This window comes from Flavitalea flava (assembly GCF_054461575.1).
The window spans coordinates 57,672-115,342 of the sequence record NZ_JBTLQH010000006.1; the positions used below are offsets into that span (position 1 = coordinate 57,672).

At 48.6% G+C, this 57,671-nt stretch carries 36 protein-coding genes and 1 riboswitch (2 of these 37 cut by a window edge); of the genes, 24 read left to right on the plus strand and 12 right to left on the minus strand.

Annotated elements, in window-relative coordinates; all coding sequences use genetic code 11:
- From ACX0G9_RS08250 to ACX0G9_RS08265, 4 genes are all read right to left on the minus strand, one after another.
- Positions 1-240, minus strand: the beginning of a protein-coding gene (locus ACX0G9_RS08250) for a cupin domain-containing protein (RefSeq protein WP_459064406.1). 291 nt of this gene lie to the left of the window's left edge; 240 of the gene's 531 nt are visible here — the first part of the coding sequence; its start codon is at positions 238-240; its stop codon lies off the left edge, out of view.
- Positions 241-479: 239 nt separating this feature from the next.
- Positions 480-3,743: a S41 family peptidase gene (locus tag ACX0G9_RS08255; protein WP_459064407.1), complete on the minus strand. Its 3,264-nt coding sequence runs from the start codon at positions 3,741-3,743 to the stop codon at positions 480-482.
- Between the two features lie 228 nt (positions 3,744-3,971).
- Positions 3,972-4,760, minus strand: coding sequence for an esterase family protein (locus ACX0G9_RS08260; RefSeq protein ID WP_459064408.1), 789 nt, complete (start codon positions 4,758-4,760; stop codon positions 3,972-3,974).
- Positions 4,715-5,314: a GDSL-type esterase/lipase family protein gene (locus ACX0G9_RS08265; protein ID WP_459064409.1), complete on the minus strand. Its 600-nt coding sequence runs from the start codon at positions 5,312-5,314 to the stop codon at positions 4,715-4,717. Before ACX0G9_RS08265 ends, ACX0G9_RS08260 begins: the two co-directional genes overlap by 46 nt.
- Before the next feature lie 171 nt (positions 5,315-5,485).
- On the opposite strand from ACX0G9_RS08265, the gene ACX0G9_RS08270 reads away from it, so the two are divergent.
- The 3 genes from ACX0G9_RS08270 (at position 5,486) to ACX0G9_RS08280 (ending at position 14,493) form a co-directional block, all read left to right on the plus strand.
- On the plus strand, positions 5,486-10,153 hold the full coding sequence (locus ACX0G9_RS08270) for an SMP-30/gluconolactonase/LRE family protein (protein ID WP_459064410.1): 4,668 nt from the start codon (positions 5,486-5,488) through the stop codon (positions 10,151-10,153).
- A gap of 129 nt (positions 10,154-10,282) precedes the next feature.
- Positions 10,283-12,835: a phosphocholine-specific phospholipase C gene (locus ACX0G9_RS08275; protein ID WP_459064411.1), complete on the plus strand. Its 2,553-nt coding sequence runs from the start codon at positions 10,283-10,285 to the stop codon at positions 12,833-12,835.
- A gap of 59 nt (positions 12,836-12,894) precedes the next feature.
- Positions 12,895-14,493, plus strand: a complete 1,599-nt coding sequence (locus ACX0G9_RS08280) for a S10 family peptidase (protein ID WP_459064412.1) — start codon at positions 12,895-12,897, stop codon at positions 14,491-14,493.
- Positions 14,494-14,498: 5 nt separating this feature from the next.
- Here ACX0G9_RS08280 and ACX0G9_RS08285 read toward each other — a convergent pair whose 3' ends face one another.
- Genes ACX0G9_RS08285 through ACX0G9_RS08295 form a run of 3 tightly spaced genes read right to left on the minus strand, consistent with a single transcriptional unit; the run spans position 14,499 to position 18,408 of the window.
- Positions 14,499-16,826: an FdhF/YdeP family oxidoreductase gene (locus ACX0G9_RS08285; RefSeq protein ID WP_459064413.1), complete on the minus strand. Its 2,328-nt coding sequence runs from the start codon at positions 16,824-16,826 to the stop codon at positions 14,499-14,501.
- An 11-nt stretch (positions 16,827-16,837) separates the two neighbouring features.
- On the minus strand, positions 16,838-17,773 hold the full coding sequence (gene fdhD, locus ACX0G9_RS08290; RefSeq protein WP_459064414.1) for a formate dehydrogenase accessory sulfurtransferase FdhD: 936 nt from the start codon (positions 17,771-17,773) through the stop codon (positions 16,838-16,840).
- Between the two features lie 35 nt (positions 17,774-17,808).
- Complete coding sequence (locus ACX0G9_RS08295; protein WP_459064415.1) at positions 17,809-18,408, minus strand: dihydrofolate reductase family protein; 600 nt, start codon at positions 18,406-18,408, stop codon at positions 17,809-17,811.
- Between the two features lie 128 nt (positions 18,409-18,536).
- Here ACX0G9_RS08295 and ACX0G9_RS08300 point away from each other — a divergent pair, with 128 nt between their 5' ends.
- Together ACX0G9_RS08300 and ACX0G9_RS08305 are read left to right on the plus strand one after the other, a co-directional pair.
- Entirely contained in the window at positions 18,537-19,523 is a 987-nt protein-coding gene (locus tag ACX0G9_RS08300) for a GlxA family transcriptional regulator (protein WP_459064416.1), read from the plus strand.
- The gene (locus tag ACX0G9_RS08305) at positions 19,520-21,736 is read left to right on the plus strand and encodes a penicillin acylase family protein (protein WP_459064417.1); all 2,217 of its coding nucleotides are present in this window, start codon (positions 19,520-19,522) and stop codon (positions 21,734-21,736) included. The genes ACX0G9_RS08300 and ACX0G9_RS08305 overlap by 4 nt, the downstream gene beginning before the upstream one ends.
- Before the next feature lie 4 nt (positions 21,737-21,740).
- Here the strand turns inward: ACX0G9_RS08305 and ACX0G9_RS08310 are convergent, their stop codons facing one another.
- The gene (locus ACX0G9_RS08310; RefSeq protein WP_459064418.1) at positions 21,741-22,535 is read right to left on the minus strand and encodes an alpha/beta fold hydrolase; all 795 of its coding nucleotides are present in this window, start codon (positions 22,533-22,535) and stop codon (positions 21,741-21,743) included.
- A 139-nt stretch (positions 22,536-22,674) separates the two neighbouring features.
- Between ACX0G9_RS08310 and ACX0G9_RS08315 the strand changes: the two genes are divergently transcribed.
- Positions 22,675-23,862 carry a glycerate kinase gene (locus ACX0G9_RS08315; RefSeq protein WP_459064419.1) on the plus strand — a complete coding sequence of 396 codons (1,188 nt, stop codon included), beginning with the start codon at positions 22,675-22,677 and terminating at the stop codon, positions 23,860-23,862.
- Positions 23,863-23,866: 4 nt separating this feature from the next.
- Here ACX0G9_RS08315 and ACX0G9_RS08320 read toward each other — a convergent pair whose 3' ends face one another.
- The 3 genes from ACX0G9_RS08320 to ACX0G9_RS08330 all read right to left on the minus strand — a co-directional run bounded on the left by ACX0G9_RS08320 (position 23,867) and on the right by ACX0G9_RS08330 (position 25,661).
- On the minus strand, positions 23,867-24,238 hold the full coding sequence (locus ACX0G9_RS08320; RefSeq protein ID WP_459064420.1) for a VOC family protein: 372 nt from the start codon (positions 24,236-24,238) through the stop codon (positions 23,867-23,869).
- Between the two features lie 80 nt (positions 24,239-24,318).
- Complete coding sequence (locus tag ACX0G9_RS08325; protein WP_459064421.1) at positions 24,319-24,849, minus strand: hypothetical protein; 531 nt, start codon at positions 24,847-24,849, stop codon at positions 24,319-24,321.
- A 47-nt stretch (positions 24,850-24,896) separates the two neighbouring features.
- Positions 24,897-25,661 (minus strand): helix-turn-helix domain-containing protein, encoded by a 765-nt coding sequence (locus ACX0G9_RS08330; protein ID WP_459064422.1) that lies wholly within the window; start codon positions 25,659-25,661, stop codon positions 24,897-24,899.
- A gap of 178 nt (positions 25,662-25,839) precedes the next feature.
- Here ACX0G9_RS08330 and ACX0G9_RS08335 point away from each other — a divergent pair, with 178 nt between their 5' ends.
- The 16 genes from ACX0G9_RS08335 to ACX0G9_RS08410 all read left to right on the plus strand — a co-directional run bounded on the left by ACX0G9_RS08335 (position 25,840) and on the right by ACX0G9_RS08410 (position 42,702).
- Positions 25,840-26,913 carry a winged helix DNA-binding domain-containing protein gene (locus tag ACX0G9_RS08335; RefSeq protein ID WP_459064423.1) on the plus strand — a complete coding sequence of 358 codons (1,074 nt, stop codon included), beginning with the start codon at positions 25,840-25,842 and terminating at the stop codon, positions 26,911-26,913.
- An 87-nt stretch (positions 26,914-27,000) separates the two neighbouring features.
- Positions 27,001-28,035, plus strand: coding sequence for a glutamate 5-kinase (gene proB, locus ACX0G9_RS08340; protein ID WP_459064424.1), 1,035 nt, complete (start codon positions 27,001-27,003; stop codon positions 28,033-28,035).
- 26 nt (positions 28,036-28,061) lie between these two features.
- Positions 28,062-29,306: a glutamate-5-semialdehyde dehydrogenase gene (locus tag ACX0G9_RS08345; protein ID WP_459064425.1), complete on the plus strand. Its 1,245-nt coding sequence runs from the start codon at positions 28,062-28,064 to the stop codon at positions 29,304-29,306.
- Between the two features lie 107 nt (positions 29,307-29,413).
- Complete coding sequence (locus tag ACX0G9_RS08350) at positions 29,414-30,964, plus strand: alpha-N-arabinofuranosidase (RefSeq protein WP_459064426.1); 1,551 nt, start codon at positions 29,414-29,416, stop codon at positions 30,962-30,964.
- A 39-nt stretch (positions 30,965-31,003) separates the two neighbouring features.
- Positions 31,004-31,098, plus strand: a riboswitch (TPP riboswitch).
- A gap of 97 nt (positions 31,099-31,195) precedes the next feature.
- Complete coding sequence (thiS, locus tag ACX0G9_RS08355; RefSeq protein WP_459064427.1) at positions 31,196-31,402, plus strand: sulfur carrier protein ThiS; 207 nt, start codon at positions 31,196-31,198, stop codon at positions 31,400-31,402.
- Between the two features lie 92 nt (positions 31,403-31,494).
- Positions 31,495-33,363, plus strand: coding sequence for a phosphomethylpyrimidine synthase ThiC (gene thiC / locus ACX0G9_RS08360; RefSeq protein ID WP_459064428.1), 1,869 nt, complete (start codon positions 31,495-31,497; stop codon positions 33,361-33,363).
- A gap of 2 nt (positions 33,364-33,365) precedes the next feature.
- On the plus strand, positions 33,366-34,064 hold the full coding sequence (locus tag ACX0G9_RS08365; protein WP_459064429.1) for a thiamine phosphate synthase: 699 nt from the start codon (positions 33,366-33,368) through the stop codon (positions 34,062-34,064).
- Entirely contained in the window at positions 34,057-34,869 is an 813-nt protein-coding gene (locus tag ACX0G9_RS08370; protein WP_459064430.1) for a hydroxymethylpyrimidine/phosphomethylpyrimidine kinase, read from the plus strand. Before ACX0G9_RS08365 ends, ACX0G9_RS08370 begins: the two co-directional genes overlap by 8 nt.
- The gene (locus ACX0G9_RS08375; RefSeq protein WP_459064431.1) at positions 34,836-35,522 is read left to right on the plus strand and encodes a thiamine phosphate synthase; all 687 of its coding nucleotides are present in this window, start codon (positions 34,836-34,838) and stop codon (positions 35,520-35,522) included. The genes ACX0G9_RS08370 and ACX0G9_RS08375 overlap by 34 nt, the downstream gene beginning before the upstream one ends.
- 10 nt (positions 35,523-35,532) lie before the next feature.
- Complete coding sequence (locus tag ACX0G9_RS08380) at positions 35,533-36,342, plus strand: thiazole synthase (protein ID WP_459064432.1); 810 nt, start codon at positions 35,533-35,535, stop codon at positions 36,340-36,342.
- A 24-nt stretch (positions 36,343-36,366) separates the two neighbouring features.
- Complete coding sequence (gene thiH / locus ACX0G9_RS08385; RefSeq protein WP_459064433.1) at positions 36,367-37,512, plus strand: 2-iminoacetate synthase ThiH; 1,146 nt, start codon at positions 36,367-36,369, stop codon at positions 37,510-37,512.
- A 65-nt stretch (positions 37,513-37,577) separates the two neighbouring features.
- On the plus strand, positions 37,578-38,456 hold the full coding sequence (locus ACX0G9_RS08390) for a phytanoyl-CoA dioxygenase family protein (protein ID WP_459064434.1): 879 nt from the start codon (positions 37,578-37,580) through the stop codon (positions 38,454-38,456).
- A gap of 3 nt (positions 38,457-38,459) precedes the next feature.
- Positions 38,460-39,365, plus strand: a complete 906-nt coding sequence (locus tag ACX0G9_RS08395) for an aldo/keto reductase (protein ID WP_459064435.1) — start codon at positions 38,460-38,462, stop codon at positions 39,363-39,365.
- Between the two features lie 558 nt (positions 39,366-39,923).
- The gene (locus ACX0G9_RS08400; protein ID WP_459064436.1) at positions 39,924-40,328 is read left to right on the plus strand and encodes a response regulator; all 405 of its coding nucleotides are present in this window, start codon (positions 39,924-39,926) and stop codon (positions 40,326-40,328) included.
- A 221-nt stretch (positions 40,329-40,549) separates the two neighbouring features.
- A complete protein-coding gene (locus ACX0G9_RS08405) occupies positions 40,550-41,710 on the plus strand; it encodes a sugar transferase (RefSeq protein WP_459064437.1) in 1,161 nt (386 codons plus the stop codon).
- Between the two features lie 86 nt (positions 41,711-41,796).
- A complete protein-coding gene (locus ACX0G9_RS08410; RefSeq protein ID WP_459064438.1) occupies positions 41,797-42,702 on the plus strand; it encodes a glycosyltransferase family 2 protein in 906 nt (301 codons plus the stop codon).
- Here ACX0G9_RS08410 and ACX0G9_RS08415 read toward each other — a convergent pair.
- Positions 42,692-44,173, minus strand: a complete 1,482-nt coding sequence (locus ACX0G9_RS08415) for a hypothetical protein (protein WP_459064439.1) — start codon at positions 44,171-44,173, stop codon at positions 42,692-42,694. The genes ACX0G9_RS08410 and ACX0G9_RS08415 overlap by 11 nt on opposite strands.
- Before the next feature lie 724 nt (positions 44,174-44,897).
- Between ACX0G9_RS08415 and ACX0G9_RS08420 the strand changes: the two genes are divergently transcribed.
- Positions 44,898-51,908: a fibronectin type III domain-containing protein gene (locus ACX0G9_RS08420; RefSeq protein WP_459064440.1), complete on the plus strand. Its 7,011-nt coding sequence runs from the start codon at positions 44,898-44,900 to the stop codon at positions 51,906-51,908.
- 656 nt (positions 51,909-52,564) lie between these two features.
- A protein-coding gene (locus tag ACX0G9_RS08425) for a fibronectin type III domain-containing protein (protein ID WP_459064441.1) crosses the window boundary here: on the plus strand, positions 52,565-57,671 show its 5' portion. 1,709 nt of this gene lie beyond the right edge of the window; 5,107 of the gene's 6,816 nt are visible here — the first part of the coding sequence; its start codon is at positions 52,565-52,567; the stop codon falls past the right edge of the window.

Below are 57,671 nucleotides of genomic sequence, written 5' to 3' on the forward strand. Positions count from 1 at the left end.
TGCCCTGGAAGGATCGCCATGGATAACGATTTCCTGAACGGCGCTGTAATTGGAAGAACCCGGTACATTGGATGCACCCGGTTTGGCAGCAGCGATCTCTGACGGCGTCATTCTGAGTTCTCCGTTTTTTCCTGTCTGTGCTTTTACAGATACACTGGTCAGGATGACGACGCCCAGGATAAAAAGATAAATGGCGAATGAATTAACAAGGAGCTTGTTCTTCCTGTTTACCTGCTTCATATAGATTTATTTAGTTGTTAGATTAATTAGTGCCTATATAGATCAAAGCAGGGACCAGAATTGTATTTTGTTGATATTGATTGTTTTGTGTGGAAAAGGAAGGGGCAGAGTACTGTTTTTTCGTAGTAGTGGATTTCATTTCTCCGAAAAGATCAGGTTTCTCCGAAGATGAGATAAACGAAAGATGAGATACAACGAAAGATCCCCGCTGAGGCGGGGATCTTTCGTTGCAGGATTGTTTACCGCACCTCCGGAGCCGGTCTTGCCGGTGCGGTGAATCCCTTTTTCTTCAACTGTTCATTGATCTCGGTGATGGCACGTTCGAGTTGATTGTCTTTACCCTGTGCGCCCTGCGTAATGTCTTCAGGGACGGAGATATCCGGGTCGACGCCATGGCCTTCTTTAAACCAGGTTCCATCCGCATTAAACATCCGGAAAGTGGGCACCGTGATATTGCCTCCATCGATCAGCCCGGGAGCTCCGCTGATACCAATGAGCCCGCCCCAGGTCCTGGTACCGATAAGGGGTCCCAGACCGGCTTTGCGGAAATAATCGGGAAAGGCGTCACCGCCCGATCCGCTCCATCCATTGATCAGCATGACCTTCGGCCCAAAGTTTCCAGCCGGGGGCCATTGCCAGGCTACGCCATCGCGGGTGGCCCAAAAGGCCAGAGGCGGACGGTTGAGCATTTCGATAAAACGGTCGGGTATCTGTCCTCCATTATTGAATCGTTCGTCGATCACCAATGCTTTTTTATCCAGCTGGGCGGTAAATTGGCGGATCAGTTCATTCTGACCGTCAACCCCGGTGCTGCGTACATAGATATAACCGGCATTCCCGCCGGTGGCTTCTTCCACCCGGCGTCTGTTCTCTTCGATCCAGGCCAGATGGCGCAGTCTCGCCTCCCCGGGAAGGGTTTGAACCAGGACTGTCTTTGCTCCTGTCAGCGTGGGAGTTCTATTGTAGGTCAGTTCAACGGATTTACCGCTCAGATTTCGAAATAAGGCATAAGGCTCGGTCCTGGTGGTCAGTTCGATCCCGTTCACGGCCAGTATATAATCTCCTTCTTTGACGGATACACCCGGCTGATCAAGCGGAGAACGTACTTCGGCATCCCAGGGAGCGGGATGAATGATTTTTTTTATTTTGTAACGGTCCCCGTCTGCGGCCCAGTCAACACCCAGGTAGCCGACAGGGGTTTGTTTGGTTTCTTCTTCCACACCACCACCGTGATAAGTATGCGATGCGTTCAATTCCCCGATCATTTCACCCAGGATAAAATTGACTTCTTCCCGGGTAACGGCTCCTTCCAGCATCTTCAGGTATCTTTCCTTTACCAGGGGCCAATCGACCCCATGCATATTCGGGTCATAAAAATAATCACGTTCCAGCCGCCAGGCATCCACTACGATCTGTTTCCATTCCTTGCGGGGATCCACCCACATTTGCATTTCATTGGTGCGTAGTTTTTTCTCCAGTTTCTGCCCTTCGTCTGCAGCAACAATAAAAAAGCTGCCGTCTTTATTGACCAGCAGATGTTTGCCATCTGCCGCAAGGGTGTATCCACCAGCATCATCCAGGATTGTTTTTGTCTTACGTTTTTCCAGGTCATAAAAAAAGACCGGTTGTGCCTTGGAGTCAGACCCCGTATTAGGTTGCTGCTGATAAAGCAGTTTACCTTCGGCCGCCTGCAGGCTCCCGAAATTGCCCGCTTCTACGGGCAGCAGGATAAGGCGGGTTTCCAATCCGTCCAGATCGATCTCTGTCGGGGTAACTTTCGTTTCCTTTTCAGCATCCTCTTTTTTAACTACGGGAGGTTTGGCTTTTTTGCCGGAAGCTGTTTTTTCTTTATCCGAAGGTTTGTCCTCCTGTTTCAGCGCAACGGTATCATTTTGCGGAGCCAGGGGAGAAGGGGTTGTTTTTTTTAAGACAATGGCTGCCAGTTTCGTCGAGTTCGGATAAATAAACGTATTATCCAGATCGCTGTAGAGCGGATTAAAATGCTGGTTGGTGGTAATATAGAGATATTTTCCTCCCGGGTCGAATACCGGATTGGCACAGGTATAATATCCGCCCGTTACGGCATGGGCCTGTTTGTTCGTATAATCATAAAGGTATACCGCCCTGTGGCCATTGTCCAGGTCCCTGTCATAGGCCAGCCAGCGGCTGTCCGGAGACCAGCTGACCGTAAAAGCCTGCAGCTGTCCATCGAGCATACGCAGTCCTTTATCTACATCCGAAGTAAGACCGGTGATCCGGTCATAGATGTGGATCTTCATGGCCTTGTCGATAAAGGCCAGTTTCTTACCATCGGGTGACCAGTACAGGTTATAACGGAAACCCGGGCCGTAAGCCGTCAGTTTTTTCTCCGTATTATCCGAACCGGTTTCGCGCAGGGTCAGTTCATACTCCCCGGACCGGTCGCTCCAATACGCTATATACCTGCCATCGGGTGACCAGGAGGGAAATCTTTCCGCCACATCCGTTGATTGGGAAAGATCTTTTACCACTCCATTTTCTGCGGGTAAGGAAAAGAGTTCTCCACGGGCTTCTATCAGGGCCCGTTTCCCATCCGGTGAAACGGTGGCACTGGCGATAAACTTTTCGGCAGGTTCCAGGGTCGGACGCAAGGCGTTAAGATCGCTCACGATTTCTATATGAACTTCTTTATAATTCGCGGAAGCCAGATTAAAAAGAAAAAGTTTGCCGGCATTCTCAAAAACGATGTCTTCCGGTCCCAGAGAGGGGTAGTGGGCGTCATAATCGGTAAACCGGGTAAGCTGGGAGAATTTTTTCGTAGAGATATCATACTGCCAGAGATTCATCCTCTTTTCAGGTCCTCTGTCCGATAAAAAATAAATACTGGTGCCATGCCACATAGGGAGTTCGTCATCCGCATCGGTACCCGTCGAAATATTTTCGGCGGCAAAACTGGTCAGATTGAACAGATGGATCTGGGCGTTCCATCCACCCCTGTATCGTTTCCAGTTGCGGCCAACCTGAGATTTGAAGGTGAAGGCCACCTGGCTGCCATCCGGTGAAAGCGTTCCGAACTCTGCGTAGGGAAGGGGGAGTTTGGCCGGTACTCCGCCGGTAGCGGCGACTTTATAAAATTGATCGAAACGTTCGCGTCCGCTTTGTCTTCCGGATGCAAAAAGAATATTTTTACCATCCGGGTACCAATCCACCACTCTTTCGGTTGAACCGTGCCAGGTCAGCCGGGAAGGGATTCCTCCGCCGGAGGGAAGGGTATAGATGGAATTATTCCCATCGTAATCGGCCGTAAAAGCAATTGTCTTTCCATCAGGAGAGAACTTGGGAAATACTTCCACTCCCGCAGGTGAGCTGAGATGAATGGCTTTTCCGCCTTCCTTCGGAACGATCCACAGATCATTAGCGTAGGTAAAAACGATCTGTGTCTGAGAGACATCCGGGTACCGGAACAAGGCGGCATTGATCTGCGCCACGGAAACAGAAGTGGCGGCTACAGGTGCCAAAAGCATTAAAAAAATTTTGTGTATACTCATAAATTTCTGATGAATCCTGGTTAAAAAAAGCACAGGAAATTCAAGATAGGGTAAATTCGTAAAAGGGATAATATCTTCGTGTTTATCGGTCAATTCACTGTGTTATCGGCTGAAAGCCGGGAGGCACTGGCCGGCCTATTACAAAAATGGGAGTTGCGCAAAGGACATTTCCTGGTCAGGGCAGGAGCCGTCGTGTAGAATCACCTACAGGTAAAGCTGGACCATATATTTCCAATACCTCGCTTTATGAGATTCGCCGTCCCAGACATGGAAGGCATTCCAGATGCCCTTGCTCCAGAGGGAATTGCTCAGGAACCGGTTATTCTCCAGGAAAACATCATGCTCGCCAACGACCAGAATGATCTCCATGGCCTTTAACCGCTGGATCAGTGTATCATCCTGCAGGTTCGGAACGAATTGCCCGGGGGTATTATAATAGATGTCGTCATTCCGAAATCCTTCAAAAAGATCTTCGAAATGATCGAAGGAGGTAGTCAGGTCATAACGGCCGCTCAGTCCTACCATCTTATGAAAAAGGCCGGGATACTTGAAGGCGAGATTGGCCGCATGAAAGGCGCCAAGACTACAGCCGGCCGCAACGAAGGTAGGATAGGGATTCCTGCTCTTTACAAAGTCCATCACTTCGTGCAGGATATATTGTTCATATTGTAAATGACGGGAGATCCGCTCTGAAGGATGGAGCGTTTTGCTGTAAAAACTTTCCTTATCGATACTGTCCAGGCAATAGACCTGGATCATGCCGGCTTCGATCTTAGGCCGGAGCGCTTCGATCACCTGCCAGTCTTCATAATCATAAAAGTGGGCAGTCCGGGTTGGAAAGAACAGGACCGGTTCTCCTGCGTGACCAAAGATGAGCATTTCCATTTCCCGTTGCAGGATAGGGCTAAACCATTTATGATATTCTCTGGTCATTTGGCCGGGACGATTCATTTGAACGATGCGGATAAATAAGGCATAAGGATCTCTTTCCACAAGGCATACCCTTTTTCGCTCATATGGAGACCGTCAGGGTCCAGGAATTCCCTTTTGGGATAACCGGAATTATCCGTCATCCTGGGGTATACATTGACAAAATGCAGATTTCCGCCGGCTCTTTTGATTTCCGCCTCGATAAGCGTATTTGTATAACGGATACTATCCAGGATGTTCCACCGGGTGATGCTTGGTTTTATGGAAATAAAGACCAGCGGGATGTCCCCGAATAAAGAGCGGGTACTGGCGACCAGTTGTTTAAAAAAAAGAAATACTTCCTCCGGGTGTCTCCCATCTCCCAGATCATTATCACCCGCATAAACGATAATGGACAGCGGATGATAGCCGGTTAACAAACGTTCGAAGAACCATACGCAGGCGGCCAGTGTCGAACCTCCGAATCCCAGGTTGACGGGACTGAAACCGGAAAAGTCAGTTTGCAGGCTGTCCCATAACCGGATAGACGAACTTCCATAAAAGATGGTTTGGGGATCATACCCAGGATTGTTTTTTTCCTCTTCCAGTCTCCGGACTTCATTTTCGTACCAATGCATATTACGGGCGTTTGTACGTAAATATAAGGGCAACCGGTTTATACAGGACCATAATGATAATTGATAAAATAAAAATAACAGGCAATGGGAAAAAGGCCCGGTTGCGGTACCTATCCGAAATATCATTAACTTTAGAAGATATAGCAACAACCTATTTAGCAACAGCCGGTTATGAAGATGAGATTTACACCCAAACAACGAAAATGGATCAGAAGGCTGTTGATCCTTTTCGTGATTCGGCTGGTATTGGGCGCGATCCTCTATTATATCGTTTTTTACCGGTTCAAGGATATCGTCCAGATCATGGTAAAAAGGCAATCCAAGGGTCTTTATGCTTTCGATGCCTCCGATGTCAAATTCTCCATATGGAATAAAAATATCGTGGTGGAAAATGCGGCCCTGCGTTGTACAGATACGTTGCGGGCTCCGACCTATTATAACCTGGAAATACCCCGGGTCTATCTGGCCATCGATTCCTGGACGGCCCTCCTTTTTCACCGGAAAATGCTGGTTGATAGTCTGAACATATCCCTGCCCGGTCTTCAAACACATACACATGGTCAAACAGGGCCGGATAGCGCCCCTGTTGTCTTTCATACCTCCCGGATCATGGACCTGCTTCAATATATGGTAGTCCATCTGAAGGTAAGGTCTTTCACCATGGAAAATGGCTCCTTTGCCTATAGCACCACAAAAAATAAGACTCCATTTTTAAGCGACCGGATCAATTTGTCCATACGGAATTTTTATGCCAGGGAAAAACAATCGGATCATTTATTTTCCTCCGATGACGTAGATCTTTCCCTGGGAAGACAAAGCTGGCAATTTCCCGATGGGGTTCATGATATCAGTTTCAGCCGGCTTCATTTTTCCGGGAAAAATCAATTCTTCGAACTGGACTCCTGTACTTTTCATTCGGCAGCTACCGCGGAAAAAGGAGAGGTGACCCTGCATGCGGATAAATTCTTTTTTAATTCCAGGCGGTTATCGGCCATTTACGAAAAAGGAGAATTGTCGATCGATACCCTGATCTGTGTCCGGCCTGTATTGACGATTCAGCTCCTGGACAAAAAAAAGCAGGGAGACACCGCCTTGGTCCTCAATCAATCCATCCGACATATCTTCAAACATATCCATTTTAAGTACATCGATATCCGGGACGGCGGACTTTCGCTTGGTCATGCCAGTAAATACCAGGCCACCTATACCCAAAAAACAAACCTGAAATTATTTAATCTCCGGATCGAACCCGACAGCCAGCAGCATATTCAGGCAGACAGTATTCTACTGAGCCTGCGCAATATCCGGTTTATTACGCAGGATAGTTTGTTCCAGCTGAGCATCGATGAATTTGCCCTGAACAACCAGGATCTTGTTTTTAAGAACGCGGTATTTGGTCCTACGCCGCGCAACCGGTCGGACAAAATAATGACCTTTACCGCTCCCTCTTTACGTTTGCAGAACATCAGCCTGCAGGACCTGCTGAAAAGAAAGCTAAAGGCCGATCAGGCCGAGCTGGATAATCCCCTTATCGTATTATCGGATAATGGAAACCCGAAAAAGAACAGAAGCTCCATCGCGGATTCCACCCTCGGTCGTTTTTACAAGACCTTACATGGACTGCGGGAACTGATCGATGTACGCGATTTTCATATCGTTCACGGTAATGTGCGGTATAATTCTTCCGGAAGATCCCCCTTGCGTATGGATATGAAGAACCTGGATGCAAAAATATTGCTGGACCATTTTTTGACCAGTGACAGCCTGATCGATATCAAAAGATCCCTGCCGGAATTTTCCATTGGCGCAATAGATGTCGTATCACCCAAACTCAAACTGGAAATCGATCAGTATACCTTCCGCGGCTTAAGCCGGCATAACCGGGCAGACGGGTTCCGGTTGTTTATCGCCGGTGGTACTGCACCGACCACTCTTTTCCTGGAAGGGAAAAAATTGTATTGGGAAATACTGGATTGGGACCTGTTCGAAAAATATCAGTATATCCAGGTGGAGAATATAAAAATACACTCCTTAACGGTGCATTCCGAAACTGGTGAAACGGTAAATAAAGAGATGCAGCGAAAAAACCTTCCGGTCATTCATATCGGAAGGATGGATATCGATCGGTTGAAAGTAGATCAGATCAAACCTAAGGGTAACTTTAGCCTGGAAGGACAGGATCTTTGCGTTGATAATGTCAATTCAGTCGGGCGCGCCCTGACCTGGAAAAATGCAGAAGGACTTTTAAGCCATATCGTGTTTAGCGATGGCAAAAATCTGAATGCATCCATTGATACTCTTCAGTTTTCGAATGAATATGAGACATTGGCAAAAGGCGCGTCGCTGAGTATCCGGAAGGAGGGATCGACAAGGGTCACCGTACAAATGCCCCTGCTAAAGTTGAATACGGGGATTCGTTCGACCGACTTTTCCCAATTTTCTCTGAAAAAACTGAACATTCCCGAAGCCGATTTCCGGTACCGGTCAGAAAAGGGAAAAGATACCGTACAAGTCGCCGGCCAACTTTCCCTGCAGGCAAGCTATCTGAACAAACAAACCAACAATACCGAACCAAAGCGACAAACATTGATCCTTTGGGAAAATGCAACGGTTGGACTGACTGCCGTACATTTTACAAAGGGAAGCCTGGATCTGCAATTACCCCGGTCCGTTATGATCATCGATAAAGGGAGGGGGACTTTTTCCGGGGGAGCAACTTCTTCTGAAAGAATAACAGCTTCTGAAGGATCGTTCCCATTTTTTGAAGGGGCATTGGTCTTCCAATGGTTCGACGGAAGCCTGCACACCAAAAAAACAGGAAAGATGGACCTGGCCCTGGAAAATCTGTCCGGAAGTTTTGTCGATTCTGCATTTTCTCTTTATCGCGGAAAAAAGTTTGCCTGGCCATTCCTCCTGGATCGTACGGCCATCAGCCAGGGGAAGGTTGTTTATAAAGGCAGGACACAGAACGCCAGGGCCGATGCGGTTACCTGGGATCCCCGCCGGAAGGAATTGGCCGTCCGCTCTTTCAGTCTGCTGCCCAATCTCAGCAAAGAGGAAACCTTTAGTATGCCCGGCGCCTGGCAATCGGATTATATCACCGTAAAAGGAGAGGCGCTAAAACTGACCGGATTGAATCTGTCCACCCATCCGGATGACTCCTCCCTGCATGTTGACCGGGTTTTGCTGGATAATGTTTCCCTGTCTGCATCGAGGGACAAACGGATGCCTTTCGAACATGGGATCGAAAAATTGATGCCGGCCAAACTTATTGGCAGGATTCCCTTTCCGGTAAAGATCGATACCATACGAGTGCTCAACAGCAAGGTGACCGTGAATGAGTTGTCCCTGGTTACGGGCAGGGAAGGGTCGATCCCTGTCGAAGGGATCGATGCCTGTATTACGCATATCCGTAGCCGGGACAATCGCGGCGACAGCCTGAATATCACGGCGCGGGCATCTATCTTCAACAGTGATATCAGGGACTTCCACTATAAGGAATCCTATGGAGATTCCCTTTCCTTTTATTCACTACGGTTCAACACTTCCCCGATGCTCCTGACCGAATTCAGTAAGGCTACGGCGCCTCTGGCTTCTTTGCGGGTGGACCGGGGGCAGTCGGATACTTTATTTGCAAAATGGGCCGGGAATAAATATGCAACGATCGGTGTAATGAATTTTCATTACAAGGATCTTAAGGTCAGCCTGCTGGACAAAAAAGATCCCGACAAAAAAACATTCCGGCTTTCACTGGCCAACTGGGTGGCTAATACCGTCATTATCCGGAAAAGTAATGACCGGGAATCCATCGTTTTTTTTGAACGTGACCGCGAAAAGTTCATTTTTAATTATTGGGTGAAATCCGCTCTGCGTGGCTTGTTCTCCAGTGTCGGGCTAAAAAGCAGCCATAAATATGTCCGGCAATACCGGAAAATGCAGGAAGAATATTCCTTACCCCCGCGTCCGGCTTCCGGCCAGAGTCATAAACCGTCCAGCGCTCCTGCCTTCGATCTCGATTCGATCGTTGCACCACAGGCCATACCAAAATTGATCTCGCAGCAATTCAGTTTTACGGAAGGCCCGGCCGTGGACAGGAAGGGAAATATATTTTTCACGGACCAGCCCAATAACAAAATATGGGAATACAATACGAAAGGGCAACTGACCGTGTTCCTGGATAGTGCCGGCCGGTCCAATGGAATGTATTTTGACCGTAAAGGAAACCTGGTTACCTGCGCCGATGAAAAGGATGAGCTTTGGTCGATCAGCCCGGAAAAAAAGATCACGGTATTGCTGAAAGGATTCAAGGGTCACCGGCTGAATGGTCCGAATGATTGCTGGATAGACCCCAAAGGGGGAATCTATTTTACAGATCCTTATTATCAGCGCCCTTATTGGGACCGTTCCCAACCCGATATCGATGGCCAGAAAGTGTATTACCTGCCCAATGGTAAAAAAGAGGCGATCATGGTAAGCGATGCCCTGGTCCAACCCAATGGGATCGTCGGCAGCCCGGATGGCAACTATCTGTATGTGGCCGATATCGGGGACAATAAGACCTATAAATTCAGTATCGCCGCGGATGGCACTCTTACGAACGGGAAAGTTTTTGTCGCTCAGGGTGCCGATGGGATCACGCTCGATAACAGGGGCAATCTTTACCTGACCGGTGACGGAGTCTGGGTGTATGACCCTTCCGGCAAAAAGATCGCCCATATCCCCATTCCTGAAAAATGGACAGCCAATCTTTGTTTTGGGGGTAAGGATAAAAAGACATTGTTCATAACCGCCTCCGAAACGATCTATATATTGCCCATGCGGGTAAACGGGGTGGAGTAATGGAAGGTAAGGAGTGAACATTAATTTCTGATTATTTTCCTGTTTTTTCCGTCCGGTCTGTTCCCCGGTTTGCTGAAATCCTTAATATTACAGTCCCTTAACCACCTAAAAATTAATTCTGTATACCGTATGGACACACGTCGGGATTTTCTCAAAAAAGCAGCCTTGTTAGCAGGGGCAACCGGATTCACCAGCGTTCTTCCCCCATCCATCCAAAGAGCATTAGCCATCGATCCCCTGCCGGGCACTACCTGGCTGGATGCAGAACATGTGGTGATCCTGATGCAGGAGAACCGTTCCTTTGATCATTGTTTCGGAGCGCTGAAAGGAGTCCGGGGTTTTCAGGACCCAAGGGCAATTACCCTCGCGGATAAAAACCCGGTTTGGCTGCAAACCAATGCCGCAGGAGAAACCTTTAGCCCGTTCCGTCTCGATATCAAGGGTACTAATGCCACCTGGATGGGCTCGCTCCCTCATTCCTGGAGTAACCAGCAAGACGCACGCCATGAGGGAAAATGCGATCAGTGGTTACAGGCAAAACATTCCGGTCAAAAGGAATACGCCCATATGCCCCTAACCCTGGGTCATTATGACCGCCGGGATATTCCCTTTTATTATGCTTTAGCAGATGCCTTTACGGTATGCGATCAGAATTTTTGTTCTTCCCTGACCGGTACCACCCCTAACCGGCTCTATTTGTGGACCGGTACTGTCCGGGAAGAGCTGCATCCGAATGTAAAAGCACGTGTACGCAATGGTGATACTGATTACGGGGTTCCGGCCTCCTGGACAACGTTTCCGGAAAGGCTGGAAGATCATGGTGTGGATTGGAGGATCTATCAGAATGAGATCAGTCTGGATACAGGGTTCCAGGGAGAGGAGGATCCCTGGCTGGCTAATTTTACCGATAACCCGATCGAATGGTTCGCCCAGCATAGAGTGGAGTTCTCGCCGGAGTTCATGAAATATATGCCGGTAAAGATAGAAGCCTTGAAAGCGGAGATTGCCGGTTTGCAAAAAAAGATCGCTGCACTGCCATCCGGCGGCCCGGATATCCAAAAACAAAAAAGTCAATTGGCCGAAAATGAGGCCGAGCTGAAACTGCTGGAAGAGGCCCGGATAAAATTTACCCCGGAAGCATATGCCAAACTTTCCCAGCGGGAAAAGAATCTTTATACGAAGGCCTTTACGACGAACCGGAACGATCCGGATTACCGTAAACTGACCACGCTGAAATACCAGGATGGCACTACGGCCCGCGAGGTGCAGGTACCGAAAGGGGATGTCCTGCATCAATTTCGGGAAGATGTAAAAGACGGTAAATTACCGACCGTCTCCTGGCTGGTAGCTCCTGAAAATTTTTCGGATCATCCCGGTGCGCCCTGGTATGGGGCCTGGTATGTTTCTGAAGTAATGGATATTCTTACAAAAAATCCGGAGGTATGGAAAAAGACCATCTTCGTTCTTTGTTATGATGAGAATGACGGTTATTTCGATCATATCCCTCCCTTTGTAGCGCCTGATCCATCGAGACCCGAGACGGGAAAGGTCTCCCAGGGTATCGACGCCGGATTGGATTATGTGCCGCTCGAACAGGATCTAAAATATAATTCAAAAGAGGATGCAAGAGGTGGTCCGATCGGTTTGGGTTTCCGGGTACCCCTGGTGATCGCTTCGCCCTGGAGCAGGGGAGGTTTTGTAAATTCCCAGGTTTGCGATCACACCTCCATTCTGCAGATGATGGAAAAATTGATCAGTCACCGGTCTGGTCGTAAGATCGAACAAACGAATATCACCGCCTGGCGCCGGACGGTTTGCGGTGACCTGAGTTCCCTGTTCCGTCCCTATAATGGAGAAAAAACAACCCTTCCTTCTTTCCTGGAAAAAGATACCGTTATCGAAGGCGTACATATGGCGAAGTTCAAACAATTGCCTTCCGGGTATAAAAAACTGACGAAAGAAGAGATCGGGCAGTTCCGTAAAGACCCATTCTCCTCTCCGCTCATGCCCAGGCAGGAAAGGGGTATTCGTCCTTCCTGTGCGATTCCTTACGAATTGTATGTGGAAGGTAAATTGGGTGCGGATAAAAATTCTTTCGAGCTGAAGTTCAGGGCGGGCAATACCTTCTTCGGTGACCAGGCAGCAGGATCACCCTTTGCCGTTTATGTCTATGGCAAGGAGCTGAAGGTGCGGAATTATGCCGTAAAGGCCGGTGATGAATTGACGGATAGTATCCCCCTGGATGAATTTGAGAATGGTCAGTATGATCTGCGGGTCTATGGGCCGAACGGATTTTTCAGGGGTTTCGCGGGGGGTAAAAATGATCCTTCACAAACAGTCAGGCTGAATTATGAAAGGGGGCGGATCAGCGGAGCGAAGCGTGAAAAACCAACCGGCCGGATAAAACTTCAGGTTGCTCCCGTGGTTAACGGACAGGCTTCCCTTCCGGTCGATATCACGGATAACCATTCAAAAAATCCAGAGGCTGCCGGTTCCGGTAAAATAAAAATTACTGCCGACGGCCAGGCAGGAAGTAAAAATAATCTGGTGATAGATCCTTCCAAAAGTTATGGATGGTATGATTTCAGTGTCCGGATCAAGGGATTCCCCCAATTCGAACAGCGATATGCCGGACGTGTGGAAACAGGGAAGGATGGTTATAGCGATCCGGCAATGGCATAAGGGTCTGCTATTCCTTTGGTATATTCGTAGCTTATAAACCAAGGAGAAAACAGACTCATATGACCAAATTTAGAAAAATAACTCTGAACCGGACCGGTTTTAGACGGATCACCCTGAACGGGACCCGTCTTAAGCGGATTGCCCTGCTCTTTTTCATTTGTTTTGCTGGTATGAGCATCAATGCCCTGGCACAGCCTAAAGGCGGGCCTCCTCCTTCCACGGCTGAAAAAACAGGGCCGGGAAGCCGGACCCTGAATATCGATTCCGCCGTCGTTACCCACGCAGAGGTGACCATCAAGGGACAGCGTATACCCTATGAAGTTACGGCCGGTTCCATGCCTGTATGGGATGAGGAAGGCAAACCCATCGCCGGTGTATTTTATACGTATTATGAAAGATCGGATATAAAGGACAGGGCTGCCCGCCCGCTGGTAGTTTCTTTTAACGGTGGACCCGGCACACCTTCGGTATGGATGGAGATCGGTTATACCGGACCCCGCCGGTTAAACGTGGATGACGAAGGATATCCCGTGCAGCCTTATGGAGTAAAAGAAAACCCGCATTCTATATTGGATGTTGCCGATATCGTCTATGTGGATCCGGTAAATACCGGGTTTTCCAGGACGGTCAGCAAGGATATACCCGGATCTAAATTTTTCGGGGTCAATGAGGATGTTAAATATCTCGCCGAATGGATCGCCACTTTTGTTACCCGGAAGAATCGCTGGGCATCTCCCAAATTCCTGATCGGCGAAAGTTATGGAACGACACGGGTTTCGGGTCTGGCGCTGGAATTACAGGATGCACAATGGATGTATCTTAACGGAGTGGTCCTGGTATCCCCTACGGAACTGGGAATCGACCGGAGTACAAGCGTATCCGCATCGCTGCGTGTTCCTTATTATGCAGCAACAGCCTGGTATCATAAAGCCCTTGGCGGCGATCTCCAGGCAAAAGATCTTACCGCCTACTTGCCGGAAGTGGAAGATTTTACCGTGAATGAACTGATCCCTGCCTTGTCCAAAGGCGGTTTTATAGAAGAGGGAAAGAAAAAAGAAATAGCCGTCAAACTGGCCCGCTATACGGGTCTGTCGGAGAAACTGGTCCTGCAATGCAATCTGCAGATTCCTACAGATCTTTTCTGGAAAGAATTATTACGGGATAAAGGATTTACGGTAGGAAGACTTGATTCCCGTTACCGGGGTATTGACCGCCAGGATGCAGGAGAAAGACCGGACTATAATGCCGAGCTGACTTCCTGGCTGCATTCTTTTACACCCGCCATAAATATTTATCTGCGGGAGGAATTGCATTATAAAACGGATTTGAAATACAATATGTTCGGATCCGTGTTCCCCTGGAATAATCAGAATGACCATACCGGCGAGAATCTGCGCCAGGCCATAGCCCAAAATCCCTATCTCCATTTGCTGATCCAGTCGGGATATTATGACGGGGCCTGTGATTATTTCAACGCCAAATACAGCATGTGGCAATTGGACCCCAGCGGTAAGCTGAAGGATCGCGTAAGCTGGGAAGGATACCGTAGCGGGCATATGATGTATCTGCGCAAACCCGATCTGGCAGAATCGACTGAAAATCTGCGGAAGTTTATTCGTGCTTCGCTGCCCAAACCCGGTGAGCCGGCCAAATACTAATCCTGTTATTCGACTTTTCTCAGTGTGATCACTACCAGTTTGGAAACAGGGGTATTACTTTTATCGGCCACATGGCCGATAGGTACCAGCACATTTGTTTCCGGGTAATAGGTAGCGGTGCATTTACGGGGAATGGAATAAGGAAAGACGATAAAACGGCGGGCAATCCTTTCAATACCATCCTGCGCACTGATCAGATCTACGAGGTCTCCTTTTTTCAGGCTTTGTTGTTGCACATCCTCTTCATTCATGAAGATGACACGACGTTCATTATAGACACCGCGATACCGGTCGTCAAGACCATAGATGGTCGTATTAAACTGATCGTGACTGCGGATCGTCATCATCATCAATTCTTCGTCCTTCAAAGGGATGGCGACAGGATCCGAAATATGAAAATGAGCTTTACCCGTTGGCGTTTGAAATGATCCGTCCCGGTTGCAGTTGGGCAGGTAAAAACCTCCGGGTTGCCGCACTCGTTCATTGTACCGGTCAAATCCTGGAATGGTGCGTTCGATGTCCTCCCGTATGGCGTCATAATGCCGCATATATTTATCCCAGTCGATCCCGCTTCGGGATCCCAGCGTGGCTTTAGCCAGGAGGCATACGATGACCGGCTCACTGAGCAGGTTATCGGAAACGGGTTTTAACACTCCTTTCGAAGATTGAACGACACCCATTGAATTTTCACAGGAAACAAATTGCGCTTCCTTTTGGAGGATATCCTGATCGCTTCTGCCCAGACAGGGAAGGATCAGCGCTTCTTCTCCATGGATAAGGTGACTGCGGTTCAGTTTGGTGGAGACATGAACGGTCAACCGGCACCGCCGCAGCGCTTCGGCCGTAAACAGGGTATCCGGTGTGGCGGAAAGAAAATTTCCCCCCATGGCGAAAAAGACTTTTGCTTTACCTTCATACATAGCCTTAATGGAGTTGACCGTATCGTAACCAGGATGCCTGGGCGGCAGAAAACCAAAGACCTTTTCGAGCTGATCCAAAAATTTACCGGAAGGTTGTTCGAAGATGCCCATAGTCCGGTCGCCCTGAACATTACTGTGGCCGCGTACGGGGCAGGTTCCGGCTCCCGGTTTGCCAATGCTTCCCTTCAGCAGTAAAAGATTGACAACCTCTTTGATCGTGTCTACGGCGTTCTTATGCTGCGTAAGCCCCATGGCCCAGCAAACGATGATTTTCTTTTTGTCTTTCAGCACACCCGCAGCTTCCCCGATCTGTGCGATGGAGATCCCGCAGGCTTCCGAAAGATCAGGAAGAGAAACCTGCTGCAGGTGTTCGATAAAACCCTGATAACCTGCCGTATTTTTTTCAATGAAGGCCTGGTCGAATACGGTTCCCGGCGCTGATTCCTCTTCCAGCCAAAGTAATAATTCGATGGCCTGCAGGAGAGCCAGATCTCCGTTCAGTTTAACCTGCAGGAAAATATCCGTTAAGGCCGTTGAGACGCCCAGCATGCCTTTGAGGTTCTGCGGATTGCTGAATCCCATCAGACCTGTTTCGGGAAGAGGGTTAATGGATATGATGGTCGCACCGGCAGCCTTGGCTTTTTGCAGGGCGGTAAGCATCCGGGGGTGATTGGTGCCGGGGTTCTGCCCCAAAATAAGGATCACCTCCGCCTGATAAAAGTCTTCGAGTTTTACCGACCCCTTGCCGATCCCGAGGGATTCGCCGAGCGCCACTCCGCTGGATTCGTGACACATATTGGAGCAATCGGGCAAGTTATTGGTACCATAGGCCCTGACAAAAAGCTGGTAAAGGAAGGCGGCTTCATTACTGGTCCGGCCCGAAGTATAAAAAACGGCCTCATCCGGTGAAGCCAGTTCATTCAGTGCGGCCCCAATGCGGCGGAAGGCATCTTCCCAGGAAATGGGTTGATAGTGGCTGGCACCTTTTGGCAGATAAACGGGTTGGGCGACCCGTCCTTTTTTGCCAATCTCGTGATCGGTGAGGGCGGCCAGGGAAGCAACCGGATTCGCCTCAAAAAAAGCGGCACCCAGTTTTTTAGTGGTCGCCTCTTCTGCCACAGCTTTCGCCCCATTCTCGCAGTATTCCGCGATACCGGAACGTTCGTCGTCAGGGTCGGGCCAGGCACAGCTGGGGCAATCGAAACCTCCTTTCTGATTGAGATGCGATAAGGCTTTCAAACCCCTTGCCAAACCTGCTTCGCTGAAGACATGCTTAAAACTGGACAAGACGGCAGGCAGCCCCGCGGCTGACTTTTTGGGTTCTTCCATCCGCAGACCGGTTAAGGTGCTGGGGTTTTCCGGATTCTCCGTATTCCTTGCGTTCTCCGGATTTACAGATGTGTCTTCGCTCATGGATTGATATTTTATTTAATGCTAATCCGCTTCCCTCCAACATATATATTGAACCGGTCTTCCCGTAAAAAACCGATCAGGGTTATATCGTATTCCGTCGCCAATTGAACAGCGAGACTGGAGGGCGGTCCAATGGCCGCAATGATCTTTATTCCGGCCATGGCAGCTTTTTGGATCAGTTCAAAACAGGCTCTTCCGCTCAATAATAGAATAACCTCTTCCAGGGGAAGCCAATTGTTATTTAATGCATGGCCCACTACCTTGTCGAGCGCATTGTGACGGCCGATATCTTCCCGGATAACCAAAAAATTACCTGTATAATCAAAAAGAGCCGATGCATGTAATCCGCCGGTAGAGTCAAACAAGGCTTGTTGCCGGCGAAGCTGCTGCGGCAGGGAACGAATAACTAAGCTGCTGATCCGTTCTTCCGCGTTTTTTTTGCCTGAATGGTTGTTGGAAAGGGAGGAAGCCCCGGTGCCAGGGGGAAGGAGGGTTTTTATGGCATCGATAGAAGATTTTCCGCAGACCCCGCAACTGGAACTGGTATAAAAATTTCGTTGCAATTTGCCAAGATCCAGGTTGAGGTTGTCCTTCATTTCCATGCGTACGATATTATCCGGAATTCCCCCGGTCTGATGAATGGCGATGATATCTCCCGGGGAAGAACCTATGATCCCTTCCGTAAAAAGAAATCCGGTTGCCAGTTCGGCATCGTTGCCAGGTGTACGCATCGTTACGGAAACGGATTGTTCCTTGCGTTGATGGCCGGGACCGTAGATCAAACGGATTTCAAGCGGTTCTTCAACAGCAACCAAATCTTCCGTCTCCGACAAGCCGGATGCATTTTCCTGTTGCCCAACTGCATGTTCCGTCAAGGCTGCAGCATGATATTTGAATACCGGCAAACGGGCGATACCCGGTAACTGGTCTTTGATTGAATCTGGCATTCCACAAAACTACAAAAAAGGAGAGGCACGAAAGGTTAATTCACGCTGCAAATGCGCTGATTATTTGCTGGTTGGTAACTTAGGACAACTACTCCGGAATCCATCTTCCTCGTTTGTAAAAAAAAGAGGTCTTCCTTGTCCAGGATGTCTTTGAATAAGGGTTTGCCGTGGCCCAGGATCACCGGATGCACCAGTAACCGGAACTCATCGATCAGACCCAACCGATGGAAGGTTTTCACGATGCTGCCGCTTCCGAAAATTACCATGTCTTTACCAGGTTCCTTTCCCAGTCTGGACATCTCCCGGCTGATATCACCTTTGACCAGCCGGGCGTTCTTCCATTCCAGTATGTCCAGGGTGTTTGAAAAGACGAGTTTGGTATAATTGTTCATCATATGGGCAAATTCGATCTCACGGCATGTCCCGGCCTGGTGCCTGGCGGCCGAGGGCCAATAAGCCGCCATGGCCTGGTAGGTCAACCGTCCCAATATGATCGTGTCCATGGTGCGCAGCTGTTCGTAGGCATAACCCGCCATTTCCTGGTTCCAGCTTTGAAAATGCCAGTCCAGGCCTGAATGGGTGTCAGCCATAAAGCCATCCAGGGTAATGTTCATGGACACTATTATTTTTCTCATTAGTGGTTACAAATTTACCCCGGGGCAAGGAACTTTATAATGGGCAGATGTGACTTCTGAAGGGGCTGGTTGCGACATTTTTTCACTACCTTTAAAACTGAGTTCACCTGTTTTTAAATAACCTGGTAATGAAAAAACACATCTCCATCCTTGTGCCCAATGAGGCCGTTCTTGCGGCAATTTCCGATCCCCGTTATATGTTTACGGCAGTGAATGAATTTTTAGAGGCGGCGGGAAAACCGGCACGTTTTGAAGTCCAGCTGGTAGGTCTTACCAAAGAAGTAAAGCTAAATAACGGAACATTTTCGGTCCATACCGATGCCTTGTTAAAGGATGTAAAAAAAACCGATCTGATCTTCGTGCCGGCCCTTTTAGGTGACATCCAATCAGGTCTGGATAAAAATAAAGCATTTATTCCCTGGATCATCGATCAGTATAAGAATAATGGTGCCGAAGTGGCGAGTCTCTGTATCGGAGCCTTCCTGCTGGCATCGACCGGCTTATTGAATGGAAAGGAATGTTCCAGTCATTGGCGGACAGCCAACGAATTCAGGGCCATGTTTCCCGAGGTGACCCTGGTAGATGGGAGGATCATTACTGAAGGAGATGGATTATATTCAAGCGGTGGTGCTAATTCCTATTGGAACCTCCTGGTCTACCTGGTTGAAAAATACACGGACCGGGAGACGGCGATCATGGCTTCCAAAGTATTTGCCGTGGAGATAGACCGCAAGAGCCAGTCGCCCTTCATCATGTTCAACGGACAGAAAAAACACGAAGACGAACCTATTAAAGAGGCGCAGGAGTTCATCGAGAAAAATGTAACGGAAAAAATATCCGTGGAAGAACTGGCCAGCCAGTTTGCCATAGGAAGACGCCATTTTATCCGGCGTTTTAAAAAGGCTACGAACAATACGCCCGTCGAGTACATACAGCGTGTTAAAATCGAAGCCGCCAAAAAACACCTGGAAGGAAGCCGCAAAAATGTAAATGAAGTGATGTACGATGTAGGTTATTCGGATACCAAGGCCTTCCGGACCATTTTCAAACGCCTCACCGGTCTGTCACCCATAGATTACCGGAATCGGTATAATAAGGAGGCTGTAGTTGAATGAACAAACTACTCCTCCTGCTTCCGTTAAGTATATTCCTTTCCCTTATTTCCCTGTCTTTAGCTCTGGGACAAACAACGGGAACCCTTTTTTCACCTGCCGAGATAAGCCGGTATGAGGCCCGTGCCCGTGCGGTAAGTATCACGGAAGATACCTGGGGAATTCCGCATATTTATGGAAAGACGGATGCGGATGTGGTATTCGGGTTGTTATATACCGAATGCCGGGAGGACTTCAGCCGGGTGGAGAAAAACTACCTGGAAATGCTGGGACGGCAGGCCGAGGCCTATGGAGAAGAAAACCTGGTAACCGATATAATGATGCGGTTGATCTATGACAGTGCGCAAGCCGTGGAAGATTACCGGACCAGCCCTCCCTGGATGCATGCCCTGCTGGACGCTTTTGCAGATGGAGTAAATTATTATCTCTACAAACACCCGGAAACCAAACCCCTCCTGTTAAAACGTTGGGAACCCTGGTATGCCCTTATGTTCACCGATGGCAGTGTCTCGGCAACGAGTACAGGCGGCATCCGGCCGGAGGAGATCAGGGATTTTTATGGGAAAAGCGGGAGTTTGTCCGTCACCGGATTTTTAAGAGACCGCGAAGACCACCAGACAGGTTCCAATGGTTTTGCCCTTGCTGGCTTCCGTACTGCTTCCGGAAATCCGATCTTGTATATCAATCCCCATGTGCCCTTTTATTTCCGGATGGAAGTACAATTGGTGAGCGAAGAAGGCTTAAATGCATACGGCGCGGTCACCTGGGGCCAATTTTTTATCTACCAGGGATTCAATGCACACTGCGGCTGGATGCATACGTCCAGTTATGCCGATGTTGCAGATCTGTATGCCGAAACAACCAGCCGGAAGGATAGCGGATGGGTTTATGAATATGAGGGGCAGCAACGACCGGTCCTGGTTAAACCTTTTACGGTGTATTGCAAAAAAGAGGATAAGACAAATGCTTTTCCTGTCACCGGCTATTATACACATCATGGCCCGGTAATGGGTAGCCGCAATGGAAAATGGCTGAGCCTGAAAGAATATAACCGTTCGCTGAACGCCTTGATGGAAGCCTGGCAAATAACAAAAGCCGGTAGTTTCGGGGAATATAAAAAGGCGATGGAGTTCAGGGCCAATACCACCAACAATACAGTCTATGCTGATGATCAGGGTAATATCGCTTATTGGCATGGTAATTTTATTCCCATACGCGATACGGCTTTCGATTGGTCTCAACCGGTGGACGGATCCGTTGCTGCGACAGAATGGAAAGGCACCCATGCGTTAGAGGAGATCATTCATGTATATAATCCGGGAACGGGATGGATACAGAATTGTAACTCCACGCCCTTTTCTCTTTCCGGTAACAGCAGCCCCGACAAAAAAGAGTATCCTGTCTATATGGCTCCGGAAGGGGAGAATTTCCGGGCCGTCAACGCCATACGCCTGCTCAGCGGAGCGGATAATTTCACCCTGGACAGCCTGATCGTCAAGGGATATGACCGTTACCTGGCCGCCTTCGATTCCCTGCTCCCGGCTTTGCAGGAAGCTTATGCCATAGCCCCCGATTCTGTAAAAAAAGCGTTGCAGGAACCTATGCAGTTGCTGAAAAAATGGGACAAAAGATCTGCCGTTCATTCGGTAGCCACCACGCTGGCGATCGAATGGGGAACCCGTATGACGGCCTACGCGCCAGTCGTGAAATCGGACGAAGAGTATACCTTCGCGTTAAAAAGAGTCGCTTATGAAATAACCCATTCAACGGCTTCACAAAAGACAGATGCTTTACTCGCAGTCATCAAAGATCTACAGGAGCGTTTCGGCGACTGGAAAATTGAATGGGGAAATCTGAATCGTTACCAACGGCTGACAGGGAAGATCGAGGAGACCTACAGCGATAAATTCATCAGTTTGCCGGCAGGCCTTGCCGCTGCGGATTTTGGATCTCTGCCTTCCTTCCAGAGCAGGGTAGTGAAAGGCACAAAAAAACGATACGGGTATTCCGGGAATAGTTTTATCGCTGCCGTGGAATTCGGCAAAAAAGTAAAGGCTAAGACGATCGTAACAGGCGGTTCCTCCGATAACCCGGCATCTCCTCATTTCGCCGATCAGGCGACTATGTACCTCGAAGGACGGTTCAAGGATATCTTTTTTTATCCGGAAGAGGTAACGGCCCACCAGGGAAAAAAATATCACCCGGGAGGGGAATAACTAATCACTTCACTATCTTTTCGATCACCCCTTCCAGCGTCATATTCAATACCTGCGGATTCTCCAGCATCGGATAATGGCAGGAACCGGGTAGGGTGATCAATTCATAGGAACTCCTGGCATATTCCTTAAGAGGGGCCTCATTGGTTGGCATATAACCGACATTGATCAGGTGCATTTTGAAGGTCAGCTGCTTCATTAATTCCCTCTCCCGTTTATAATAGGAAAAAAGGGCAGCTATGGATTTGGCCCCCATGTCAGGATTGGCACTCCTGTATGCGGCCACGATGCGGTCCGTGATGGATTTATCCGTTTGAGGAGTTAATAAGGCCATACGTGCATAAGCCTCCGAAGTATCCGAAAAATCGGTTTTGAGTTTTTCCAGGATGGTGGCAACCTGTTTCTGAAATTCTTCCGGCAAAGGGCTTCCCGCGTTCTTAAAATAATCTATGCCGATAAAACCAAGGATGGGTTCCGGTAGTTGGATGGCTGCTTCCAGGATCACATCCGCGCCCATGGAATGGCCGATCAGGACCAGTTTCGAAAGATTCAACTGTCGGAGTACAGCAAGCAGATCCTCCCCGAATTCCTGGATGGTCCAGATTTCCCTGTTCTGCCCGGATTTACCGTGACCACCAAGATCAAGGGTAACAACCTGGTAATGGGGGCTAAAATACGCTACCGATTCCTTCCAATAGGTTTGGTCGATAAAAGAACCGTGAACAAATAAAAGGGTATGTTCGCCTTTTCCGGTGATGGTATAGTTAATTTCGACATCTTTATTTTTAACGTTTGGCATAGTTTTTATTTTAAGGAACCGGCTGGTCTATCCCTTCGAAGGTAAATGCCGCTAATGACAACCTTATGTCAGCAGGGAGATTAAAGATGCCCCGATCGAAAAAGAATTAATAGCCTATTTTTCCGGAAAATTTCCAAGCGTGCCCATACGTATACTTATAGCGCCGGATAAATTCAAGGGAAGCCTGACGAGTTTCGAATTATGTTCCCTTATCGAAAAAGGATTAAGAATGGCCTCTCCCGATTTTCACATCGTACAGCTCCCGCTTGCGGATGGTGGTGATGGACTGTTAGAGATCATTACACATTATACGCCTTCAGAAATGCTGGAAGAAGAAGTACAGGATCCTTTGTCGAGGCCTGTCCGGGCAGGATGGCTTTTGTCTGCGGATGGGCAGACCGCCTTTATCGAAATGGCAAGGGCTTCCGGTTTGTCCTTGCTGGATCCCCGGGAATATGATCCCCTGCTCAGTTCGACCTATGGAACGGGGCAATTGATCGGGGCTGCGATCCGAAGCGGGGTGAAAGAAATTATTTTAGGCATCGGCGGTAGTGCAACCAATGATGGAGGAATAGGTATGGCAGCCGCCCTGGGATACCGTTTCCTTGATGCGAAGGGGAAGGAATTAAGGCCCTCCGGAGGAAGTCTCCTACAATTGGCAAGGATTGAAGCTCCCCCCGGATTTGAAGGGAAGGGCAGACAAGGAGGGAAAGACGGACCTGAATGGAAAGATATAAGAATTCGGGTAGCCTGTGACGTAAGGAACCCCCTCTGCGGCTCCCTGGGTGCTACCCGGGTTTACGGACCCCAAAAGGGGGCTGGCCCGCGGGAGATCGAAATCCTGGAAGAAGGAATGCTGAACCTGGTGGAACTGCTGAAAAAAGACCTGGGTCTGGATCTGGCCAACCGCGAAGGCGCAGGTGCCGCAGGAGGTCTCGGCGCGGGTTGTATGGCATTTTTGGGAGCGGAACTGGTGCGGGGAGTGGACCTGGTCATGGAATATAGTAAGGCTGCCCGGCATATAGCGGAGGCGGATTGGATCATTACCGGAGAAGGAAAAATGGACGGTCAGACCCTGCAGGGGAAACTGGTTGCCGGCATAGCGGAACTGGGCCGTCAATCGGGAAAACGAGTGATAGCTATATGCGGAACCCTGGACCTGACCGTGTCAGAGCTGCAGCAGACCGGTCTTACTGCTGCCTTTTCTATCCTTCCCCGGCCCATGTCCCTGGAAGAAGCTTTGCAGAACGGGGCTTCCTTTCTTCTGGAAACAGCCTATAATATCGGTAATCTGTTAAAGCAGACCGGGGGCCGGCAGGGTGAGTAAATTTTTATTTGGGTGTATTTACCCACCAGCTGTTTCCGAATTTATCTTCGAACCCGAAACCGCGGCCGTAATCCCGGTCCTCAAGGGGCTGCAGGATCTCCAGGCCTTCCGCTGCGGCGTTCTCATAAACCTTATCTGCATTTTCCACATAAAGAAAAATACTCCCAGGGAAGGGAGGGTAGGTTTCCGTAGCATCGCAGAACATGATCACAGCCTGTTCGATACGTAACTCTGCATGTTTGATCACTCCCTCCGAACGGGGTGACGAGTACTGCTCCGTTGCTCCGAATACTTTTTTGGCAAAATCCAGGAACCCGGCGGCATCTTTTAGGATCAGATAGGGCATTACCGGTAGATAATGGTCAGGAATTTTCATACGTTAATTTTTATTCAAAAATAGATGTTGCGACCAAACGGAAATTGTAAAAAAGCGGCATTTGTTCGTTTTGATAAAATCTATCTTTTTTTGAAATAACGGTAGGCAATAAAAGAAACCGGCAGACCAATGGCAAACATAAGGATCAAAATATTAACAGGGGTGTTTACGGCCCGGAAATGGAATGGTCTTCCCGCAATGGGTAATACAATAAGGTTCATGACTATCCAGACAAAAAGACCATAGACGACGGCGGTTAAAACGCGGTTTTTCGCAAGGATCGGCAATTTAGGATAAATCAGAAAAAAGAACAGGGTGAACGAATAAGCAATAAAAAAATGAATAAGCAGCCCCACGATGGCAATGCCGCTTCCGCCGGTAAGAAGGACCGATTTCCCTAAAGCCACACTGGCTACAAATATAAAAACCCTTGCCGGGTTATTAATTCCCTGGGCAATAGCAGAGATGGAAGCGCTGATGGCATCCAGGGTTCCTGCGAGTAAACCGGCAAGAAGGACGATTTTAATAAAGCTCCCGTTTTTTTCCTGTTTAGGGTAAGATGAATGAGAAGAAGAGGGTGCAGGGTTTGAGGTAACTGATTGAGTTGACATAAATGAAAATTTTATAGGATTATCTGATGGGTTTATAAATAAATGTTTTATTGCTCCTTTAATTGTGCCAGGCTGGAAGGGTTTTGGCCGCCATATCTTCGCACCTCCCTGGTTAAATGGGCATGATCGTAATAGCCCATTTCGCAGGCGATCTGTAAAAGACTTTCCTGTGAATCTTTGGCTTTCAGTTTTTTTAGCAAGTGTTGAAAACGGATGACCTTGATAAATTCTTTGGGCCCCACTCCAATCGCTGCATTAAAATGCCGCTCCAGGCTACGTTTGCTGATATGGTGTTGTCTGGCCAGTTGATCCACGGTAATAAGACCCCGGTGGAGACTGACCGATTCGGTGATGGCCACCACCGGCAGGATGCGGGTATTCAGTTTGCGGGAGAAAAAGCTGTCCAGTCGTTCGCCTAACTGATCGTCGGGATATAACAAGCCCTGCAATTCCGGATCCGGGAAATCGATGATCTGATCCACCAGTTCTGAGAGGTTCAGCGAATAAAAGGCGGCAATTCCACCCGGTTTGAGGCGGATTCCGGCAAAATCACTGTTCGGCATCCTGGTAAACGTACTGGTAGTGGTCATGGTGCCTCCGAAATATAATTTCCCCGGTTTCAAAAATTTGGTCCCATCGATGACAGGAACGGAATTACCCAGATTGGTAAAGATCTCCGTTAGTCCGTCCGCAAAGATATACTGGCGCACAGGAGTAAAATGGGAACCGATATGAAGATGCCAGTACACTTCGATGAATCTGGATAAGGCTGAGCAAGGTTTGAATTCTTTATAGGTCAGAGCGGGTGGCATAAAATTTTGCTGGTGCAAGTTGGTTAACAGGCAGGATAAATATAAGAAAATATATGCCTTTAAAAAAACGTATACCCCAACAAAAAAACCTTAACGCCAACTGACATAAGGCTGTCAGTGAAAGGTATTAGCTTTGGACCCGGGACCTTCTTACATACAACGGTCCCCTTTTACCATAATGACAAAAGCAGAAATAATCCTTCGCAGACTGATCAATCAACAACTATACGAACCCCGGTTCACCGACGCAGCCGGTTTGGTTGGATGGATGGGCTGTATACAGGCCCAGGATTTCGCCGGTGCAAAATGGGCAATCGGCAGCCGTCTTCAGAATCCGGCTGAGGCCTCCATTCTTCAGGCTTTTCAGGATGGGCGCATCCTGCGTACCCATGTGCTTCGTCCAACCTGGCATTTTGTATTACCCGAAGACATTTATTGGATGCAGGAATTGACAGCCCATCGCGTAAAGGCCTTTTGTGCGGGAGCTGAACGGAAACTGGAATTGAATGCAGCTGTTTTCAAACGGAGTCATGCGGCTTTGAAAAAAGCCTTGCGGGGAGGGCAACAACTGGATCGCAGGGAATTGGCATCGGTGCTGGACAAAGCCGGGATCAGAACCGATGAGAACCGCTTCACGCATCTCCTGATGCAGGCGGAACTGGACGGAGTCATTTGCAGTGGTCCGGTTATCGGCAAACAATTCACCTATACCCTGCTGGAGGAATTGGCGCCTGCCATTTTACCGAAGGGAAAATTCCGGAGCCGGGAGGAGGGATTGGGGGAGTTGACCCGGCGTTATTTCTGCAGCAGGGGACCGGCGACCCTGGGCGATTTTGCCTGGTGGTCGGGTTTGACCTTAGCGGACGCCCGGCTAGGCATGGAGATCAATGTTTCGTTCTTTGAAAAGGAAAACGTTGATGGGGAGACCTATTGGTTTGATCCATCCTTTGACAGCGGCAGAACCAGTCCGTCCAAAAGGATAATTGCCCTTCCGGCTTTTGATGAATATACCATTGCCTATGCTGACAGGGATCTGGTAGTCGATCCCAAACAGGCCGACCGTAGCGGAAAGGGGATCTTTAAGCCCATCCTGGTCCATGAAGGACAGGTAGTAGGCAACTGGCAACGGACGATTAAAAAGGACCATATGGAGATTGTTACCGATCTTTTTAAACCGATTGGTAAACGATTGATAAGGACGGCTTTTGAAGCCTATGGAAGATTTATGGAAAAAGAATTGGTTATTTCCTGAGCTGGGGGTTGCCTTTCCTCCTAAAAATTAGCGAATTTTCAAAGCCCGGCTGATCCAAAACGCTGATAATCCGATAATTTTGCAAATATGCAGAAACCGGTATTGGTCATTAAGCTGGGTACGGCGGTGATAACAGACGACAATGGGGTAATCGTTCAATCCATCATCAAAAAAGTGGCTGCGGAGATCGCTGCCCTTTCCGGCGGGTACCGGATCGTCCTGGTATCGAGCGGGGCGGTGGGCAGCGGCAGGGCTTTCCTCCATGAATATAAAGGCACGCTTACAGAACGCAAGGCGGCGGCAGCCGTTGGTAACCCCATTCTTATCCGTCATTACCAGAAACATTTTTCCGCTTATGGTATCCCGGTAGCACAGGCTTTATGCGAACGGCATCATTTCTCCAGCCGCTCCCGTTTTCTTCAATTAAAAGAGACCTTTGTGGAATTCTGGAAGAACGGTATTCTGCCCGTTATGAATGAGAACGACCTGGTCAGCAATGTAGAATTGAAATTTTCCGATAACGACGAATTGGCAACCTTAACAGCGATCGGGTTCGATGCAGAGACCCTGATCATTTGTACCTCTGTAGGCGGGTTTATGGATGCGGAAAAAAGAATAATTCCAAAGGTGGAAAAAGTGGACAGCACGATCATGGGTTATGTCCGGACCGATAAGAGCAGTCTGGGATTGGGAGGAATGACCTCCAAACTCACGTTTACCCGCCTGGCGAATTCCCTGGGCATCAAGGTTATCCTGTGCGGTCTGAATGGTAAAACCCCTTTAAGTACTGCCTTAGCCGGCGGGGCCGGGACCAGTTTTCAACCCCAGGCTTCCAATCTGAAAGCCCGGCAAAAATGGCTGGCCAGCGGATCTGTTACTTTTGGAAGCGTATACGTGGATAAGGGAGCGGATAAGGCCCTGCGGCAGCGCAGAAGCCTGCTTACGGTGGGCATTCATAAAGTGATGGGTAAATTTGCTGCCGGCGAAGTGGTGCAGCTGATCGATGAAACGGGAAACATTATCGGAGTGGCCAAGGCAAAACTGAATGCCGCAGCCATGAATGGCAGCCTGTCCAGTAAAAATGTGGTAGCCGCGCATGCTGATGATATTGTACTGTTTTAAATAAAAACGAGGAAGTAACAAACGAGATGCAAAAGATTGAACCCCTGATCATCAAGACCTATAAGGCGGCTATAGACCTTCGCCGGGCCAGTGACAAACAGATAAAGTCTGTATTAGCCAGTCTGGCGGCCCTGCTGGAACAACGCGGGCCAGCAATCCTGAAGGCGAATGCCATGGACCTGGCCAGGCAGGATAAGGACAACCCCCGCAACGACCGGCTGCTGTTGACTGAACAGCGGATCCGTTCCATCGCAAAAAGTATCCGGAAAGTAAGCCGTCTGGCTGACCCATCCGGAAAAAAGCTGGCTCAACGCAAATTAAAGAACGGACTGCTGATAGAAAAAGTAGCCGTTCCCTTAGGCGTGGTGGGCGCTATCTATGAATCCAGACCTAATGTAACGTTCGATATCGCCGCGCTTTGTTTGCGAAGCCGGAACGCCTGTGTATTGAAGGGAAGCAGTGATGCGGATTATACGAACAAAATGGCGATCTCCCTGATAAAAAAAGCATTGAAAGAAAACGGAATCAACCCGGATTGCGTAACCTTGCTTCCTTCCGGTCGCGAGACCGTGAAGGAATTATTGACGGCCACCCGTTGGGTGGATGTTCTCATTCCCCGCGGTTCGGACTCCCTGATCCGTTATGTCCGGGAGAACAGTCTTGTACCGGTGATTGAAACAGGAGCAGGGGTTTGTCATGTGTATGTGGAAAAAGAAGCCGATCTGGACATGGCGGTGAATATCGTCGTCAATGCGAAAGTGTCCCGCCCTTCTGTATGTAACAGTATGGACACACTGATCGTAGACCATGCCGTGGCGCCTGCCTTATTGAAGCTGTTGCAGGCCCCTATGGCGAAATATGAGGTGGAGATCTTTGCGGATCCTGTGGCCCGGCGGTTACTTAAAGGATATCCTTTTCTGCAAAAGGCGACAAACGGCGATTTTGCCCGTGAGTTCCTCAGCCTTAAATGCGCGGTAAAAGTGGTAAAGAATATGGACGAGGCGCTGATCCATATCCAAAAATATTCTACCAAACATTCCGAAGCCATTATATCCCGCAATAAAAAACATTGCGAACGTTTTCTGGCCGAGGTGGATGCAGCAGCTGTTTATACCAATGCTTCCACCCGTTTTACAGATGGCGAGGAACTGGGGCTTGGCGCAGAGATCGGGATTTCTACCCAGAAATTACATGCGCGGGGACCTTTTGCGCTGGAAAAACTGGTTACCGAGAAATGGCTGATCCGCGGGAATGGGCAGGTTAGGGGGTAGGAATTTGAATGTTCCTGCTGCTTTTCAGGATAAGCATAAAAAAATAGTCTTTACTGCTATTAATTGTCAAAAAAACGCTTAATTTAGGGATCATAAAAAACGATCCCATGCGTATGAGAAATACCTCCTTTCTGCTTCTTTTGGTGGCCGCCTGTCTGAGCCTCCCTTTTCAGCAAACATCAGCCCAGAATACCAATACCCCTTCCACGATGAGCCTGGCTATCAGGGATGACGGCGGAGCGGTGATCAGCCGGAATATCTATGGTCATTTTTCCGAACATCTGGGCAGATGTATCTATGACGGTTTCTGGACGGGCGATAAAATACGGATGGATGTGGTAGACGCGCTGAAAAAGATTAAGATCCCTGTGTTGCGGTGGCCCGGCGGATGTTTTGCCGATCAATACCATTGGAAAGATGCCATCGGTCCGAGGGCTCAGCGCAAAACGATCGTCAACACTACCTGGGGAATGGTAACGGAGGACAATAGTTTCGGTACGCATGAATTCCTGGAGCTTTGTGACCTGTTGGGTTGTCAACCCTATATTGCCGGTAACGTAGGAACCGGCACGCCGGAGGAAATGTCTAACTGGCTGGAATATCTGAATTTTAAGGGTAAAAGTACACTGGCCGATCTTCGCCGGCAGAATGGAAGGGACCTGCCCTGGAATGTTTCTTTCTGGGGAGTAGGTAATGAGAGTTGGGGCTGTGGGGGAGATATGACACCCGAGACCTATGCCGTGCAGTACAGAAGGTATTCGGAATTCTGTAAGAATTATCCCGGTGCACCCTTAAAGCTGATCGCCAGCGGCGCAAATGGAGATGACTATAACTGGACGGAATTACTGCTGAAAAATATATCCCTTGGACGCACATGGGGCGTTTCCATGCATTACTATACACTTCCCGGGGGCTGGGAGAACAAAGGTTCCGCTACCCAATTCGGAGAGGATGAATACTTTGCTGCGCTCAAGTCCTGTCTGCATATCGAAGAACTGGTCAACAAACATTCGGCGATCATGGATAAATACGATCCGGCAAAAAAAGTAGCCCTGGTGGTGGACGAATGGGGGATCTGGACCAAGGCCGAACCCGGTACCAATCCTGCTTTCCTTTATCAGCAGAACAGTTTGCGGGACGCTTTGATCGCAGCATCCACCCTGAATATTTTCAATAATCATGCGGACCGGATAAAAATGGCCAATCTGGCTCAAACCGTCAATGTACTGCAATCCCTGATCCTTACGGAAAAAGACAGGATGTTGCTGACGCCGACCTATCATGTATTCGATCTGTATAAAGTGCATCAGGATGCCCGTTCTTTACCGCTCGTCTTCAACAGCCCCGATTATGTATTCGGAAAGGATAAGATCCCGGCTGTCAACGCTTCGGCCTCCATCGATTCAAACGGTGCCGTACATATTTCCCTGGTAAATCTCGATCCGTCAAAAAAAATAACGGTGAGGGTCAACCTGAAAGGAATGCCTTATAAAAATAGTAAAGGACTGATACTCACTTCCTCAAAATTTACGGATATCAATACCTTCGATCAACCCGCAAAAGTGCTGCCGTCCGTGTTTTCGGGAGCGAAGAAATCCGGGGATGAACTGGTGGTGGAATTGCCTGCCCAATCCGTAGTAGTTTTGGAGCTGAAATAATTTTCTCTTTGTTATAACAAACACAACCCATACCTTTACGCCAGACTTTAGGGGTGCCCGTATAGCGGGCTGAGATGATACCCTCAGAACCTGATCCGGTTAGTACCGGCGAAGGGAAAAGACGGATTCCTTCTTTTATATCTGCCTACGCAGCACCTCCCAAGTTTCCAGGTCATCCTGGTCATCAATCAATACATAACCGGGTAGAATCCAAGGTTAAATCGATGAATTATGGTAGAGGTGTCCATCAATCGGGAAAAATTCCATTTATCAGACTCCGGCAAACTTGCCGATGTACTTCCTTTATTACATATTCAAAGACCTGATGGTATTGCGATTGCGGTCAATGAACAGGTCATTCCCCGCAGCGAGTGGGCGGACTATGTTCTTCAGCCGCAGGATAAGGTGTTTGTGATACGGGCAACCCAGGGAGGGTAAAAACTAACGGAAATGTGTATGAGCTTTTTAACCGGGTCATTTACCCGGAGTAGCCTGCTATTGTCCAGTATGAACCATAAAAAATAAAAAATATGAGTACGAATCGTCCTGCAAAAAAGGATCATATTCCCGGCCAGCATGTGATCAGCCGGGAGCCGTTCCCTGCCTCCCGGAAAATCTATGTACCGGGGAACCTGCATAAGAAGATTAAAGTAGCTATGCGCGAAATCGCCGTAGGAGATACGGTGGATCCGTTCAATAATATGGTTACCCACAACCCCCCGGTGACCATATACGATACCAGCGGACCCTTCACCGATCCGTCGATGAATATCGATGTCCGGGAAGGACTGCCCCGTATCCGCGGGGAATGGGTAACAGACAGAGGCGATACGGAGCAATTGCCTGCTGTAAGTTCCGTTTATGGTCAGCGTAGAAAAGAAGATGTCTCTCTGGACAGTCTCCGGTTCGAACATATCCAGCCTCCCCGCAAAGCATTGCCGGGCGCGAATGTTACACAACTGCATTATGCCCGCAAAGGCATCATTACCCCGGAGATGGAATATATCGCAATCCGGGAGAATCAGCGGATGGAAGAATTTAACCAACAGCATCCCGGACAGAGTTTTGGCGCCAGAACACCAACAGGGGCGATCACACCGGAATTTGTACGCCAGGAAGTAGCCGCAGGCAGGGCCGTAATTCCTGCCAATATCAACCATCCGGAATCGGAACCGATGATCATCGGGCGCAATTTCCTGGTGAAGATCAACGCCAATATCGGCAATTCAGCTGTAAGCTCGGGCATCGAAGAAGAAGTGGAAAAGTCTGTCTGGGCCTGCCGATGGGGTGCCGATACCATCATGGATCTTTCGACGGGAAAAAATATCCACGAGACCCGGGAATGGATATTAAGGAATGCTCCGGTTCCCATCGGGACAGTTCCCATCTACCAGGCCCTGGAAAAAGTAGGAGGAAAAGCGGAAGAGCTGACCTGGGAAATTTTCCGGGACACCCTGATTGAACAGGCGGAACAGGGAGTCGACTACTTTACGATCCATGCAGGCGTTCTTTTGCGTTATATACCCCTGACTGCAAAAAGACTGACGGGGATCGTTTCGAGGGGTGGTTCGATCATGGCCAAATGGTGCCTGGCTCATCACCGGGAGAGTTTTCTGTATACACATTTTGAGGAGATCTGTGAGATCATGAAAGCATATGATGTTTCTTTTTCCCTTGGGGATGGTTTGCGTCCCGGCTGTATTGCAGATGCCAATGATGAGGCACAGTTTGCCGAACTGGAAACCCTGGGAGAACTGACGAAAATTGCCTGGAAACATGATTGCCAGGTGATCATCGAAGGGCCCGGGCATGTGCCCATGCAGCTGATCAAAGAAAACATGGACAAGCAGCTGAAAGAATGCCAGGAAGCTCCGTTTTATACACTGGGACCTCTAACTACGGATATTGCTCCGGGTTATGACCATATCACGAGCGCCATCGGCGCAGCCATGATCGGGTGGTTTGGTACGGCCATGCTTTGTTATGTAACCCCTAAAGAGCACCTGGGTCTTCCTAATAAAAAGGATGTGAAGGATGGGGTGATCGCCTATAAGATTGCGGCCCATGCGGCAGACCTGGCCAAGGGGCATCCCGGGGCACAGCATAGAGACAATGCGCTGAGCAAAGCACGTTTTGAATTCCGCTGGCAGGATCAGTTCAATTTATCCCTGGACCCGGATACTGCCCGTTCTTTCCATGATGAAACCCTTCCTGCCGAAGGAGCCAAGATCGCTCATTTCTGTTCCATGTGCGGTCCGCATTTCTGTTCTATGAAGATCACACAGGAAGTAAGACGTTTTGCCCAGGAAAAAGGAGTTGGGGTGGATGAGGCCCTGGAAGAAGGCATGAAGGAAAAAGCGACGGCCTTCAAACAAAGCGGCGCTGAAATATATCTCTAGGAATGAAGAACAGCAACCATCTTTCCGGCGAAAACAAGACCGGCGAAAACACGACCGGTGAAAAGGCCTTCCAGCTGATCGTTATTACCTCACCGGATTTTCTTGCCGGCGAGGTGGCGCTGCTGGAGGGATTGCTGGAAAAGGGGTTGCAAAAGCTTCATATCCGCAAACCGGCTGCCCGGGAAGAGGAGATCGGGTTATTGTTGAGTCAGTTATCTCCTGCCTGTTATTCGCGGCTTGTGTTACATGGCAGCCACCGCCTGGCAGACAGGTTCGGGATTCCGCAGATCCATTGTCCGCTGAATGCCTGGAAAAATGACAAAAGCCTGCAAGGCAACAAAAAAGGCCAGGAGATAATCTTCTCTACTTCTTTACATTCCCGGCAGGAAGTTAAAGAGATCGATAAGGATCTTGCCTATGCCTTTATGAGTCCTTTATTCGATAGTATTTCCAAACTGGGATATAAGGCCAATGTCGCATTATGGCAGGACCGCCCCGTAGATGATAAGGACGCTGTAAAAGATCTGACACTGATCGGCCTGGGCGGAATAAATAAAGATCTGTTACCGCTGGTGATCCACGGAGGTTGGGACGGGGCTGCGGTACTTGGCTGTATCTGGGAGGTGCCGAAAATGGCTGTAGGGCGTTTTGTCGAATTGCAGGCGTTGATCTTAAATAAATCAGGCAAAGGGTATGGATAACTTTTTGAAAAAAAATAACGGGCGCCCCACTGTGCTGGTGATTGCCGGGTATGACCAGAGCGGCGGAGCGGGTCTTCTGGCAGATATTAAGACTCTGGAAGCGCATATTGTTTATGGTTATGGGGTCTGCACGGGTCTGACCTTTCAAAATGAACGGACGATAACCCGGATCCATTGGTTCGATCAAAAAGAGATCTTCGAACAGATCGATCTTTGTTTTCAATCCACCGGTTTTGATGCAGTAAAGATCGGCATTGGCCGTTCGCCGGGAATGATCTATGCCATCACCCGCCACCTGCGGCAACATGATCCCCATATCCGGATCGTATGGGATCCGGTGATAAGAGCGAGCAGCGGAAAAGATTTCTGGGAGCAAATGGATGTGGGAGGATTCGAATCCATTGCGCAGGAAATATTCCTGCTGACGCCAAACCGGGAAGAAATAGGATGGTTGTACCCGGGAGAGGATGTGAGGGAAAGCTGCCAGCGGCTTTTTAAAAGAACAGGCTGCCACCTTTACCTGAAAGGAGGACACGATCCGGAAAACCCGGGAACAGATTATCTCTGGGGCGGCAGCGAAACGGAAACGGAAGTGACCGTCTTCGAACCTGCTGTTGAAAATAAGATGGTCTATCCCAAACATGGTTCCGGGTGCGTTCTGGCTTCTGCGTTTGCCGCCAACCTTGCCTTGGGGTATACGTTGCCGGAAGCCGCCGGAAGGGCTAAACGGTATATCGAACAATATTTAGTAAGTAATAAATCGTTATTAGGATGGCACAAACCACTGACAGATCAGGTAAGCTGAATCCGGAACCGGAGCAACAAAACGGGATCGCCCGCCTGCAATTCCTGACCATGGATGTGGCTCCCCTGGATCATTTGCAACAGATAGAACAGGCCTGCCAGGCTGGTATCCGATGGATCCAATTGCGGATGAAGCTGGCCGGTGATGTTCAATTCCTGGAAAAGGCCATACTGGCAAAAAAAATAACCGATGCCTGGAACGCCACGCTGATCATTAATGACCGGGTGGAAATTGCCAAAAAAATAGGGGCGCATGGGGTCCACCTGGGCAAGGAAGATATGAGGGTAGGGGATGCCCGCAGTTTGCTCGGAAAGGATTTTATCATCGGCGGCACAGCCAATACTGCTGAAGATATTCTGGATCATTATCGTAAGGGGGCGGATTATATCGGATTAGGACCTTACCGGTTCACCACGTCTAAAAAGAAACTGAGCCCCGTGCTGGGCCTGGTAGGATACCGGCGGGTAATGGATGTCCTGCGAAACGAAGCCGTGGAGATTCCCATAGTGGCCATTGGAGGGCTACATGAAGAGGATGCCGGCCCCTTAATGCAGACGGGCTTATATGGGATCGCTTTTTCAGGGTTGTTAGTGCATGCCGGAAACAGGACAGCCCTGGTGAACGGCCTCCAAAACTTTTTTCCAAAAAATTAAAATCAGTAGTATGCTCACCATTGCGGATAAAGTATTTACATCGAGATTATTTACGGGTACGGGCAAATTCGGATCCAATGCGCTCATGGAAGAGTCGATTCTCGCCAGTGGTTCCGAATTGGTGACGGTTGCCCTTAGACGGGTGGAGATAACAGGAAGGGGAAACCGACAGGGCGGGCACCGGGAAAAAAGCCTGGGGGAAGACGATGGAGACGGATTGCTGAACCATCTCCGTCATCCTTCGATCCAATTACTGCCAAATACCTCCGGGGTGCGTAATGCCCGGGAAGCTGTATTCGCGGCAGAACTGGCCAGAGAGGCGCTGGGAACGAACTGGCTGAAGCTGGAAATACATCCGGATCCGCGGTGGCTGCTTCCGGACTCGGTGGAAACCTTGTTGGCTGCTACGGAATTAGTAAAAAAAGGATTTGTCGTACTCCCCTATATCCATGCAGACCCTGTTTTGTGTAAACGCCTGGAAGATGTCGGTGTGGCGGCGGTAATGCCCCTGGGTTCCCCTATTGGGAGCAACAAGGGATTAAGGACTTTTGATTTCCTGGAGATCATTATCGCACAAAGCCAGGTGCCGGTGGTGATCGATGCCGGGATAGGCGCTCCATCGGATGCGGCGAAGGCTTTGGAAATGGGGGCAGATGCCGTGTTGGTCAATACCGCCATTGCCGCGGCCGCCGATCCTGTTCAAATGGCCAGGGCTTTCCGGTTGGCCGTTGAGTCGGGGAGAATGGCCTGGGAAGCCAAACTGGCCGGCCCTCAGGGATATGCGGTAGCGAGCAGCCCGCTGACGGCATTTTTAGACTGATCAACTCAACTAAATTATTAAAAAATGTTTTCCGTTCTTTTCGAGCAGTATTCCTGGGCAGCTATAAAAAAGGAGATCTATAACAAGACGGCCCGTGAGGTGGAAAATGCCTTGAGCAGTTCCAAACGTGGGCTGGAAGATTTTATGGCCCTGATCTCCCCGGCGGCCGCCCCTTATCTGGAGCAGATGGCGCAGCTAAGTAACCAGCTTACCCAACAGCGTTTCGGCAAAGTGATCCAGCTTTATATTCCCCTTTATCTTTCCAACGAATGCCAGAATATCTGCACCTATTGCGGTTTCAGCTATGAGAATAAGATACGGCGCAAGACGCTGAGCCCTGCTGAACTGCTGATGGAGGTAGCTGCTGTCAGGGAACTGGGTTATGAACATGTATTACTGGTCAGCGGAGAAGCCCAACAGACGGTGGGGACAGACTATTTCTGTAAGGCCCTGCAATTGGTCCGTCCCCATTTTGCCCATATATCCATGGAAGTGCAGCCGTTGGATCAGCCGGACTATGAACGCTTAATAAACGAAGGGCTTAATACCGTCCTGGTTTACCAGGAGACCTATCACCGGGAAGGTTACCGGCTCCACCACCCGAAAGGGAAAAAATCGAATTTTGGATACCGCCTGGAAACCCCGGATCGACTGGGTATGGCCGGTATCCATAAAATGGGCTTGGGTGTATTGATCGGGCTGGAGGATTGGCGAACCGATAGTTTTTTTACGGCCCTGCATCTGCAATACCTGGAAAAGACCTATTGGAAAACAAAATATTCTCTTTCCTTTCCCCGGCTTCGTCCTTTCTCCGGTGGATTGACTCCAAAGGTAGAAATGACGGACAGGGAACTGGTCCAGCTTATATGCGCATACCGCCTGCTGGACAGTGAGGTGGAGCTTTCCCTTTCCACCAGGGAAAGCCCCGTTCTCCGGGATCATGCCATACGGATCGGCATAACATCCCTCAGCGCCGGGTCAAGAACGAATCCCGGAGGATATGCCGTCGACCCGGAATCCCTGGAGCAATTCGAGATCGATGATGACCGGAGCCCCGCCCGGATTGCTGAAATGATCCGCCGCCAGGGGTATGTACCCGTCTGGAAAGATTGGGATGGAGCCCTGCAGATGGGTAAAATGGACCTGTCCGATTCGGTTGCTTTGGATTAAAATGTTCATAAACATTGGATAAAATCGGTAAAGACCATTAAGCCGGGAAAGACTAATTTGGGAAGGTGGTAACTTCGAAAACCAGCTACCCGGTCCTTCCACCGCTGGATGACCATTGGGAGATCTCCGCTGCCCGGCAAAACGAGTTCAGGGAGAAAGGACATTTGTTTGTCAGGGGATTGGTGCGTCCGGAAGAACTGACGGTTTACCGGGCCCTTATACGGGACGCGGTTAAAAAAAGCAGAACGGAGAAACGAAAAATCCCGGAAAATTCCAACCTGGAAAAGATACACGGAAATATTACCGGTAACCAGCAGGGCCATTCGCCGAAAGCCCGTTTTGCCCAGGTCATGAACCTGTGGAGGATCAACGACGGGCTAAGGTATTTTGTACTCGCCAGGCGTTTTGCCGGAATGGCGGCAGATTTGTTGGGTGTTGATAAGCTGCGTCTCTATCATGACCGTGTTATCGTAAAAGAACCGGGAGGAAGCTCCTCTTCCTGGCACCAGGATCAGCATTATTGGCCAATAGACACACCCGATACGGTTACCCTTGTCATTGCCCTGGTCGATATCGGGGCAGATATGGGGATGCTCAGTTTTGCATCAGGATCCCATAAGGAAGGAAGTCTGCTGGATCCCCGGATAACAGATGAATCAGACAGTAAATTCAGGAAATATATCAAAACGAAACATTTCCCCATTGTCCGCGCTGCGGGAATGCAGGCAGGCGATGCTACCTGGCATTATGGGAATACTGTTCATCAGGCCGGAGGGAATGAATCCGGCCATATCCTCGAAATGATGACCATCGTCTACATAGCGGACGGAGCCCGCATCACCGAGCCAAGGAATAAGGTGCAGACCCATGATTGGAAGACCTGGCTGATGGGGCTGCCTCCCGGCGCCCTGGTTTCGTCCGAGCTTAATCCGTTAGTTTTGTAATCTATGCAATACGAATTATTGGGGAGATCCGGAATCCGGGTCTCTAAGATCGCTTTTGGCTGCATGTCCCTGAAGGAAGGACTGGTGGGGGAGGAGGATGCTTCCCGGCTGATCCATCATGCCATTGACAAGGGGATTGATTTTTTCGATACGGCCGATCTCTATGAGAAAGGAATGAATGAAAACCGGCTGGGGAAAAGCCTCCTCGGGAAAAGAGAAAATGTGGTGTTGGCGACAAAAGTGGGTAATCATTGGCGTGGGGACGGAAGCGGCTGGGATTGGGACCCGCGGAAAGAATATATTATTTCTGCCGTGGAAGAGAGCCTGAAAAGACTCCGGACCGACTACATCGACTTGTATCAATTGCATGGAGGAACGACGGACGACCCCATCGATGAGATCATAGAAACTTTTGAGCTACTGCAGGCTCAAGGTAAGATCCGCGCCTATGGCCTGTCTTCCATTCGCCCGCAGGTGATCCGCGAATACGCTTTGCGTTCCCGTATCGTCAGCGTCATGCTGCAATACAGTTTGCTGGACAGAAGACCGGAGGAAACCTGTCTTGGCCTGTTACAGGAAAAAAGGATAGGAGTATTGGCAAGAGGCGGCCTGGCACAAGGATTGCTTCTGGAAAAGTCACCCACCCCTTATTTGAAATACGGGGCGGAAGAAGTGGCCCTTGCGGCGGCGGCGATTCGTTCCCATTCGGGGAAAACCAGGAGTTATGCCCAAACGGCCCTTCAATTTATATTAAAGAACCCTGCGATTACGAGTGTAGTAGCCGGCGTGAGAACGATGGAGCAACTGGAGGAACTGGAGGGAACGTTTAACACGAATTGGATGGGAGAAAAGGAGTGGCAGGAGTTGAGCAGGATAATCGAACCGAACGTTTATGATCAATACAGGTAAGGCTTTAGGCCGGGGGTACAGGTTTCTGGGTATATTTAAAGGTTAACCGATTAAGATTTTCAGGGCAAAAGCTAAGGTTATTTAATTTTCGTATATGTACGGTATGGATTCGTATAAATACTGTATGGATTTATTATCTGTTAATTCTAAAAATACCATTAAATGGGTATTTTTTATTTCGGGAAAAATTCCCAATTTGCACCAGGATTAAAAATAAATCATAATAACTTTGGAATATTGAAAAACAAGTGTACTTTTATGCAACTATTAATGCCTGCCATATTCAAATCCTCTGAATATCCGGCGATTTAACTCTTTGTGTATTTGTACTGTTATGTCTTTAACGTGACCTGACCCACAAATCCTTGAAATTCCTCAGAACATTGACGGTTGATTGTAAAGTCAAAATAATCCACATCACTATTCAGTAAAGCCTGCTTCTATTATTCTATTAGTTGAAGTATTTATCAAGCCAATACCTCGTGTTAGCCAATGGTTTCCATTGCCATCCTTGAAAGATTAAGTTTCTACTTAAAACACGATTAAATGAAATTGGTGATGAAAAAACAAATTTTAGCAATTGACGATAGTAAGGCGATACGATTTTTGTTACAGACTGTTTTGGGAAAAGATTACCAGGTCGTAACAGTACCTGATGGTTATTCTGCCATGTATTATCTTTCTCACAGAAGTCGGCCTGACCTTATAATTGCGGATCCCCAGTTACCTGACATGGAAAATTGGGAATTGATTCAGCAGCTTTCTTCCAGCGGCATGTATGGAGATATCCCGGTCCTGGTTTTATCAGGCCTGGATGCAAAGGAGACAGAATTGAAATGCCTTGAATATGGAGTGATCGCTTATTACCTGAAACCTTTCAACCCGGTTGAATTAATGGGTACAATAAATAATCTGGTTAAGACCGGAACCCTGAGCAAGGATTTATCGTATATAGCCAGTTGATCATCGGGAACTAAGGGTGTTCGTTAGATAAGTGATGAGTTTCGTTGGATAAATGACCCGATCCATTTGATAAATGATTAGAAAATTAACCCGACAGATTGATAGTTTTGATTTTTAAAGAGTGGGATTGTTGTGAAAACATGGAATCTATAAGTACAATCCCTGATCCGAGTAATCAATATTTGTGTACCACCGTAGTTATGAAACCGTAAACCTGACGTATGGATCTATTATTTCTACCCAAAACTGCTCAGCGAGATCAAAGGATAGCACGCTATGCCTTCAGATCTTATTCTTTACCGAAGCCGGGAAACCTTCAATATAGTGGTTTTTACTATATTGGAAAAAATACAGCTCACATCGAGCGGCTGGTAAACGTATATAAAAGAGGGTATGCTTCCGACGGCCTGGAAAATGTAAAGGCGGAATTGAACCGTAGCCTGGAGCAGGAAAAGAATATGATCCCCGAAGTTATTTTATGCGAGGCCCGTTTTGATTTTGCATCCATTCGCAGCTTCAGTCAATTCCTCAGTCAGCACCCCATTCTTTGTTCCATTCCTTTTATCCTGGATGGATCAGGGCTTTCGGATAAGGAATTACAACTTTTTAAAAGGAATACCAGACCGGATGAGATCCTTCAGATGGAAAATTTCGGAGAAAAGGAATTGAAAGACAAGATCCAGTTCCTCCGTAAGATTAAAGCCGTTGGAGCGAATGCTGGAATTGCCAAGATCGAAGAGCGCCTTCCCAAAGGCCGTAATAAAGGATTGATCTTCAAAAGAGCCTTTGATATCCTGGTTTCTGCCATAGCTATTTTTATTCTCAGCCCTATTTTTCTGCTGATTGCGCTTGCCGTCAAGCTGGAATCCGGGGGACCTGTTTTTTATATTGCCAAAAGAGCTGGCAAAGGTTACCGGATATTCGACTTTTATAAGTTCCGGACCATGCAGCAGGGAGCCGACAAACAAATGCAGGCGCTGACCCATCTGAATCAATACGATGCTGATTCAAAAGGCCCGGTTTTCTTCAAGATCAACAATGATCCCAGGATCACCCGGATCGGGAGTTTTTTGAGAAATACCAGCCTGGACGAACTGCCCCAGCTGATTAACGTATTTTTAGGGGATATGTCCCTGGTAGGGAACAGACCTCTTCCTTTATATGAAGCCGAAACGCTGACTACGGATGATTATGCCGCCCGTTTCCTGGCACCAGCCGGTATGACCGGTCTTTGGCAGATCAAAAAAAGGGGAAATAAAGATATGTCCGTGGAAGAAAGGATCAATATCGATATCGATTACGCTTCAAAATGTAACTTTGCTACCGACCTCTGGATAATAGCCAATACCCCTTCTGCTTTATTGCAAAAGGAAAATGTCTAAAAATCAGGGTTAAAACATAAATCCGGAAAGGCAGGAACTCCTGTCGTCCGGATTTCTGCTTTGTGCCAACAAAAAGAAAATCAATCATGTTGAAGGATTCCCCTTTAGTATCTATCATTGCCGTCAACTATAATACGACTGCCGTAACATCTGATTTTCTTCATTCCATCAGGGTACAGAATACCTACCAGAATATCGAAGTAATTATTGTGGACAATGGCTCCAAAGAAGATCCGTCAGCGGCCTGCCGGCTTGCTTTTCCTGCCGTGAAAATGCTCCTGACCGGAGCAAATCTGGGTTTCAGCGGGGGAAATAATGCCGGGATCCGGATTGCCAAAGGCGATTTCCTTTTCCTGGTAAATAATGATACCGAGTTTACACCGGGTTTGCTGGAAGGTCTGCTGGAGATCTTTCAAACACATGCCGATGCAGGTCTTGCCTGTCCCAAATTCCATTATTTTTTTCAGAAGGGAACGATCGAATATGCCGGTTATCATCCGATCAATATTTTTACCGGGCGCAACGGAATGGTGGGAAGCCGGGAACAGGACAAAGGACAATATGATGAAATAAAGGTCACCCATTATGCACATGGCGGGGCTATGATGGTTCCGCGAAAGGTGATTGAAGAGGTGGGCGGTTTATATGAACCCTTTTTTCTCTATTACGAAGAATTGGACTGGTCCGAAAAGATAAAAAAGAAAGGGTATAAGATTTATTATCAGCCCAAATCCCTGATCTATCATAAAGAATCCATGAGCACTGGAAAATCCAGCCCTCTCAAAACATTTTACCTGAACCGCAATAGAATCCTGTTCATGCGGCGCAATATTGCCTGGCCTGCCTTTATGGTATTTACAGGCTATCTGCTTTTTTTTACCATTCCAAAGAACACGTTCAGTTATCTCGTAAAAGGGCAGAAGGAACATCTTCGTTCGTTCTGGAAAGCTATATTATGGCAATTCAATCCTTCCATAAAATTTAAGCAGTAATAACAACGGGCTTATTTTCCTGTCTGATCCTTATAAGATCGGCTGCTACCTGGGCGGCGAGTATTAAGAACAGTGGCTCAGCCTCGTACCGGAAACGCATATTCTCAAAATGCTCGAACAGGGAGCTGACGCAAAAAATATAGGCGATGATGGCCGTGATGAACAGATTGAGCGGCAACACCATTTTTTCCCGGACTGCCTTACGTATCATCCAGAAAAAAACGAACAGATAAAGCAGGATCTTCGGGAAGGCTGAAAGCGTAAGGGCAATCCTTCTTTGCTGTTTGCCTTTGGCAAAATGAGAGAGGTTGAATGAGTACGCCACATCGTAATATTTGATCTTGGCCGCCTGGTACTCATTAGGCGGATAACGGGTCGCGGGGGCAAAGAAAATAATGGCGGATTGTAGTACGTTCTTCAGATAAGAGCCGGGGTGGGCCTTGATCTGTTGTTTGGATTCTTCCATATACAGTTTGGAAACCTCCAGGTACCCCACATTTTTTTCATTGATACAGGTGTCGTTCTTCATTTCACCAAGCAGGTCCCTGTCATTCAGTCCTCCATACCGGCTTGAATTCCGTGCTGAGAAACCGGCGGGCAGAAATTTTGTATACGCAGAGATCTTTGAAAAAGGTTCAATGAAGGCTATCCTGGAAGAATCTGTCAGAGGAACGTCGTGGAAAACATTCCTGGCGATATTCATTCCCATCCAGGTCGAGGTAGAGAAACTTCCGAAAACTTTAAGATTCTTAACATACCAGAACCCAACCAGCAAAAGGGAGAGTATGGCGCCGGTCACCAGGTAACGGACAGCGGGGCCCTGTTGTTTCCGGTAAAAAAAGACCGCCAGCGCAGAAAGGACAAACAGCCAAACCAGATGATACATGCTCCGGGTCAGACAGATCAGGATCAGGGGCAGGAAAAAGCCTATAGCCTTTTTTCCGGTAATTCCCCCGGAAAAACGCTGTAGAAACAGACAACTGGTGAGCAACAAACCGGTAATAAAACTCGTATAGAATAATTCGTTTTCAAAAAGCAGGGTAGCGGGGCTTAGCAGGTAAACCAGGGAAAAGAGTAAGGGCAGCCTGCTATAAATTGCGGCGTATCGCTGGCTCCTGTCTTTGCGGATCCGGTCAAACAGTTTTTTGAAAACCTGCTGCAGGATCGTCAGCAACAGAAGTGTATTAGCCAGGGTAATTAATTTGAAGACCAGGACAAAGGTGATCCGCGCATATGACCCTGTAAATTTCAGGACAATTCCGAGGAACAAATTAAAAACAGGTGGCTGTGTGTGATCATACCAGACCCCACTGCCCAGATTCGTTTGTAAGGTGGCCATATCCAGGTATTGCCAATTACGGAAAATAGCTCCATAATCCATTTCAACGCCGGTTAAAACAAACAGAAGACGGGAAAAAATGAAAACAAGCAGGACCAGCCGCCAATCATTCAGGAAGGGTTGTTTTTTCACGTGCGGGGTTTGAAAATTTATGTGCAAGCTTAGCTTTTTTTCGGTTACCAAATACACTCCTTTTCATTTGCTTTCGGGACCAAACCGACGTCCATTTACAAGCTATATAGATTATTAAGGGTAACCTGTTTGTAATCAATTGCTTGTGAAGGTGCTGCCGGGCTCTTTTTTTCTGTTGGCGGAGCTATTTTTTTCAAACTATTTTTCAACCTGTGGTTAACCACCTGTTAACCTTTTTAACCCCCAAAAAAACTTAAGAAAATCCGTGTAAATCCTTAGATAAACCAGAAAAAGATATTACCTTGCATCCAAATAAGAGTCCTTCTACTTTTATTGTCCACTCCCATGATCTAACCTTTTAGTTTCCTTCCATTTAAGTGATCGAACCTATTACCCTTTTTTCCATCTTCCTAGAATTACAATTATCCAATTTCCTGAGGCAGTTATCCCGAGATAATTCCTTAGTAAATTTTATGGATTGTTATGCCATATACGGGTACCGAATACTGGTGCCGACTGAACTACCAGCTATCCTTAGTCCAATTCAATAATCCTGTAAGTTTCAGCAGTCCTTTTAAGTCCAATTTATCAGTCCTATTCAATGTAAGAAATTTTCAATTTTTGAAGATATTTATTCGTCATATAACGGGTATAACAAATTTTTATTTACAGATCAGCATAAACAGTTTTTGAGTACCCTATTCCATTATTAAGCTTTATAAATATGAAACTTTTTACAAAAACAATTCCCTTTTTCTTACTGGTTCTGATCATGGTCTTTACACTTGCCGTACATGGACAAAGTGTACTGAATCCAACCGACTCGGTTGTAACCTATAATGCTGCCGCCCCTTCAGGTAGTCTTTCCAATCCGAACATGCCGGATGCGAATACTATCAGTAAGTGGATCCGGACGGTCCGGTTAAGCTGGAATACCAAAGAATGGAAGGCGTATATTCTGCATACGATCCCCTTCCGTCTGAAATATCCCAAAAGCTATGACCCAAATGCCAACGACGGTAAGAAATACCCGATGCTGATCTTCTGGCATGGGGCCGGGGAAAAAGGACCTGCTACTGATAATGAATTCTCATTAGCCAATGGCGGACCTGTTTTTCAAACTGCGGTGGATAACGGAACTTTTGACGGATATGTACTGGTCTTTCAGACGCCTGGCAATGGCTGGAGCGGACCGAACTTCGACTTAGCCGTTCAGGTGGCCAACTACATGGTCACGAATAACAAACTGGATCCTTTCCGCATTATCTCCAACGGTCTTTCGGCCGGTGGTTATGGCAGCTGGGGCATGCTGGAAGCTTATCCCAATTATCTGGCGGCTGCCCTGCCCATGTCCGGGATCACGTTGGGTGATTCGACTGCGGCAGTTCGCCCTTTAGTCAAATTTACTCCTTTATGGGATTTTCAGGGAGGACTCGATACCGGGCCCGATCCCAATACGGCGCAGCAGGTAGTGAACGGCCTCAACGCCGCAGGCGCAAATTTAAAATATACCTTATACCCGAAACTGGGGCATGGTACCTGGACGACAGCCTGGGCCGAACCTGATTTCTTCCCTTTCTGTAACCGGGCCTATATGGCCAATCCCTGGACACTTTTCGGCCGAACGCAATTTTGTCCGGGTGATCCTATCAATGTTACTATTGGCGTGGCTCCCACTCTTGGCGCCTACCAATGGAGAAAAGACGGCGTTTTACTTGCATCAACTACCAATACGATCACAGCAACGGCCACGGGAACCTATGACTGCCGGGTTCAACGGAACGGTGTCTGGTCCGATTGGTCACACACTCCTGTGGTTATTAGCATCAAGGCACCTACAATAACTCCACCCATCGCGGTTTCCGGATTGATGAGCAAAGTGATCCCTGCTTTGGATAATGCGGGTGTTACCTTGAAAGTGCCTTCAGGCTACGTTTCGTATACCTGGCAGAAAGTGGGAAGTACCACTACTATCGGTACCGACAGTACGCTGAAAGTTACTGCCCCCGGCAATTATATTGTCCAGGTAACCGAACAATACGGTTGTTCCAGCAGTTTCTCCGCTCCTTTCACCGTGATCAATGCGAACGGACCCAACAAGCCTGATCCCGCTTCCGGCCTCAGCGCTTCTCCTTTATCACAGACATCCCTGTTGGTTAACTGGAGCCAGAATCCTTCGCCCACAAACAATGAAACAAATTTTGAGGTATACCAGTCTACACAGGCCGGTGGTCCTTATAAACTGATCGATATCACCGGCGCCGATGTATCCAAGGATACCATCAGGGGTCTGGATGCCGGCGTGAAATACTATTATATTGTAAGAGCCGTAAACAATACAGCCGCTTCTGCCGCTTCCAATGAAGGAAGCGGGGTCACCATCGCCGACGTACAGGCACCGACCGCTCCTTCGGTTCTCACGATCACCGGCACCGGCAGGAACTCGGTTTCCTTCAGCTGGGGTGCTTCTACCGATAATGTAGGTGTCATCGGTTATGATATCTATGTGAACGGGGCAAAATCTTATACGGTACCGCCAACCCAGACTAAATTTACGGTCAATAGCCTGGTACATGCACAATCCTATGCATTCACCGTGAAGGCAAAGGATCTGGCCGGCAATATTTCATCTGCCAGCAACCAGGTCAGCGGTCAAGCCCTGATCAATGGTCTTCCTTATTCTTATTATAATAATCTAAGCACATCGCTGACCAAACTTCCGGATTTCGGTTCTTTGGAACCTGCCTTCGCCGGTACCTCAGCGAATGTGACCCTGCCTTCGTCTACAGAGACGGAAAATATGGGTTTCCTCTGGGAAGGTTATATCATTCTTCCTACCACTGGAATCTATAATTTCCGTACCGTTTCGGATGACCGCAGCAAATTGTTCCTGGGTTCCCTGAACGGAACGGGATCGCCTTACAGCTTCACCGGTACTCCTGTTGTCAGCAATGACAGTAAGGCCAATACGACCGTTGCCTCTTCCAATATGTTCCTGTCGGCTGGTATTTACCCCATTGCCATTGCTTATTCCCAGTTAACGGGCAGTAGGTCACTCACGGTTTCCTGGAAGGTACCCGGTTCGATCAATTATGTCACCATTCCCGCAAGCGCTTTCATAGAAACCGCTGTTGCAGGAGTTGGACCCAATACTCCATCGAACATGAAGGCAACCAGCCTGTCTTATAAAGCAATCAGCCTGGCCTGGACGGATAACAGCAGTGATGAGACCGGTTTTGAAATTTGGAGATCGGTCAGCCCTTCCAGTGGATTTGCGATCGTGGGTTCTACATCGGCTAATGCGACCAGTTTTATCGACTCCACCGTTGCCGCCAGCACCCGCTATTTTTACATATTGAGATCGGTGAACACAAATGGTCAGTCTAACTTTACCAGCAATTATACCGAAGCCAACTGGAGATTCGATAACAGTTATATAGATAGCACCGGTAATGGTAAAACACTTACGGCTATCAGCAGCCCGGTATTCGATGCCGCCAACAAACAACAGGGCGCCTATTCCGTTAAACTAAACGGGACAAACCAGGCTATCACTATAAATAATACAGGCGGCTTCCTGCAGGAATCCTATACACAAAGGACGATCGCGCTTTGGATCAAAGCATCCAGCACTAGTGGTGCCAACCGGGTTATCTTCGATATCGGAGGCAGCGATAACGGTCTTGCACTTGTATTAAATAATACCACCCTCACTGCAGGGGTGGCCAGTGCCAATAACCGCAAAACGATCACGACTACACTCAACAATACCAACTGGAATCATATTGCCGTAGTTTATTATGGTGATTCCCTTTTATTGTATGTGAACGGTATCCTGGCAGCATCCAATATTAACCTGGGTTTCCATTCCATCGGTACGACTTCGAATGGTGCAAGGATCGGTCAGACCAACGGAACCAATGCCTATAATAATAATGGCAATGTATTCGGCGGATGGATCGATGATTTCGGGGTCTTTAACACCGCCTTATCTGCGGATGTGATCGCTACCCTGATCAATTTCACCTATGCACAGTCAAATGCCGCAACTCAAGTATTACCTGCAATACCTGCTGCGCCCTCCGGCCTGAATGCCACGGCGACAGGTACAACCGCAGTTTCTGTTTCGTGGACAAATAATGCAGTGAACGCAGCAAACAACCAGCTTTACCGTTCCAACAATAATAACCAGGCCTATGTGCTGCTGGCTACTTTGCCTGCCAACGCCACTTCTTACAATGATGCCGGTCTGTATTCCAATGCACAGTATTTCTACAAGATCAATGCGGTCAATCCGGGGGGTACCTCTGCTTATTCAAATGAAAGCAGCGCGACGACCCTGAATACGCCTCCGGTTATTGTCAAGCTGGTTAATCAACAGGCCAGGTATGGTACGACCACCACTATCCAGGTAAGCGCTACTTCGGTGAACTCCGGTTTGCTAACGCTGACTGCGCCGAACCTGCCTGCATTTGCCGGGTTCGTGGATAATGGTAACGGATCGGGAACGATCACCCTGAATCCTGCCAGCACCGACCAGGGTACGTATAACAACCTGATCGTCGTAGCAGCTGATGCTTTCGGCGGAAAGGATACTACCCGGTTCAACCTGGATGTCAATAATAATTTCGCTCCGACCCTCGACAGCATTGCCAATTTTACCCTCAATGAGAGTGATTCTGTAAATATTCCTATCAATGGAGCCAATGTAAATCCTGCCGATGTGCTGACGGTATCGGTCAGTAATCTGCCTAATAATTATACGCTGACCCCCGGATCCAACGGAACAGCTACGCTGTCCCTGCATCCGACCTATGCTGCGGCCGGAACTTATAACGTGAATGTAACGGTGAATGACAATAACGGTCTGTCCGTTAAACGCACCTTCGTTCTTAACGTTATTAACAAAGATCCGAATACGAAGATCTATGCAAGGGTACAATATGCCAGCACGGCATCTGCTCCCTGGAATAATATGACCGGGCCTACTACGCCAAATCTTCTCGATCAGAACGGGAATACCACTGCCATCGGCATTAACTTCCAGCAGTCCTGGTGGATGCCGTTCAATGCAGGTCCTACCACTGGCAATAACTCCGGAGTTTACCCGGATGCCATATTGAGCGATTTCTGGTATTTCGGTTTCTATGGCGGTCCGGAAACGGCAGCCGTAGCTGTAACGGGTCTTAACCCGGCCGGCAAATACAATATCACGTTGTATGCAGGCAGTAATTTTGTTGGGTCAGGCGATAATGGAACGACAATCTATACGATAGGTACCCAAAGTGTATCCCTTTATGTTCAGGGTAACACACAGAACACCGTATCGATCAATAATCTTTCACCCGATGCGACAGGGGCCATTACGGTCAATATGAAGAAAGGAGCCAACACTCCGATCGGTTACCTGAATGCCCTGGTGATCACTTCCATCTTCGATGATGGAACGGTGCCTGCAGCTCCATCTCTGCTTACTGCCCAGAATGTTCCGGGTAAAGGTGTTCAGCTGAACTGGCAGGATGCTGCTTATAATGAGACTGCCTATGAAGTATACCGTTCCAGCAGCAGTGCAGGAACCTACAGCCTGATCAAAACTGCAGATCCCGGTACGGTAAGCTTCCTGGACAGCGTCATCTCCGGAACGACCCAGTACTTTTATGCCGTACGATCGGTCAACAGTCATGGTGCTTCCACTTATTCCGACACGGCTTCCGTAACGACTACGGATCGTATTCCGCAGGTAGCGCCTATCGCCGATGTATTGCTGAAGAATAATCAAAACACCACGGTGACGGTTACGGCTACGGACGATGTGACCGATCACATTACATTAACTGCTACCAACCTGCCTCCTTTTGCCTCTTTCATGGACAATGGAGACGGTACGGGTACGGTGACGATTCAGCCAACCGCCGGTTTGCAGGGTTCTTTCTCCGGCCTGACGGTCACGGCTACTGATAACAGCGATTCCAGCCGTTCGGCCAGTTTCAACCTGTTCGTGGTGGATGCGAATGTTACTTCTTCTTACGTGAACCTGACCAATAACGATAACCTGGCCCCTGCGCCATGGAACAATATGGCGGTGCCTTTCCTTCCTTATGCCGGGTTCTCGATCAGCGGTCTGAAGGATGACGGTAACACGACAACAAGTGTGGCAGTCACACTGACAGATGCCTGGGATGGTGTATCGGCAACGGGTACGCGTCGCCGCAACGGGTCTGAACTATATCCTGAATCGGTAGAACGTTCCGCCCTGTACACGACAAATACGAACGCCCACCGGATCACGGTTACAGGTTTGGATCCAGCCAAGCTCTACAATTTCGTGTTCTATAACAGTGACGGTACAAGTGCCAGTTCGCTGACCAATTTCACGATCAATGGTCAGACCATCGGACTTAACGGTTCTTATAATTCCAACACGACGGCTCAGATAAATGGTATCAGTTCCGATGCCAGCGGAACGGTGGTCATCAACTGTGTGAAAGATGCGGCTGCGGCTTATGGGCTGCTGAGCTCACTGGTCATCCAGTCTTATACACCTGCTTCGGTCACTACGCTTAGCCCTGCAGATCTGCGGACAGTGGATTACTCGGCTTCGAATACGGTATCCCTGCAATGGCAGGACCGGGCAAGCAATGAGACCGGCTATGAAGTCTGGCGTGCAAATGATGGCGGTACCTATTCTCTGAAGGCAATTCTTCTTGCGAACAGCACTTCCTATGTCGATGTGAATCTGCCGGCCAATACGAGCTACAACTATATCGTTCGTGCGGTGAATGGTATCAATTACTCTGAATACAGCAATCCGGTAAGAGGATATACCTACGCTACGACCGTATTCATCAACTTCAACAGCAGTGCGAATGCGGCTACCTCACCCTGGAATAACCTGAACTGGGTATATGGATTGGGAGCTACCTGGAATAACTTCAATGACGAAGCAGGCATCCCGACCAATATCGGAATGGTACAACCGGTGAAAGTGGATGGTATGGTTAGCCCGGGTGTAAATACGGGCAATAACTCCGGTATCTTCCCGGATAAGGTGATAGCGGAAGGATTTGGTATGTTCCCCGGAGATACCACCTATGTAGTGTTGAATGGCCTGAACCTGGCCCGCAAATACGATCTCACGGTGTTCGCCAGCCTTACCAATTATCCCGGTGAGAACAGCACGGTGTACATGGTTAACGGGAAAAATTACCTGTTGAACTCGCTGAACAACAGCACAGGAACGCTGACGATCTTCGGCATTGCTCCCGATCAGAACGGTCAGATCAAGGTAAGCTTTACCGGTTATCCGACGGCTACCTTCGGTTTACTGGGCGCCATGATCGTCAAAGGCTACGATCCGTCTACTAACCAGATTTCTCAGGCTCCGGTATCGGCTATCGTTGCCCGGACTGCAACCCTGGCTAACGGTAATCAGTTTGCGCAGCAAAATACGAACAGCAGCATCCTGGATGCGCTGAGACCGTTGACCGCCTACCCGAATCCGTTCGATCAGGACTTTACCTTGTCGGTACCTGCTTTGGCAAACGACAATGCACTGGTTACGATCACAGATGTAAGCGGAAGACAGATCTACCAGAAAAGGTTCGAAGGCTTGTACCAGGGTAATAACCAGCTCCGGATCCAACCGGCAGGCGCGGTTCCAACGGGAGTTTATTATGTGACGATAACTTATATCAACAGGAATGACAGGAAAACCCTGACCATCTTAAAAAAGTAAGTGATTAATAAGAGAATATATGGTATAAAAATAGTATAGACAAACCCTGCCGCTAAGTTAGAGGGCTGACCAATTGGTCGGCCCTTTTTTAATTGGGCAATAAGCTATGAGGAAATTTAGCTTATTGCCCAATTAATGCTAATGATCGAGCTTCGCTCAAGGGACCACAGGTCCCTTGTCTGTATCCTTAAAAAGGGCGTTTTGCGACTTTATTTGGTTAACGAATTCGTAATGACTTGTTAACGGCGCTACTGGCTATGAAAACCAACAAAAAATGGTTATCTTGCACGACTCTTAAGCCTCAACCTGCCTATTATTCCTAAGGCGAAACCACCTTTTCCTGTTACACAGCCTTCTACGGCTCCAGTATCCTGGCAAGACCAGATCCGATCTATCCTTCCTTGAATTACGTATGTAATTTTTTTAGTCTCTTTTTTCCAATTTTCCTCGTCATCCCATTTTAAACGATTGTTTTCGGTTAGCCGAATCATACGGTCCATCCTCCTTTCCGGCTGGCCGGAGAATCGTTATGTCCAATTGACCGAAAGATCCATCCAATGTCCCAAAGATCCCATTAAGAAAAGTTCGATTGACCGATATATACGGATACCCTTTTTAAACACTGAATGCTTATTCTCTATTTTAAGATTACAATTATGAAATTTTTTACAAAAAGAATTCCCCTTTTCTTACTGGCTCTTGTCACCTTCTTTACACTTTCAGTCAGCGGACAAAGTGTACTGAATCCCAATGACTCGATCGTAACCTACAATGCTTCGGCTCCGGCGGGTAGTCTTACCAACCCCAATTACCCGGATGCGAACACGATCACCAAATGGATAAGGACGGTCCGGTTAACCTGGAATACCAATGAATGGAAAGCGTATATTTTGCATACGATCCCTTTCCGTTTGAAATACCCTAAAAGTTATGACCCTAATGCCAACGACGGGAAAAAATACCCGATGTTGATCTTCTGGCATGGAGCAGGGGAGAAGGGGCCGGCTACGGATAATGAATTTTCGTTGGCGAATGGTGGACCGGTATTTCAAAGTGCAGTGGATAACGGAACGTTTGACGGATATGTACTGGTCTTTCAATCTCCGGGCAATGGCTGGAGCGGTCCTAATTTCGATCTGGCCGTTCAGGTGGCGAACTATATGGTGACCAATAACAAACTCGACCCGTTCCGGATCATCACCAACGGTCTTTCTGCCGGAGGTTATGCAAGCTGGGGTATGCTGGAAGCCTATCCTCAGTATACGGCAGCTGCTCTTCCCATGTCCGGGATAACCCTGGGCGATTCGACGGCAGCTGTGCGCCCTTTAGTCAAATTCACTCCTTTATGGGACTTTCAGGGGGGACTGGATACCGGACCAGATCCAAATACAGCACAGCAGGTAGTAAGCGGCCTCAATGCAGCAGGCGCAAATATAAAATATACTTTATATCCTCAACTGGGTCATGGTACCTGGACAACGGCCTGGGCCGAACCCGATTTTTTCCCTTTCTGTAACAGGGCCTATATGTCCAATCCCTGGACCCTTTTCGGCCGGACGCAGTTTTGTCCGGGAGATCCGATAAATGTAACGATAGGCGTCGCTCCCAAACAGGATGCTTACCAATGGAGAAAGGATGGTGTCTTGCTCTCTGCCATTACCAATAGTATAACGGCTACCACTACGGGAACCTACGATTGCCGCGTTCAGCGCAATGGCATCTGGTCCGACTGGTCACATATTCCCGTGGTCATCAGTATAAAAGCTCCTACCGTAACGCCGCCTATAACGGTTTCCGGTCTGATGAGCAAAGTGATCCCGGCCCTGAACAACCCGGGTGTTACCTTAAAAGTACCTTCCGGTTATGTATCTTATCTCTGGCAAAAAACAGGGGATACTACTACAAGGAGTACAGACAGCACGCTAAAGGTAACAACACCTGGTAATTATATAGTCAGGGTGACTGAACTATACGGTTGTTCCAGCAGTTTCTCCGCACCCTTTACGGTGATCGATTCTGCAGGACCCAACAGGCCGGATCCGGCTTCGGGTCTGACAGTGACCGTCCTTTCCCAGACCTCCATGGAACTGGACTGGAGCCAGAACCCTTCCCCAAACTATAACGAAACGAATTTCGAGATCTATCAGTCCACCCAGCCCGGAGGCCCTTATACGATGGCCGCGATCACTGGCGCAGATGTAACTACACAGGTCATTACCGGTCTGCAAACGAATACCAAATATTATTATATTGTCCGGGCTGTCAATAATACGGCTGCTTCCATTTTGTCGGGTCAGGCTTCAGGGACAACGACTGCCGATACTCAGGCTCCGACGGTTCCTGGAAGCCTCCTGCTGACCGGATCGACCAAGACTTCGATATCGCTCAGCTGGACCGCCTCCACGGATAATATCGGCGTGACCCAATATTATATATATATCAACGGGGTCAAAACCTATTCCACTAAACAAACCAACTTTACGGTCGATGGATTGCAGACCGGCCAGAACTATATCTTTACCGTTCAGGCTGCGGACCAGGCAAAGAATCTTTCGTCCATGAGCAACCAGGTCAGCGGCCAGGCCAAACTGATCGGGTTGAATTACAATTTTTATACCTTCACGGCCAATTGGAATACTTTAGCCGATTTCGGTACGCTCACCCCGGCCCTTTCCGGAGTGATGCCGAATGTTTCTATCGCTTCGGCCACCCAGACAACCAATTATGCCTATCTCTGGCAAGGGTATATCCGGGTACCGGTCACGGGATCCTATACTTTCCAGACCAGTTCGGATGATGGCAGCAAACTCTGGCTTGGCGCATTGAATCAAACCGCTTCGCCGTATACCTATTCCGGTATGGCGACGGTTAACAATGATGGTCAGCATGGAACGACCAGCGTCAATTCTTCCACCCTGACCTTAACGGCGGGCACTTATCCTATTGCCATCGCCTTCTTTCAGCAGGGTGGCGGTTATACTATGTCGGTAGGCTGGAAAACTCCGCAGACTGCCGGCAATTTTGTTGCCATTCCAGATAGTGTTTTCGCGGATAAGACAGCAGCTGCGGGAGTAGCCCCTGCTATCCCGACTACGGTAAAGGCTACGGCAACCGCTTACAATAAGATCGGCCTGACCTGGACGGATAATACCAACAACGAAACAGGATTCGAGATCTACCGCTCTACCAGTTCCGTCGGAGCCTATTCGATCGTAACGACCGCTCCGGCTAATGCAACCGGTTTCACCGATACAACCGTCCTTCCATCAACTACCTATTTTTATAAGATACAGGCTGTCAATCAATATGGCGCATCGGGTTACGATCCTTCCTCCCTGGGAGGAGTAGCCTATTCTTTTTATCAGGGGACCTGGAATAATCTTCCTCCTTTTAACAGCCTTACCCCGGTATCGACGGGTAATCTGAATAATATATCCTTATCCCCGAGCCCGGTTACGACCAATTTTGCCTTTAAGTTCCTGGGAACGATCAATATCCCGGCTACCGGCAGTTATACTTTTTATACGGCCTCCGATGATGGAAGTAATCTTTATGTAGGCGGGTTCGACAGTGCCCATCTGGTCGTGAAGAACGATTATCTGCAGGGTACGACTGAAAGATCCGGAACTCTTACCCTGACCAAGGGAAGTTATCCCATCTATGTTACCTATTTCCAACAGGGCGGCGGTTATGTACTGACGACCAGTTATCAGGGTCCCGGGATCAGCAAACAGCTTATACCGGATTCAGCCTTTATCAATAAAAATTCCTCGGCCACCACCCTGGGATTACCCGCAGCGCCAATCAACCCTTATAATGTTACCGCGATTGCATTATCTTCTTCCGTGGTCTCTTTAAGCTGGGCCGATACGGCATCCGGTGTAACCGGCTACAACATTTACCGCTCCTTCGGCGATAGTTCCCGGTTCCTGCTGCTGGCCAGCCTCCCCGCTGCCATTACTCATTACAGCGATACGGGGCTTTATGCCAACCAGACTTATTATTATAAAATAAATGCCGTCTGGGTAGGCGGAAATACGGGCTATTCCGCAGCGGTCTTTGCGCAAGCGAAGGATATCGCGCCTGTAATTACTCCTTTGCCTAACCGCAATATAAGATATGGTACAACCACGGTTGTTCCGGTGAGCATAACTTCGGCCTCCTCAGGCGGACTGACGCTTACGCCGTCGAATCTGCCTGCTTTTGCCAGCTTTGCCGATAACGGAAATGGTACGGGAGTTCTTACCTTCAGCCCGGTCCTTGCCAATCAGGGGGTTTATAACAGCATCAAGGTAAAAGTAGCAGACCCGAATGGGGGAGTGGATTCAACCCAGTTCAACCTGACGGTCAACGGGAATTATACGCCGGTCATCCATACCCTGTCCGATACTATCATTCATGAAGGGGATAGCGTCCGGATCGCTCTTAGCGCGACGGATTCCACCGCCGGAGCAACGCTGACCTGGTCGGTAGGCAACCTCCCGAATAATTTCACCCTGGTGAACGGGGCCAATGGATATGCGACCCTGGTTCTTCAACCAACTTTCGCAGCCGCCGGTACCTACGCCGTAAAATTAACTATTAACGACGGGCAGGGTGATTCATCCATCCGTTCATTCAACCTGACCATACTCGATAAGGACCCGAGCACAAAAATTTATGCCCGGGTAAAATATGCCAACACGATCGGAGCGCCCTGGAATAGTATGACCGGCATCTCCACGCCGAACCTCCTGGATCAGAACGGGAATACGACCCCCGTCGGCATTAACTTCCTGCAATCCTGGTGGATGCCGTTCAATGGAGGTCCGACGACCGGTAATAATTCTGGTGTCTACCCCGATGCGGTGCTGAATGATTTCTGGTACTTCGGTTATTACGGTGGACCGGAAACGGCAGCCCTTTCCGTGACGGGTCTGAACCCCGCAGGAAAATACAATCTGACCTTTTATGCAGGCAGCGTATTTAACGGGTTCCCTGATAACGGTACTACGGTTTATACAGTAGGCACCCAATCGGTATCCCTCTATGTGCAGAACAACACGCAGAAAACGGTGTCGATCAATACCCTGTCTCCGGATGCTTCCGGCAATATAACGGTGAACATGGCCAAAGCGGCCGGTAGCCCGATCGGGTACCTGAATGCCCTGGTGATTACTTCTCTATATGATGATGGAATGGCTCCTGCGGCTCCGTCCCTGCTGACTGCCCTGAATGTTGCCGGTAAAGGCGTTCAACTGAACTGGCATGATGCGGCTTACAACGAGACCGGTTATGAAATTTATCGCTCTACCGGCAATGGTGGTACGTATAACCTGCTTACTACGGCAAATACCGCCACGGTCAGCTACCTGGATAGTACCATTTCCGGGACTACCCCATACTTCTATACCGTGAGGGCCATCAACAGCCATGGCCATTCGGCTTATTCCGATACGGCTTCGGTTATCACAAAGGACAGGATACCCCAGATCGCCGCTATTGCCGATGTTCTGCTTAAGAACAATCAAAATACGACCGTTACGGTTACGGCGACGGATGATCCGACCGACCATATTACGCTGAAGGCTTCCAACCTGCCATCTTTTGCCAGCTTTACAGATAACGGCAATGGTACGGGAACGGTGAGCATCCAACCGGCAGCCGGATTACTGGGCACCTTTACTGGACTTACAATAACGGCTACGGATAACAGTGATTCCAGCCGTTCGGCCAGCTTTAACCTGTTTGTAGTGGATGGGAATGTTACCTCCACTTATGTTA

Excerpts from the sequence above, each read along its gene's own strand:
- ACX0G9_RS08275 (WP_459064411.1), top strand. The coding sequence starts at position 10,283 with ATGGACACACGTCGGGATTTTCTCAAAAAAGCAGCCTTGTTAGCAGGG.
- ACX0G9_RS08380 (WP_459064432.1), top strand. The coding sequence starts at position 35,533 with ATGCTCACCATTGCGGATAAAGTATTTACATCGAGATTATTTACGGGT.
- ACX0G9_RS08335 (WP_459064423.1), top strand. The coding sequence starts at position 25,840 with ATGACAAAAGCAGAAATAATCCTTCGCAGACTGATCAATCAACAACTA.
- ACX0G9_RS08375 (WP_459064431.1), top strand. The coding sequence starts at position 34,836 with ATGGCACAAACCACTGACAGATCAGGTAAGCTGAATCCGGAACCGGAG.
- ACX0G9_RS08310 (WP_459064418.1), bottom strand. The coding sequence starts at position 22,535 with ATGCCAAACGTTAAAAATAAAGATGTCGAAATTAACTATACCATCACC.
- ACX0G9_RS08295 (WP_459064415.1), bottom strand. The coding sequence starts at position 18,408 with ATGAGAAAAATAATAGTGTCCATGAACATTACCCTGGATGGCTTTATG.
- ACX0G9_RS08405 (WP_459064437.1), top strand. The coding sequence starts at position 40,550 with ATGGATCTATTATTTCTACCCAAAACTGCTCAGCGAGATCAAAGGATA.
- thiS (WP_459064427.1), top strand. The coding sequence starts at position 31,196 with ATGGTAGAGGTGTCCATCAATCGGGAAAAATTCCATTTATCAGACTCC.
- ACX0G9_RS08285 (WP_459064413.1), bottom strand. The coding sequence starts at position 16,826 with ATGAGCGAAGACACATCTGTAAATCCGGAGAACGCAAGGAATACGGAG.
- ACX0G9_RS08300 (WP_459064416.1), top strand. The coding sequence starts at position 18,537 with ATGAAAAAACACATCTCCATCCTTGTGCCCAATGAGGCCGTTCTTGCG.
- thiH (WP_459064433.1), top strand. The coding sequence starts at position 36,367 with ATGTTTTCCGTTCTTTTCGAGCAGTATTCCTGGGCAGCTATAAAAAAG.
- ACX0G9_RS08255 (WP_459064407.1), bottom strand. The coding sequence starts at position 3,743 with ATGCTTTTGGCACCTGTAGCCGCCACTTCTGTTTCCGTGGCGCAGATC.
- ACX0G9_RS08320 (WP_459064420.1), bottom strand. The coding sequence starts at position 24,238 with ATGAAAATTCCTGACCATTATCTACCGGTAATGCCCTATCTGATCCTA.
- ACX0G9_RS08325 (WP_459064421.1), bottom strand. The coding sequence starts at position 24,849 with ATGTCAACTCAATCAGTTACCTCAAACCCTGCACCCTCTTCTTCTCAT.
- fdhD (WP_459064414.1), bottom strand. The coding sequence starts at position 17,773 with ATGCCAGATTCAATCAAAGACCAGTTACCGGGTATCGCCCGTTTGCCG.
- ACX0G9_RS08350 (WP_459064426.1), top strand. The coding sequence starts at position 29,414 with ATGCGTATGAGAAATACCTCCTTTCTGCTTCTTTTGGTGGCCGCCTGT.
- ACX0G9_RS08365 (WP_459064429.1), top strand. The coding sequence starts at position 33,366 with ATGAAGAACAGCAACCATCTTTCCGGCGAAAACAAGACCGGCGAAAAC.
- ACX0G9_RS08280 (WP_459064412.1), top strand. The coding sequence starts at position 12,895 with ATGACCAAATTTAGAAAAATAACTCTGAACCGGACCGGTTTTAGACGG.
- thiC (WP_459064428.1), top strand. The coding sequence starts at position 31,495 with ATGAGTACGAATCGTCCTGCAAAAAAGGATCATATTCCCGGCCAGCAT.
- ACX0G9_RS08420 (WP_459064440.1), top strand. The coding sequence starts at position 44,898 with ATGAAACTTTTTACAAAAACAATTCCCTTTTTCTTACTGGTTCTGATC.
- ACX0G9_RS08410 (WP_459064438.1), top strand. The coding sequence starts at position 41,797 with ATGTTGAAGGATTCCCCTTTAGTATCTATCATTGCCGTCAACTATAAT.
- ACX0G9_RS08345 (WP_459064425.1), top strand. The coding sequence starts at position 28,062 with ATGCAAAAGATTGAACCCCTGATCATCAAGACCTATAAGGCGGCTATA.
- ACX0G9_RS08395 (WP_459064435.1), top strand. The coding sequence starts at position 38,460 with ATGCAATACGAATTATTGGGGAGATCCGGAATCCGGGTCTCTAAGATC.
- ACX0G9_RS08305 (WP_459064417.1), top strand. The coding sequence starts at position 19,520 with ATGAACAAACTACTCCTCCTGCTTCCGTTAAGTATATTCCTTTCCCTT.
- ACX0G9_RS08400 (WP_459064436.1), top strand. The coding sequence starts at position 39,924 with ATGAAAAAACAAATTTTAGCAATTGACGATAGTAAGGCGATACGATTT.
- ACX0G9_RS08270 (WP_459064410.1), top strand. The coding sequence starts at position 5,486 with ATGAAGATGAGATTTACACCCAAACAACGAAAATGGATCAGAAGGCTG.
- ACX0G9_RS08265 (WP_459064409.1), bottom strand. The coding sequence starts at position 5,314 with ATGCATTGGTACGAAAATGAAGTCCGGAGACTGGAAGAGGAAAAAAAC.
- ACX0G9_RS08370 (WP_459064430.1), top strand. The coding sequence starts at position 34,057 with ATGGATAACTTTTTGAAAAAAAATAACGGGCGCCCCACTGTGCTGGTG.
- proB (WP_459064424.1), top strand. The coding sequence starts at position 27,001 with ATGCAGAAACCGGTATTGGTCATTAAGCTGGGTACGGCGGTGATAACA.
- ACX0G9_RS08330 (WP_459064422.1), bottom strand. The coding sequence starts at position 25,661 with ATGCCACCCGCTCTGACCTATAAAGAATTCAAACCTTGCTCAGCCTTA.